Origin of the sequence: Haloferax litoreum (genome assembly GCF_009674605.1) — an archaeon.
Taxonomy (GTDB): Archaea; Halobacteriota; Halobacteria; order Halobacteriales; family Haloferacaceae; genus Haloferax; species Haloferax litoreum.
On the sequence record NZ_WKJO01000001.1, the window covers coordinates 1,841,449 to 1,893,441 of the forward strand.

Sequence of the window (51,993 nt, forward strand, 5' to 3'; positions counted from 1 at the left end):
ATTCTAACAGAATGATAACCGATGGAGATAGTTAAACTACTGAATAGGTCGATTCTCCAAGATTCTCCATCTACTAGTCTCGACTACCCTGCTCCCGAGGCATCTGAAATAACTGTGTCTGAACTCCACAGATGTGAACAGGAGGCCAGTTATCTTAGAACAGATCTCAGTTCAGGTGATGGACGCATGGCCAAAGAACGCGTCGAGCGGTTACGTGAACAACTTTCTCGAGTCGAATTACTGCTTGATAATATCGAAGACAAAATCGAATAATTGTGGTCTCAGAATCTCCTTTTGTTGGTCGGGAAGACGAACTTCGAAAAGCTTGTGAGTTAATCGATGGTGAGACGTCAGGTACATTCAACTTACTCTTTGGGCCCGGGGGGCACGGTAAAACTCGGTTCCTGAAAGAACTGAAAACAGAGTACCAGAACGACGAAGATGTCTTCGTTCTGGACTTCACGTTCCATGCTGGCTTAACGACAATCCAGAATTTTGCTTCCGAGTTCCAAAGCCAGTGGTCTGAGAAAGTCGACACGTCCAGAACTCAAAAAATTAAGAACAAAGCGTATTCAGTCTTGCAATCTCGTGGGTTTGAAATCGGAGTGAAACTCACCTCAAATGCTGGTGGGATGATTTTCCCCCCTGCAAGTCTACTCTCACTTGGTGCAGATGCACTTCCTGAGGCAGATACCAAAGAAAGTGCAGCACCAATCTATGCTGAGATTCTTCGCGAGTTCCTCAGACAATTCAACCAGTTCAACCCCGATGCTAAGCTAATCCTATTTTTTGATCAGTACGATGAAATCCCACTGGAACAAAAAGATACTTTCAATCGCTTTTTCAGAAGTATCGCGGAAACTGTTCCAGATAGTGTTAACTTCTTTATTGGAGCTCGGTCTCGAAAGCTTGCCACAGGGTACAATTCACCTATCGAGACTATCGAACTCAACTCATTGGGTAAAGCAGAAGTTGAAGAGTTCCTGAATAAACGTGGTCTCAATACATCTGAGTCGCAGATTGACCGGGTTATCGAACTGACCCAAGGGACACCATATTTGCTTGATCGTTTCTCTGACCTCGCAAATGAACGCGGGGTTCAACGAGCTATCGAAGCGGTTCCACAGACTGAAGTTCGAGAATATCTGGATACAGCTTTCCTGAATCGAATGCAGACGGAAGAAGAGGATTTCATCTATAGTATCTGTGCCTTGGCTGAGTTCAGAGAAGATATTGTGGCCGAATTAACCGAGTATCGGCTTTCGGAATCCCGCCGTATGCTCGAGTCACTGTATCAACAGGGTGCCCTCGAGAAGGTTGGGACGCACGAGGCCATGAACGTGTATCGTCCGCATTCTTTCCTTCACGAACAAGCACGTCGTCTAGTTAAAGATGAAGAACTGAACCAACAGCATCGCTACTGTGCGAAAATCTACCTAAACGAGCTAGATGCAGATCCTATTGATGCGAACATCGACGTACTCATCGAATTTATCATCGGAAATGAGGTCGAAAACGAAGCACCATTAAATTTGATTGCAGATGCTTTTGCTCAATCGATGGCCGCAGGCCAAATGTTTTCTCACCACCTGAACGAGATTTCATCAAAGAAGTCCAAAGAAGAAGAGATTGTTCGATTACTCAACGATCCTGCAATCGACGAGGATTCTGTACTACCACATCTTTCAAACCTCTTCGCTGGCGACGACGTAAACATCGCCAGAGTGAGAGCAAGTATTTTCGAATATGAAGAGCCAGAGGCTCTTGAATCGTTCCGAGCGCGGTCGGAATTACAACCAGAAGAACAACTCGTCGCAGATTACCTGAGAACGAAGCGGGTACAGTTCCGGTTCCATGAAAATTCATCCAACACACAGTTAGACACCCTTAAGGACATCTCTCAAAGAGTGAAAGCACTCACGAAGAACCCGGATGTCGACATCGTTGCGGGTGTTCTCTTCATATATGTGAGTATGTTTAGACAGACTGTCCTCAAACACCAAGGAAAAGAAGCCGAGGCTGAGCAGGTCGTCTCTGAAATTGACACGTTCTTTGCAGAGACCTACAGCTTAGACACGAGCGATGTCGAATACATCGTTGGGATCTTTAGAAATCTGGTTCAGGCTATCGAGCAAGATATCTCAGAAGAAGAGAGCAATGACTTGCTATTGGACCTTTCAGAAGGTTCTGTTGAGAAGGGAATTTATGGGGGGATTCAGCGAGGCTTTCGAGAGGGTTTCCTTCAATTGATGAGTGCACTCTCTGAAGCCAGAACTGATGGTGTTCTTTCGAGGAACCAGAGTCTGATAAAGAATGCAATCATTGAGCTGTCGATTTATTTCAATCAGAATGGGAACCACTCTTTAGCTGCTGCAGTTCGTGATATTGCTACGGTTGTCTCCCAGATAGTCGCACCGGCCGGTTCAGAGAACATTGAGCAGCATGAGTGGGCGTTTGTAGAATCACGAGCTTTCGAGCAGTTCAAACGTGTCGTGACGATTGTGAGATGAGTTCGTGACGTTTGAGTTAATTTGTTTGCAGAGAACAACTGCTCAGTAAACAGGATCGGAATAGATATCCGACTTCTTCAGTTCACAGTCCACACCGTATCGATCAAGGACCAATTCAACTTGATTATAGAACCAGTCTGGGGTAGTTGGGGCAAGATACAATTTATCAATGAGCATGTCCAAATCAACGTCTACATACGCCCCAGCACCGAGATCTTCATCATCCTGTTTTAGGAAAGACGCACGGAACTCCTTCTCATGTTCAAAACTCAAGCGCTTGTGATACAACGTCGGTAACGTTCCGTTCGGGATTTTGGCGTCCTCGTAGCTAATATATTCAATCTCACCAAAAGTCAATTCTCGCCCACAATCACTGAGGGATTGTTCTAAGCGGTCTACTGTTGTCTGGATAGCGACACCATCTGTAGAATCAATATACTGCTCCCACAGTGCCGCAGATTCGTATTCGCTAAGGTTCCAACAATTCACAAATCCACTTTGACCATGCCGGTTGCCAGACACATATGTCTCATGAAGGTTAGTTGCGGCATCTCTACTGATATCTGCTCGGCTGGAAATTTTGTCAATTTCCTCTTCTAAATTCTTTTTCGGAATTGTTCCCTCGTACGGGTCCTCAAAATTTGAGAAGTTACTAAACCACAAGCTTTGACGCTCAAGAATTGACATTATTTCTGTGAAGTTAACATAACGCCACACTTTTGAGTCAGATGAGGGGTGAGGCGGTTGCCAATTATCCTCGGAATCATCTCTGATTGACTTGACGATGTTGATAATCTTCTCAAATTCCTCATCACCCAAACCCGCTAAATCTTCATGGCCGTAATTTCTTATTATAACTTCATTGAATGCATCAGTGATGCTATTGTTGTGATTGTGAGATGAAGGGGCCATACTCTCGATTTCGTAACATCGTAATTAAAACATATCTCTTTGAAGATTTCTCATACGGCCACTTCGGACACCTCCCAATCACCCCTTTCTAATCCACCAACCACGCTTAGAATGCAGTGCTCACACCGACCGACACCAACCCACTATTCGCTCTCGTCGAGAGCCTCAACCTCGGAGACCTCAACCTCACCATTGAGGAAGGCCCGTCCGAAGTCTGTGAGTTCGTAGATTCCGTTGTCGTTGGTGAAGAAGCCGGCGTCCTCGAGCACGCGCATTCTCTTGTTCACGTACACATCGTTGTAGTCGATGTTGTAGGCGACGACCTTCGAGGTCGCCCCGATGTCACAGGCATCGAAGAAGAGAAGAATCTCGTAATCTGCCGGCGAAAACCACGAGATTCGCTCAACCATGTCGTGAATCAAGTCACTCACCGTAGTTCAAAAGTATCGACCCTTGTATCTAATCCTGTCTACCAAGGTTAGCTTAATAGACTAACTATAGTAGTCAAGATTTATATCTAATGCGTCTCATGGTCGATACAGACGACTCTCACCGGTGCTTACAGGTCTGGTGGAAACTCCAGACCCCTGCTAGGACAGGAGTCCGGTGAGGTCGTCGCTAGCCATGACGACCGAACTAACCCACTCGCGGGGGCGAGATAAACCCCGCGCCACGAGAGAGGCATCACCATCTAACTGCCCCGCTTGCACCACCCTCATCGAGGGCTTCACCACGAACGCACCCGGCCGTCACACCGTCGTCCCGTGCGGGTGCGAACTCGGATTCGTTCGCGCGAGTAACCTCACGGGAGGGAACCGATGATTCCCGAGGCCGTCCCGCCGCGCGGCAACTGCGGGCGCTTCGAGGCCGACGTCGACGAAGACACCGACGCTGACCTCCCGGACCACCTCGTTCCCGTCACCAACCCGAACCACACTGCCTACTGCAAAGTCTGCGGGTTCTGGATTACCGTCGGGCCGGACCGCACGGAGTACGGCCACGGGCGCGCGACCAACCGCGGGCCTGACCCGGACGGAAAACGCCGCGACTGTCCCCACCGCCCCAACCGGAGGGTCGACCCATGAGCCTCGACCAACGTCGCCATCCGAAGAGCGCGTTCGAGGTCATCGAGGAGAACCTCGACCTGTTCGAGCGTCTCGCCGACACGGACCTACCGGTCGCCGTCGACGCACAGGCCGCGCTCGACTACTACGAGACCCACCGCGAGGACGAGTGACCGATGGGCGTCTCAGTCGACGCCGAGGAAGACGCGCCGCAAGACCGGATTCGACTCCGCGAGGTCACGCAACTCGGCGACGTCTTCGAGGTCGAACTCCTCGGCCTCTGCCGCGGAGCGGAAGAGTCGCTCTTCCTGCTCTTTGACGCCTTCGAGCCCCTGCTGGGTGAGCGCCTGTCCGCACCAGACACAGAGGTCCTTTTCGCGCGGGGTCTCGCGAGTGCATCGCGGGCACTGCAGCGGGGCGATGGGGTCGGGTTTGTCCGGTTCCACGTCGATACCGTGGGCCGCCGCAATCTCGCGGTCGGTGGCGTCGCCGAAGACGGCGATGTACCGCCCGGCGATGCTCGACCCGCGCTTCCACCCGTGGTGCTGTTCGAGGTGCGCCTGCGAGACACCCTGACTGGCGAGGTACGACGCCGACGACTTCCTGAAGTTCGTGGGGGTAACTGGACGGGTGACGCCGGCGCGTCGTGCTGCGTCCTTCAGGATATCTCGCAGTCGGTTTGCGGTGATGTCGTCCGCGCTGGAGAGTTTCGACCAGAGGGGCGCGTTGCGGTCGTTCGCGCCCGGGTGGACGCTGAGCCACTGGCGGACGTGCGGGACGCTCGGGATGAGTGTCACCGTCCGGCGGCCGGTCTTCCCGTTGAACGTCGCCTGCAGGCCGTACTCGTGGTCGGTGATGTCGCCGACAGAGAGGTCTTGCAACTCACCACTGCGCGGGCCCGCGTCCCACGCGAGGGCGATGAGCGCTTTGTCCCGATAGTTGTGGCAGGCATCGAGCATCAACTGAACGTCTTTGTCCCAGCGAAGCATCTTCCCGGGCTCAGGTGCCGGGTCGTAGTTCTTCGGGTAGCCACCCGGAATCCACGAGATGCTGTCCGGTTTTCCCTCACCGTCGGTGGCCAACTCGCCGAACATCCGGAGGGCGACGCGGTAGTCCTTGTTCGTCTCTGCGGAGTTCGTCTGGTGGGTGTTTATCCACGCGACCAACTCCTCTGCTGTGCCGCGGTCGTCGAGGGCGTCGGCGAGCCCGCCGACTTCCTCGGCGAGTTTGACACAGCGCATGAGCAGGAACTCGTGGCGATGGTCACTGTACTCGGCCGGGCCGAGGATGCGGATGCGATTGCTCATCTTTCGGAGCACAGCAGCGTCGGCCTCACTGATGTCCTCACTCGTGTCGAGCCGTTCTCGAAGGCGCTCGATGGCGCGTGCGGGGTTCGCAGTCATCTATCAGGGGGGTTCATCAGTGGGCATGTAAAGGGCATGTTGAGAACCCACCCCGGGCACTCTTTGCTTCGACGATTACGCTCCCGAGAGACCGCCGTCTCTCTCCGTACTGTCTCTCGAAGTCGGAGCGACCGGTGGCCACCACCACGAACTGATATGTGATTTCTGATACAACACAGGTCAAATTTGCGTATCACCGCTAATCAGCCGTGTAATGGCTGGTTTCTACATATCTCCTGCCGATACATTTTACCCATGTGGAATCCAACTGGTATACGCTGTTGTCAGAGGGACCCTCCAGTTTGGTCGTCGAACACGATGGCTAACCTCCCCCCACCTCTCCACCAGAGCAGTTCACGAGTCTCTGTCAGCAGGTAGAGTCACGTTACACCGTGCACCGAGGCTAGTTCCACTCGTTGCACAATTCTCTATAGATTCACCGAGAGTTCTAAAGGACCCGAACACTGCGTCATCGAAATTGCAGGGCGATAGCTCCCTTCATCGACTTGAAGAGAGACCGGCCTGTGACCCCTTCAGAGGTCGAACTTCTCGGACGCTGTCACCATGTCTTTGTCGCCACGACCGGAGAGATTGACGAGAATCGTCTCGTGGTCGCCCTCTTCTGCTAACTGGATGGCGCGGGCCACGGCGTGACTGGATTCGAGTGCGGGGATGATGCCTTCAGTCTCGCTGAGTTCGCGGAACGCGGCGAGTGCTTCGTCGTCCGTCACACCAGTGTATTCCGCCCGACCGAGAGCGCGGAACATCGCGTGTTCCGGGCCGACACCGGGATAGTCGAGGCCGGCAGAGACGGAGTGGACTTCCACGTCGTCGTCGATGACGCGGGTTCGCATTCCGTGAATCACGTCGTCTTTCCCCTTCGCCAGCGGGGCGGCGTGCCGCTTCGACGACGACCCCTCGCCGCCGCCTTCGGCCCCGTAGAACGCCACGTCGTCGTCACGGAACGCGTGGAAGAGACCAATCGCGTTCGACCCACCGCCGACACAGGCGACAGCGGCGTCTGGAAGCCCGCCCGTCCGTTCGAGGAACTGCTCACGTGCTTCTTCGCCGATGACGCTCTGGAAGTCGCGCACCATCCGCGGGAAGGGGTCGGGGCCGACGACACTGCCGACGAGGTAGTGCGTGTCGTCGATGTTCTGTGCGAAGTCCTCCAACGCCGCATCGACTGCGTCGGCGAGGCCGGAATCCCCGCGAGTCACCTCGTTCACCTCCGCGCCCATGAGGCGCATCCGGAAGACGTTCATTCGCTGGCGCTCAGCGTCTTTTTTCCCCATGTAAATCTCCGTGTCGAGGCCGAAGAGTGCGCCGACCATCGCCGTCGCCGTGCCGTGCTGGCCGGCACCCGTCTCGGCGATGAGTCGGTCCTTCCCGGCTTTCGACGCGAGGAGTGCCTGTCCGAGCGCGTTGTTTATCTTGTGCGCTCCGCCGTGGAGGAGGTCCTCACGCTTCAGGTATATGTCGGCGCCGTACCGGTCGCTGAGGTTTCGCGCGTAGTACAACGGCGTGGACCGCCCTGCGAACTCCTCGAGGAGGTCACGGAATTCCGTCTGGAACTCTTCGGTGTTCGAAATCTCGTCGTAGGCCGTTGCGAGTTGTTGAAGCGAGTCGTCGAGCACGTCAGGGACGTACCGCCCGCCGTAGCCCTCGAAATCTCCGTCTGACATGTATTCCACTCAATCCGCCCACCCACAAAAAGCGTTCTTAGATGACCAATTTCGCACATCAGTGTCTTCGAGCGTCGTCCGGTCGGACAGTGGGGTGAAGGTTCAAACGGGAAGACGGGACCAGACCGACCGTAAAGACGGCCAGAACGACGGGCGAAGCAGGCCGAACGAGACGACCGAGTAGAACCGAGTGGTGTGAACTGAGGGGAGAAATGTAGGGTGAAAAGCCACGAAAGGTGAGAAACGAGGGGTGATTGGAAACGGCAGGGCGGACGGGTTCGCGGGAACGGACGGACGTGCTGGAGTAGGGGGCGGGCCAGACGGCGGGTTACGCCATCCGTTCGACCTGAACGAGTGCCACTGGGTCTTCCCATCCGTAGACCGCTGGGTCGAGGTCACCGTCGCCGACGATTCCACCGTGCGGAGTGATGACACCGTCTTCGGCGAGGTCGGGGTTGCTCATCCCAGTCCCTTCCGTGCCGGTGTCTTCGGAGTCGATGCCGTAGAGGGCCTGCGCAGGGGGAACCATGTCAGCGTACTCTTCGGTGTTCATCTCCGTGCCGGCGTCGAAACTCGATGCGAAGTACGACCGCGACTCGTTGACGCGTTCAGGGAGTGGAACAGTGTCGAGGCCAGTGAACCCGTCGTTGGTGCCGATGAGCATGCTGACGAACGAGAGGTAGGCACCACTCGCGTCGGTCTCCAGTTCGAGAGTGGTCGCGTAGGGGAACATCTCACTCGCCGGGAGTTCGGCCGGAACGAGTGGTGTCTCTCCGATAGCAGCACCGCGAACCTCGTTGAGACTCTCCGCGAGTTCGCCGAGTGGCGTGAGGTTCCCGTTTTCGGCGACTTCTTTGATGGCGTCGCTCGCGGGGTCACCGACCGAGAACAACTCTACACTGGCTTGGTGGGCGACCACGACAGGTGGCGTGAACGGTTGGCCAGTGGTGAGGTTCGCTACCGTGATGCGGTAAGTGCGGGCAGCGTTGCCGCCGTCACCGTTGCCAGTCGCCTGTGCGGGAATCGTCACACCGCCGAGGCACCCGGCGAGTGCAGTCAGTGCACCAGAGCCGGTTAGTCCAAGGACGGTTCGTCGTGTGGTCGAGAATTGTTTGTCGGTCATCGTCTCTCACGTGTGGTCGAAGCCACGGGAAGAGAGACGTCAGCGGGCCTAAAGGCAATTTTTCGAGATTCGGACCGAGTTCGGGTCAAATCAGTACCAAATTCAGTAGCACACCCGACGGTGTGCACGCGTCCACGCCGTGAGTCAGCGCATCGTGACGTACGTCAAGAACGCGAGTGCAACGAGTTGGAGGCCACGAAGCACGAGGACTGCCTGTTGGACGTGCGGGTCACCCGAGTAGAGACTCTGCATGGTGACGAAGAAGTACAGTGCGAACGCGTTCTCGACGAGCATCACGATTGCAAACGCTAGCAGGCCGAGGACGAGCGACGTCCGGAACGTCCGATAGTTGCGTACCCACACGGCGGCCAACGCCGCGAGGAAGACGATGTTCACGCCCGAGAGGACGCTCGCGGCCATAATTTGTGTGCCCATTGCCATGGTTCAATCGAGGTGTTTCGCTATCTCTTCGAACGTGTCGCGCGAATGTTCGAACTGGTCGGTCAAAAAGTACAGTTGTCCGTACTTTTCACCGCCGGATTCGACGACGCCGTGCGATTCGAGTACGTCGAGGTGGTGTCTGATGGTCTTGTAACCGACGTCGAGTTCGTCGGCGAGGCGATTTGCGTTCAACGGTTGGTCAGAGAGGGTTCGGATGATACGGACGCGGTTCTCTCCGCCCCGTGTCGCCGTGAGTAGATACCAAAGCGCCTTCTCCATCGACTGCTCTTCGTACAGTTTCGTCAGGGGTCGTAATATTCACACTGGTTTGATACGACACGTCGACAGTGATTCTCGGTTACCACAGTACATGAGGGTTGTTCCACTTCAGTACCAAATTCGGGGTGAGTTCGCGGCGCGACGCACGCAAGGATGTGCTTAATCCCCGCGCGTGCGTACGTGTGTCATGGACGAACTGAACGAACGGCGCCACTCGCTCGTCGTGAGGGAGACGATGTGAGATGGCACGTCTCGCGGCCGACCGGTCGAAGGAGGGTGCTGTCCCGTGGCAGAACCGGACTGTACAGGTCGTCCTCGCAAGTACGCTCCTCGCACCGCTCGGTGTCCCACTCGTCGCACCGGCCCTTCCGGTCGTCCGCGACGTATTCGCCCTCTCTGACGCCGAGGCGAGTCTGCTCGTCAGCGCGTACTTCCTCGTCGGCATCGTCGTCTCGCCGTTCGTCGGCGTCCTCGCCGATAGCGTCGGGCGGAAACGCGTCCTCGTTCCGGCCCTGCTCGTCTTTAGCATCACCGGACTAGCCTGTTTCTTCGCGCCGAATTACACCGTGTTGCTCGTGCTACGGGCCATTCAAGGCACTGCCGCCGCCGCGTTGTTCGTCACGACGGTCACGGTCATCGGCGACGTGTTCGAGGGAGTCCAGCGGAACGCCGTTCTCGGAGCGAATATCGCGGTGCTCTCACTCGGCGCGGCGGTCTTTCCTGTCCTCGGAGGGGCACTGGCTACCGTCGCGTGGAACACCCCGTTTCTCGCGTACGTCTTCGGGTTCCCGGTGGCACTCTTCGCGTACGTTGCGCTCGACGAGACGGTGAAGTACCCGCCAGAAGAAGAACACGCGCCTGGAGAGGTGGACGATACCGCAGTGACGACCGAACAGACTGGTGAGTACATCCGGGGTGTGCTATCGGCACTGACGCTCGGGATGGGTGCGCTACTCGTCACTGCGTTCCTCACGGAGTTCTTCCTCTTCGGTGCCCTCGTGACGGCGTTGCCGTTCTTGCTGACGGCGCTCTACGACGTCGGACCCCTCTACATCGGCATCGTATTGATGGTTGCGGAGGCGGGAGCAATCGTCGCTGCGAGTGCGAACGGCCGATTGGCGCGTCTGCTCTCGAACGGACGGATAATCACGCTCGGATTCGTCTGCTACGCCGTCGCCCTCGCTGGTGTGTTTCTCGCGCCGTCTGCACCGTTCGTCATCGCTGCAGTCCTCGTGTTCGGAGCCGGACTCGGACTGAGTATGCCAGCGGTCGATGCGGCGGTGAGCGAGAGGGTTACACAGGAGTTCCGTGCCGGTCTCCTCGGGTTGCGCAATAGTACGACGTTCCTCGGGCGGGCGACTGGACCCGTGGTGTTCGCTGCCGCGGCGACGACAGTTGGATACCGCCCGCTGATGGTCGTCGCCGCAATCACGTTGGGTGCCGCCGCGATGGTCGCCGCCGTGTCGACGCGAGGGAGTGTACCGGGTATCGAGGTCGAACCAGACATCTGATTCTGGGCCGACCCAGAGCGGTGTCCGAGTGAGTACGCCCGTGCCCCGACCGAGAACCGGCAGGGGGTGCCGCCATCGGCAGTAAGCAATATGTCAGTAGAGACCTTGCAAAACTCGTATGGACGCTCCTGAGGGAGACGCGTGTCGTATCGAGGCCCCGAAGGGCCGCCCGTGTCCCTTCTGTGGAGCGTCGATGAACCACCGCCATTGCAAGTACATCTGCCCCGAACACGGCGTCGTCTACGACTGTAGCGACACGTTTTGGTAGTGAGGACTGACACATCCGTGTCAGTGAAACGCCACTGCCGAGTCAGCGGATTTCTGGGTTGATTCCACACCGGCGGCAAGTGTTATGTCGACAGAGGCCCATTGACTGTGTGAGACCACGTGCGGCCTCCCGGCCTCTTCTCGCACTCGAGACACAAGACGGTCACGCGAACACGAAACGATGGTAAACGAATCACAGGTCGAAGCCGGAAAAGAGATACAACAGCGAACGGGCAAGACGTTCTACTTCGCCACGCGACTCCTCCCGGAGCGAGTCAGACACGCGACGTACGTCCTCTACGCGTTCTTCCGCGTCGCCGACGAGGTTGTGGACGCCGAAGAGACGGCCCCGCCAGAGCAACAGCGACAGCGTCTCGAACGGCTTCGTGCCGAAGCACTCGGTGACGTCGAGACGGACGACCCCGTGTTGTCGGCGTTCGCAGAACTCCGCGAACGGTACGGAATCGACCCCGACGACGTGAACGTCTTCATCGACGCGATGGAGTCTGACATCGACACCGACCACTACGCCACCTACGAGCAGTTGGAAGACTACATGGACGGGTCGGCGTCGGCAGTCGGACGGATGATGACTGCCGTGATGCGGCCCGACGACCCGGACGCGGCACTCCCGCACGCGACGGCGCTCGGGCAGGCGTTCCAGATGTCGAACTTCCTCCGTGACGTCGGGGAAGACGTCGTCGAGCGTGACCGCGTCTACCTCCCACAGACCTCGTTAGAGCGCCACGGCGTCGACGTCGAGCAGATTCTCGCCCTCGAATTCGACGAGTGCGTCGCTGCCGTGATGCAGGACGAACTCCGGCGAACGGAGTCTCTCTACCGAGACGGCGTCGCTGGCATCGAACACCTCCCGGCGGATTGCCAGTTCCCGGTGTTGCTCTCGGCGGTCCTCTACGCCGACCACCACCGGTCGATTCGAAACCTCGGCTACGACACGCTCTCGACCACCCCCGAGTTAGGCTTCTCGCGGAAAGTCGCCCTCCTCGTCAAGACGGCGGCGTACTGGGCGGTCTGGCGCGACCCGGTAGCGGTGTTCAAGGCTGTGAGCGTCGTCCCCTACCCCGACGACGACGAGTTCGACGCCGACTTTGGCCCCGGGTCGACGCGGGTCGCCACGTCGCGAAATCAGGGCCGTCTCACCGGGTGGATTCGGTCGCTGAACCGCTGGGGGTCGGAGTAGCGACTTCTTTTCAGTAGCGACTTCTCTTCTCGTCTACGTCCGGCGCCCCACTCACGCCGCCTCGTCTGTCGGTTCTCCAGAGAGTGTGCATTATCTCCGGTCGTGACGTATCTGCCACATGGCAACCGTCCGGACGAACGACATCGACACGTACTACGAACAGCGTGGTACCGGACCGCCCCTCGTCTTCGTACACGCTGCCGTCCTCGACCACTCGCAGTGGGAACCACAGATAGCCGCACTCAGTGACGAGTACACGACGTACGCCTACGACGTTCGAGGGCACGGGCGAACCGGCGGGTCGCCACGACGAGCCTACACGATAGACCTGTTCGCAGACGACTTAGACGCCTTCATCACCGAACTCGATATCGACCGACCAGTTCTCTGTGGCCTCTCGACTGGTGGGTGCATCGCGCAGGTGTACGCGGCACGCCACGACGAACGGTTGCGTGGCCTCGTTCTCGCCGATACCTTCACGCCGGACCTGCTGAGTTTCCGTGAACGCCTCCAGCGGTCGCTCTTGTTGCGAGCGACGATTCCACCAGTCCGTCTCGTCGGATACGAGCGTGTCGAACGCGTCCTGAACTGGGTACAGGAACGACTCGGTGGGACCGACGCGACAGGCGACTACGAGAATATCGAGCAACTCAGAGCGGACGCACCGAAGATGGCGACAGACGAGTTCGCCAAGGTAATCCGTGCAGTCGCGACGTTCCACGAGACGGACGTCGACCTCTCGGCGATTCGCGTCCCCACACTGGTCTTGTACGGCGAAGACGAACTTCCGTTCGTCCGTCGACACGCTCGGATATTGGCGCAGTTGCCGAACTGCACAGTTCGTGAAGTTCCCGACGCGGGTCATGCGTCTAACCTCGACAACTCCGACTACTTCACGCAGGCGACACGAGAGTTCCTCACTGGCCTCGTAACGAAGAACGCCCTCGGGAGCAAGCAGGACTCGGAGTGAACGTCTCTTAAGCCCCGTGTCGAGCGTGCTGTGGCCCCGGAAATAGAGATTTTCGGAGCGTCAGGATTGCCACGGGAACCGTCGCGGAATCCGGAGCAAGTCCGAGTCGAAGCGGTCGGTTCGAAGCAGACCCACGCCGAAGAGACCGGCGACGACGACGGGGACCCAGTTTCCGAACCACGCGTTGATGCCGCCCCAGAGGATGACGAAACTCACCAGGTCGTCGAGCATGAACTCGGTTCCGGCGAGTCTCTCGAGGAGCGCGTCGCTGTCGAACCCCCAGTCGAGGAGGATGACGGCGATGGTCGCGCTGATGACCCACCCGGCGTAGTTCGACAGCGGGACACCGTAGAAGAGGAGCGCGTCCGCGTCGAGTCGGTAGTACTCCCAGAAGCCGAGTGCGACTGCGCCGGGGTCGAGGACCACGTCCATGGCGAGGACCGTGGCGATGACGGCGACGAGGCGGACGACGTGGTTCCGCGCGCGGTCACCGAGTAGCAAGAGACACAGCAGGTAGGCGTTCATCACGAGCGGGATGAAGAACACCGGAAGTCCGATTGGGACGCCGGCGACGGTGGGTCCGAGGTCGACGCCGTAGTAGAACCACCCGTAGGGCCACCCCGTCGTGATGCCGGTGTACTCGATGGCGTAGGCGTATCCAGTGAGTGCAGCGACGGCGATAGCCGCACGCCGAGTCACGAGTGGCAAGAGTCCCACGATGAGCGGTGAGCGCATCACAATCGTCCCGAGGAGGATGAGAAACGCGTTGAATGCGAGCGGTGCTGGAAGCCACGTCATCGCACTGGCGACGAGGAGGACAGCACCGTTCAGGGGGAAGAACACCGAGATAGTAAATCGGTTGTCACGCACGAGCTCGTCGAGCGCGAGTTCCGCCTCGCGGCGGGTCCGAGGAAGTCGCGCTCGTAGGTCAGCCATTCACGATACTCCAGAGTGCTCCGAAGGTGATGAGCATGCCGACGACCGTATTTAACAGCGGATACCACCAGTAGGCTTCGTCCACGTCGACGCCGGAGAACGCGATGCCAAGGACGACGAGTGGGTAGGCCGCCAACAACGCACCGAGACGTACGTCGACGAGAACGAAGGCGGCAGCAGCGAGGCCCCACGTCACGGCGCAGTAGGCGTAGGTCCAGCGCTCACCGAGGACTGTCGCAGTCGTCCGAATGCCGGCCTCACGGTCGGGGTCGATATCTGGAATCGCGGAGAAGGTGTGCATCCCCATCGTCCAGAACCACGCCCCGGCGATAGCGAGGACGGGTGGGTTCGCACCCGCGATTGTCGCGTACGCGGCCACGCCGGGGAGGATGTACAGACCGTTCGAGACGGAGTCGAGAAACGGCGTCGTCTTGAATCGGAACGGCGGCGCACTGTACTCGACTGCGAGGAAGAAGTGGGCGACTAGCCACGGCCACGCAACCTGTGGAGTGAGTGCGAACAGACCGACGCCGACGACGCCGCTCCCGACGACGATAGCGAGGTTCACCGGGTCACCGCGCCAGCGTGCCTCTCGGTCGTCTTTCTTCGGGTTGGCTTCGTCTACGTCCACGTCGAACACGTCGTTGACGCCGTAGAGGAACACGTTCGCCGGGACGAGGAAGTACGCGAACAAGACGAGTGCCTCGGGTGCGAACAGGTCCGCAGGGGTCGTCGCGGCCGCCGCGACGCCGACGACGACTGGCCCGGCGAGGTAGAGCCAGAATCGCGGCCGTGAGAGGACGAGCAGGTAACTCAGTCGGTCTCTGAGACTGCCGTGTGTCGTCGAACTCGTCGCCATGTCGGTGTTCATCGCGCGTCTTCGGCCATCTCCTCGGCGGTGAGTTGCCCGCTGATGAGGCACATCGGGACGCCGATGCCCGGCGTGGTGAACGACCCCGTGAAGTAGAGGCCGTCCACCTTCTTCGAGGCGTGCGGCGGGCGGAGGAGCGCCGTCTGTGTCAGTGTGTGGGCGAGGCCGAGTGCGGTGCCTTTCGTGCTGTTGTAACGTTCGGTGAAGTCCTTCACGCAGAACGACTCTTCGACGACGATTCGGTCCCGAAGGTCCACGCCGGTGTTCTCGGCGATGTCGTCGAGGACGAGGTCACGGTACGACTCGCGAATCTCCGGCGTGTCTTCGAGGCCGGCGGCGATGGGAACGAGTGCGAAGAGGTTGCTGTGTCCTTCGGGTGCGACGGTGTCGTCCGTCTTCGAGGGGACACAGAGGTAGTACGCCGGGTCCTCGGGCCACGCCGGTCTGTCGAAGATGTGTTCGAAGTGGTCGTCCCACTCGGTCGGTAAGACGAGGGTGTGGTGGGAGAGTGCGTCCACGTCACCTTCGACGCCGAGGTAGAGGAGGAACGCCGAGGGTGCGTACGTCCGCGACTCCCAGTAGTCTTCGTCGTACTGGCGCTTCTCCGGCGGGAGGAGTTCCTGTTCGGTGTGGGCGTAGTCGGCGTCGCTGACGACGAGGTCACAGGGGAACTCCCGGCCGTCTTCGGTTCGGACGGCGAACCCGCCGCGCCGGCCGGCGATTTCGGCGACGGGTGAGTCCGTGTGAAAGTCGACGCCGAGTTCTTCGCCGAGAGAGACCATCGCGTCGACGACACCGGCGAGGCCACCGTCTGGGTAGTACACGCCCATGTTGAAGTCGACGTGGCTCATCAGGTTGTAGAGCGCCGGCGTGTTGTTCGGTGCGCCGCCGAGGAACACCAGCGTGTACTGCATTATCTGCTGGAGTTTGGGGTGGTCGAAGTACCGCTCGACGTGGTCCTGCATCGACCCGATGAGCGACAGTCCCCACGCGTTTTTCAGCACGTCGAGGTCGACGTAGTCACGCAGGTTCGGCCGGTCGGTGTAGACGAAGTGTTCCATCCCGATGCGGTAGTTTCGCTCGGACTTCCGGAGGTAGTCGTCGAACTTCTCACCGGCACCGGGTTCGTACGACTCGAACACCGCTCTGTTTTCTTCGAGGTCCGGGACCATGTCCACCCGGTCGCCGTCTTTGAAGAAGATACGGTAGTGAGGGTCGAGACGGGTGAGACCGTAGTAGTCCTCGGGTCGCTTTCCAAAGTACGCGAAGAACTGCTCGAACACGTCGGGCATCAGGTACCACGACGGACCCATGTCGAACCGGAACCCGTCGCGTTCGAGCGTGCTGGCCCGCCCACCGAGTTGCTCGTTTTTCTCCAGCAGCGTCACGTCGGCGCCTGCGTCTGCGAGATAGCACGCTGTCGAGAGGCCGCCGAACCCGCCGCCGATGACGACGACGGACTCACCGGCGAGTCCGTCGAGGTCCGAGACAGAATTCATGCAATCTTGTAAGAACGTCAAGGACATAAATCGACTGACCAAATCGACACCCGGTGCAGGTATCTTTAGGGCCAATCCGCCCTAACGAGGCGCATGAACGACACGACTGTCGTGGTCACTGGCGCGAGTTCTGGAATCGGTGCGGCCGTCGCGCGAGCGTTCGGTCGGACGGGGGCGACAGTCGTCGCCTGCGCCCGCGACCACGACGCTCTTCAAGCCGTCCTCGACGACGTGGAAGACGCCGGCGGAACTGCGACGGGTCTCCGCGCCGACGTGCGCGACGAATTCGACATGGAGCGACTCATGGAGAGTGCCGCCCGGGCCGGTGGGCCAATCGACATCTTGGTCGCTAACGCCGGCATCAATCACGGCACACCGGGTCAGATGCCGATGGCAGACGAATCGTACGCCGCCTTCGACGACACGTTCAGAACGAACGTTCGCGGCGTCTTCGCGGCGGTCAAAGAAGCGCTCCCGCACATGGCCGACGACGCCCGTATCCTCGTGCCGTCTGGGTCAATCGCCCGCGACGCGAAACCCGGAATGGGTGCGTACGCCGTCTCGAAGGCCGCCGCGGAGGCACTCGTCCGGCAGTTCGCCGCCGACTGTGACCAGACCGTCGGCGTCGTCGACCCCGGACTCGTCGCAACCGACCTCACCGGTGGACAGGGACGTGACCCAGCGTCGGTCGGTGACCTGTTCGTCTGGGCGGCGACCGAGGCAGACCCCACCGACCTCGATGGAGTCGTCCTCGACCTGAAGGTGTGGAAGCAAGCGACCCGGTGAGTCGGGAGACTGGCGAAAGCAGTGTGGTGAACCGAATCTGACCGCAGAACCGGGCGCCTTATTAAGACGAGTCGTTTGGTTCATAACATGAACCGCTCGACGGCCATCGGCGTCGGCAGCGTCGTCGTCTTCGTCGCACTCTCAGCCTACGCCGTCACGGTGCAAGCGTGGAAGTTGCTCGTCGTCTCGTGGGCCGCCTTCGCTGCGATGGCGTTGGCCGCGCCGTTCGGGGCGCGGGCACGCACCGAACACGCCGAGGGCCTCGTCTGGGGCTACGGCCTCGCCAGTGGCGCGATGGTGACGAGCGCCGCTGTCTTCCTCGTCCCACAGGCCCTCGGCCACCACCCGCAGTTCGGCGGGTTCGGCATCGCCTTCGGCATCCTCGCCGGGTTCGGAGCACACACCGTCGGCCACCGATTCGCGCACATGGACTTCCCGATGGACCGAACCGTGACGGAACTCTCCGCGCACGCCATCTCGGCGGGTGCAATCATCGGTATCGTCTACGGAAACATCGACGTCGGCGTGGGCCTCGGCCTCGCAATCGTCTCGCACAAAGGTCCCGCAGGGTACGCTGCCGCGCGTCGTCTCGCGGGGAAGGACAAGTCCGTCTTCCCACTCCTCCTTCCAGCGGCGGGACTCGGTATCGCCGCTATCATCTCGAGCGCCGTGTCCCTCCCGGCGACAGACGCCTTCCGTGGGATCGTCTTCGGGTTCGCCTCGGGAGTCTTCCTCCACGTCGCCATGGACTTCCTCCCGCGGTGTGAAATCGGCAGCGAGATTCACGACCTGCTGTCGGTCGAAGACGAACACGCACACGCCGTCCTCGACAGACTGCGTCTCCACGCCGCGTTCAGCACCGTCGTCGGTGGTCTCGCCGTCTTCGGCGCGTGGGTCGTCCTCGGCTAATCGAGCGAAAAAGAGCGGCCTCGTTTCACCGACGCCGACGAATCGATTACCCAGTCAGTCGGCGAATCTGCACCGAGATACCGAGCGCCGCCGCCAGAAGCAACACGAGGTTGAACGCGGCTTGGAACGGCGCGCGGAACTCGGGTGTCACCCACGTCGAGATGGTCTGCGAGGCGTTGAGGTAGAACTGGAGTGCCGCGATGAGTGCGAGCAGCAACAGTCCGATGAGGACGGCGTAGTCGAGGTACCGGCGCAGGCGCTCTGCGAACTCACGGTTCTCCCGGTCGGTCGGGTCTTCGTCCGGGTCGGGGACGGTCTGCGTCCGCTGTTTCTTCGTCGAACTCGATTTGGTCGGCGTCTCGTCGCTCATCGTCTCCACCTCCGGGTGACGAACGCGGTGGCGAGGAGTGCCACGAGTGCGACGACGACGCCGAACCCGGGCGCTGCGGACTCGGTTCGGGTCGCTTCGTAGTCGGTCTCTTCGGGTGTCGATGCTCCGCCGCCTTCGAAGTCGTCGACGCGCAGTTCGACGTCTTCTGTGGTTTCGTTCACGCTAATCGTCCTCGTTGGGTCCAGGTTCGCCGCGCCGCGGGCGGAGTCGATGACGACACCATCCCGAAGCAGCACGACGTCGATGTAGTAGTTGTAGTCGTTCGGTACGGTCGCAGTCGCGTCCACCGACTCGGTCCGGCCGGCGCGGATGGTCCCCGCGTCGACTGTCGTCCGCGACGCGACGATGTTCGACTCGGCCTGCCGGAGGACGAACGTGACCGAGAGGTCTTCGGCCGGGTCGTCACCGGAGTTGGTGAGCGTCGCCGTCAGGTCGAGTGTAGTCCGGTCCTCGCCAGCCTCTGCGATGGAAAAGGAGACGGGCGGGAGTGCCTCGGACTTGGTGAACGAGGTGGTCGAGCGGAGGTACGGCGGTTTGATGGCCGAGACGCCACGGATGCTCTTTTCGGTCTGGTCGACCCGTTCGGCCTCGCGGAACAGGAGCACCTCGATGTCGTAGCCACCTTCCCGCGGGACCGTCAGGTTGGCCGTCGCAGTCGCTTCACCGTCACGAGTGAGGGTGCCGACGTCCACTCGTTCTGTCGTCGTCAAGAGTCCCGACTCGGCGTCGATGGCGCGAACGAGGACGCTCACGTTGTGAGTCGGGTTTCGTCGATGGTCGATTCGGGTCTCGATGCCGAGCGTCACTGTCTCTCCCGTCGCGGGGCCGGCCGATATGGACACGTCCGCAACGTCTACCGGACCGGGCCTGACCGGACCCTCGTCTGTCGGGTCCGCGAGGACACCGGGGACGAGGACAGCGGTGACTGCCGCGACGAGAAGGACGCCGACGGCCCCGCCAGCGAGGAGGGCGTTTCTATCCATGGTCGATTGACATCTAGCGGTCGGTAAATGTTTTGTCCCTGATTAATCGTCAGTCGAGAGAGTCTGTGAAAACGTAAACACGGTTTTTGACACTGTATAGCGTACATAGTGTGGCATGTCGAAGACGATGATGCAGCAGGCAACGTGTGCGTGTGGGTTCAGTGTAACTTCGGAAAACGAAGACGAACTCGTGAAAATCATCCAGGACCACGCACACAGCAAACACGACAAAGAGATGACCGTCGCAGACGTAAAGGCGATGGCGAAGCAGGTCTGACCGAACTGCGAGAGGCGTGGATTTTTATAGGACGGCGTAGGGATATGTGGCATGGCAACGTACGTTATGGGCACGAACTCGGTACACACCAGTGCCGAACTCTGTGACTACCTCTCGCGACGTATCGAGACGGGCGACGTGGTTCACGTCGTCAACTCCCACAAAGGCGGCGACAGTACAGACAGTGACGACGTTCGTGACGGCGACGACGCACTGAACGTCGTCTCCTCTCGACTCGGTGACTTCGTCACCGTCGAAACACACCAGTACATCCGAGGTAACGAGGCGGCCGAAGACATCCTCGAATGTGCCGACGAACAGGGTGCCGACGAAATCGTCATCGGCGTCAGAAAACGGAACCCGACCTCGAAAATCGTCTTCGGGAGTACCGCACAGGACGTGCTCTTGTCGTCGAACGTCCCGATGGCGGTCGTTCCGCTCGAAAAAGTCTACTGAGACCGCCTCAGTTTCCGGGCCGGTACTCGACGAGTGTCATCTCGAAGACCGGTTCGTCGTCACCTTCCTCCTCGTAGAACGCCATGTAGCCCGGGAGTGGACTCTCTGGGGAGACACAACTCTCCCAGAACACGCTGCCGTTCGTGCGTACCACGAAGTTCGCACAGTCGAGGCCCGCGTACGACGAGGTACGCTCGACTGTGAAACTCACGTCCCCGTTCGTGCCCGAGGCTTCCCAGCTATCACCGACTTCGAGCGTCTCGCCCTCGACACCGCTGTAGTACGGCGAGTTGAATCCGACAGTCGCAATCGACCCGGACGGACTTCCGGAGAGTTCGCTGTAGAGTTCGTCTCGCGCCGCGGTCACGGTCTGTTCACTGGTGGAGTCTTCGGTGACGACTTTCGTCCGGATGGTCACTTCGTCTTCCGTCGCGTCGAGGACTTCCCATTCGTACGTCGCCGTGCCGTCGATATTTGGTGAGGTTATCTCGTATCGGTAGTACTGTCCTTCGCGGAACTGTTGGTCCCACGATTGATTGAAGTCGAACATCATCGAGTTCGAGTCGCCGTTGTTCGCCCCACCACTGCCATCGTCGCCACCCGTCGGCGTCGTCGTGACGGTTGCGGTGAGGTTTCCGGTCTCTGTCGCCGTCGTGGTCGCGTCTTCACCACCAGTCCCACCCGAACATCCGGCCACGAGGACCAGAGATGCAACGAGGAGGGCTTTCCACATCGAGTGCATACCCCTACTGAAGACAGTCGGGGTTATAATATCGGCGTGTACCTGACTATCTCGGGTTCGAGACGGTAGAGAAACGAGACGCGATTACTCGGCCGATTCGTCGAGGACTTTCTCGGCGAGCGTCGGGACGAACGTCCCGATGTCGGTCACCATCCCGATTGCCTGCGACGACCCCCTGTCGAGGAGTTGCGTGACGGTGGCGGGGTTGATGTCCACGCAGACGGTCTTCGCCGTCGACGGCAGACAGTTTCCGACGGCGACGGAGTGCAGGAGCGTCGAAAGCATGAGCACCATGTCGGCTTGGTGGGCCTGCTCACGGATGGCGTTCTGTGCTTCGATGGTGTCGGTGATGGTGTCCGGAAGTGGGCCGTCGTCGCGGATGGACCCTGCGAGGACGTACGGCACGTCGTTCTTCACGCACTCGTACATCACACCCTCTTTGATGAGTCCCTCCTCGACGGCGGACTCGATGCCGCCCGCACGGATGACCTCGCTGATGGTGTAGATGTGGTGTTTGTGGCCCTTCCGGGGGTGTTCCATCGTCTCCATGTCCATGCCGAGAGACGTGCCGTAGAGGCCGCGTTCGATGTCGTGGGTGGCGAAGCCGTTCCCAGCGGAAATCATGTCGATGTACCCCTCTCGGATGAGACGGGCGAGTGCGTCGCCGCCGCCGGAGTGAATGAGTGCCGGACCGGCGACGACGAGGACGTTGCCGCCCTCCTCTTTGGTCTCTCGAAGTGCGTCGGCAACTTCGCCGATGAGCGACTCGGACGGTCGTTCCGAGGAGACGCCGCCTTGCATGAATCCGAACGGACCGGAGGCGTCACGGGGGCGTTCCGGCGGTTTGACGCGGATACCCGCCTCGTCGGTGACGACGAGGTCACCCTCCTCGACGCTGTTGAGGACTTTCGTGTAGGCGCGTGGACCGTCGGGTGCGTCGGGGTCGACGACTATCGCGCAGTCCATCTCGATATCTTCGACCGGGAGCCATCGTCCGTCGTAGCGGACTTCGGTCGGGTGGTTGGTCGTCGAGTAGAACCCGACCGGGACGACCTGGTCTGCGGGCGAGGGTTCGACGTGTGCGTCCACGGGGTCGGTGAGGTTCGCCCCGATTTGGTGGAGTTCGTGGAGAATCTCCTGAAGGTCCGACTCGTCGTCCGCCGAGACCGACATCCGGCAGTACGACGTCTTATCTTTCTGTCGTCCGACGTCGAACTCCTCGATGTCGAAGTTCCCCCCGAGGTCCATCACGATACCCATGGCCTGTTGCATCATCCCGGAGTCGATGATGTGGCCTTCGAGTTCGACCGTGCGCGTGTTCGTCATCGACGGAGAATCGGCCGTGGGGGCAAAGTGGGTTACGACCGCGACAGTTCACCGACGACGACGCATTCGCTCACGGCGAAGCGAGAGAACAAAACGATGGACTGGCAGACCGGCAGGCCTCAGAGGAGGAAGCCTTTGAAGACGTTGGCGACGGTCCAGACGGCTTGGTCGACGAGGTGGCCCTTCTCACCCGAGACTCGGATACGGTCGTCGCGGACCGCCTGTTCGACTTCTCCCAGTGGGTCAGACGACGCGGCTATCGCTTCGAGCGTCTGGCGGTCGGTGCTGATGCGCGTCGAGGCGTCGGCATTCGGTCCGGTCGCAACGTTCGAGATGGTCATGTCGTCTTCGACGCTGGCCGAGAACACGTGGGTCTCGCCCCCGTCATCGATGTAGACGTTCACCGTCTTTCCGGCGATGAGGCTCCTAGCGAACGAGACGTCCAACTGGTCGACGTTGTCGTTGTAGAGGGCGACACCCTCGTCGAGGAGTGCCTTCATCTCTTCGTCGCTGGGTGTCTCTGACTCCTGTGCGAGGACGGGACCCGACGCAGAGACGAGTGCGAGGACGAGGAACAACGAGACGAGCGTACGGACAGAATTCATAATCGAGTGACGTACGTCGCCGGGGGACATAACCGTTCCCGCGAGAGTTAAACAGACGAACAGGTTCGGTTACGCGACTGCCTGTAAGAACGACAGAAGGTGGCCGAACGTCTGCTCGAAGGTTCGGTCGTAGTGGTCGAAGTGACCTGCCGGCAGTTCGACGAGCGTCGCGTTTGTGAGTTCGTCGGCGAGGGAGGCGACGTCGTCTGTAGGAGCGAGTTCGTCGCGCGTTCCGGCGACGAGGAGCACCGGGCAGGTGATGGCATCCGGGTCCGAGAGCGCGCGGTAGCGGAACATCGAGAGGAACACCCGTGCAGGAGTCTCGTCACGCCACGTGCTCCCCGGTGGGACGAGTTCACGGTACTCGCCACGAACCACCGTGTCTTCGAAGACGGACATTGACGTGCCATCGCCGAGGACTGGGACGCGATACGGGCCGAGGAGTCGAGACTGGAGTTTGTCGCGGACGCCAGCGCCGAGTGCAGCGAGTGTGCCGCGGACACCCCGGCCACCCATCACACCAGACCCGTCGAGCATCGGGTTCTGTGCGACGACGGCAGCGACACGAGTGTCTTCGGCGGCGACGCGGAGCGCGTAGCCACCGGATAGGCCAGCACCCCAGAGGACGATACGGTTTCCGTCGATTTCGGAGCGTTCGCGGAGTCCTTCGAGTGCCGCGTGCCAGTCGTCGACTTGTTCGTCGGGCGCGACGAGGTTCCGCGGTTCGCCATCCGAGTCGCCGACGTTTCGATAGTCGAAGAGGAACGCGGCGTACCCTGCTTCTGCTAACCGTTCTGCGTAGGGTCGAAGGCCGAAGCGTCGTTCTGCGGCGAGTTCACCTGCCATGACGACGACGGGAGGAGTTTCAACGCCATCCGGGCGGTAGAGCCATCCTGCACACGCTATGCCGTCGCTCTCGAAGGTGAGTGAGACACGTGAGTAGTCGAAGTGCGACGGCCGTCGCGGGCCACGTGCCGCGGGTGGTTCGCCGCGGTGACGCCACGTGCTCACGCGTCGCCCTCCTCGTAGAGACTGTCGAGGACGCGTTTAGAGAGGTCCTCGTCGTCGAGTTCGTAGCGGTTGTACGCTCGAATCCAGTCTTCGTCGAGTCGCCACGTCGCCTGCACGTCGCCCTCGCTACGGAGAATCGTGGCGTCGACTGTCGTCGGTTCCCAGTCGTCGACCTGCGAGAGTTCGAGGAACGCAGTGACGGCACGCCCGACTTCACCGTGGTCGGGTTCGACGTCCGGGAACGCCGTGAGATAGGTCACCGAAATCGAATCGTCGATGGAGAGTGACTCGACACTGATACCGTTTCCACGGAGTGCCTCCTCGACGGCGACAGTCGGTTCGAGGTCGTTCATGGAGCGTGATACGGTACCCGTCGGCTAAACGTTTGCCGCGCGACACGACACTGCGAGAGTTAGACCCGGGCGTCGTGTCGGCGGAGGGCGTCGTGGAGTGAAAAGAGCGGTTCGATGTCGCCGGCGGCGTAGTCGACGAGCAAGCGAGTGAGTTCGGCGTGCGTGTGCGTGTGGTCGATGCCAGCGACGACGCCTTCGACGTATCGCTCCCCGAGGGCCTCACCGACGTGCGCACCTTTGACGTGTGAGTCGTCGATTCCGAGGCTGTCGAGATAGTCAGCCGAGAGGTCGTAGTCGTCGTACCACACGGTGGGTTGGTCGACGCCGGCCTCCTCGCAGGCTTTCCAGAGTGCGGGGATGTCCCTGTTCGACCGGACGGCGTGCGGAAACGCTGTCGCCGCGAGCGTTCCGAGGTCGACGTGGTCCGAAAAGAGTGCGTCAACGTGAGACGGTGCGTCGGGCCAGATGCCTTCGTCTGCGACCTGTCGCGCCCACGCTCGAAGGTGATGTTCGTCGAAGTACTCGCCGTTGTAGGTGACGACTGGACCACCGCGTTTCTCACACCACTCGACGACTGCCCGAAGGAGTTCGGCGGTGTGTTCGACTGCCCAGTCGCCATCGCGGAGGAGGACTTCGACTTCGGTACCGCCGTCGGTTCGGTAGCCGAGTCCGACGGCGACAAGTTCGAAGTCGGCCGTGTTCCGGAAGTCACTCGGCGGTCCGTGCGGGCTCGCCGTCTCGATGTCGAGTGCGAGTCGCCCTTCGTTCATACACTGCCTGTCTCGAATGGGATACAAAAATCGGCAGGGTCGACTGTTCGTCTGTGACTGACCGGAACTCCCGAGTAGGGAGTGACGGCCGTCGTCACTTCTCTCCGTTTCTCGTCGTGTTCTCCGATGGGACCCTCGAAGATGGGTTCGTTTGTGTTCTGAATACGGCGTGCATAACGAGTGTGCACGACGAGAGTAAAACGCACCTGACACGTTCTGTCTCACAGCTACCGAACTGCGAGGCTGCCGGAGGCCGTCTTCGTCCTGCATTTTTCTGAGCGGTGTCCGAGGTTTCGTCGTGCCACCTCGTCTCTCGACGAGTTCCTGATTCGTCGCTCTCTGTGAAATTCTTGGCTCGGTGATGGTTCGTCTGGCGTCTTGATTAACACGCGACTATCCGGTGTTCGCGAGACACAATCACTGTCGGGTCCCGCCGCAATTGGACTCCAGTGTGTTGGAAATGAATGTCCCTCGGAGTGATAGCTAATTAATAACAAATTGTCAACATGTACGATTGCTCGGTGGTGCTTCGACCACCATGGCAGCACGAACAACACTACAAAGCGCACTCGTCGTTCTCGTCGCGGTGACGGTCATGTTCAGCATGGGCGCCGCCGCAGCAGGACACGGCGGTACTGGACCGGCGTGTACAGCAGAAGACGGTGCACAATACCAAGACCAATCGTTCGATCGTGACCAAGACCAATCGCAAGCGGGCTCGGACAACACACAAAGCCAGAGCCAGATAGCGTCGATGGTCGTCGGTCAAGACCAGTGCAGTGACGAAAGTGACCAGTCTCAGTCCCAAGACCTTGGCCAGAACCAAGAACAGGACCAAGACGCGACGGACAGTGACCAGGCCCAGAGCCAGTCGTCCGGTCAGACTGAGGCGCAGAGTCAGTACGGCGAGGACAACGACCAAGAGCAGCGTCAGAGCCTCGACCAAGACCAAGAACAAGACCAGAACGGCGACGAACTCGCCCAAGAGCAGTCGCAGGAGGCAGGTCAGGCGCAGATGGAGAACCAGCGCGGTGAAGGCAACCAGCAATCGCAGACTGAGCGCCTGACGCAGATGCAGATGCAGTCGCAGGGGAACCACCCCATCGTGGGCAGCACACAGTACGGAGACCAGGTCTCCGAACAAATCGGTCAGGTGAACCAGCGCGGTGAGAACAGCGTCCAGGACATCATGGCCGTCATCGACCAACTGCAAGAGCAGTACCAACTCGCTGATTACAGCGACCAAGGCCAAGACCAGTTCGCTCGCCAGCACGCGAACGCTCGCCAGCACGCTGACGACAGCGAACAGACTCTGTCGCAACTTATCGGGCAGTACCACGCCCAGATGCAGTACGGTCAGTACAACGAACAGTACCAAGACCAGTCCGCTCGCCAACACGCGAACGAGCGGCAGTGGGCCGACGACAGTGACCAGTCGCTCAACCAGTACATCGAGCAACTTCGCGACCAGATTCAGGACGCAGAATACAGCTCGCAAGAACACACTCAGGACGCTCGCCAGCACGCGAACCAGCGTCAGTGGGGCGAAGACAACGACCAGGACCTGAGCCAACTCATCTCGCAGGACGCTTCGCAGACCCAGATAGGTGAGTACAACGACCAGTTCGGTGAACAGACCGCCACCCAGCGTGCGAACCAGCGCCAGTGGGGCGAAGACAACGACCAGGACTTCGACCAGGACGCCGTCCAGACGCAAGACCAGTCGCAGGCTGGTGAAGACAACTCCCAGGAACAGACCCAGGAGAACGAACAGCGCGGTCAGCAGCGTCAGTGGGGCGAAGACAACGACCAGAGCCGGACCCAGTCGTCGGCTCAGACGAGCTCCCAGACGCAGACCGGCGAAGACAACGACCAGCAGGCCGACCAGTCGTCGAGCCAGCGTGAACGTCAGCACCAGTCCGGTGAGGACAACACGCAGACGCAAGACCAGACCTCCGACCAGACCGAGAGTCAGAACCAGCAGGGTGAAGACAACAGTCAGGAGCAGTCGCAGACTGACGACCAGCACCAACACGCGACGCAGCAGGACGGCGAAAACAACGACCAGTCGCAAGACCAGACGTCCGTCCAGGGTCAGAGTCAGGACCAGGCTGGCGAAGAAAACGACCAGACGCAGACGCAGGACGCAGACAAGACGCAAGAACAGGAACAGCAGAGCGACGACAGCTCGCAGGACCAGAGCCAGACCTCTGGCCAAGAACAGGTCCAGAACCAGGACGCTGAAGACAGCTCCCAGGACCAGAGCCAGACCGTCGACCAAGACGAAGAACAGACCCAAGAGACCGATGGCAGCAGTCAGTCGCAGGACCAGACTGCGACCCAGACTGAGAGCCAAGAACAGACCGGCGAAGACAACGACCAAGCACAGTCGCAAGACGCTGACCAAGACCAGACCCAAGAGCAGACTGGCGACGACAGCAGTCAGACCCAGAGTCAGACCTCGGGTCAGGGTCAGTCACAGACGCAGTCTGGCGAGGACAACGTCCAGGAGCAGACCCAGGACGCTGACCAAGACCAGACCCAAGAGCAGTCTGCTGACGACAGCAGTCAGACCCAGAGTCAGACGGTGACGCAAACGCAGACGCAGAGCCAGTAAGCGACCACTCTCCTCGAGTTCTCCGCCGGATGCCCGGCGGGACTCTCATTATCTAGAGGTATTCATGAAATCGACAACGAAATCGAGTTCACTGTTGGTGGTTGCTGTCGCGCTTCTCGTCGTCATCGGAACGACTGGGCTCGTCGCACCGATACAGGTCGGATCGAACCAACTGGACGGTGCAGCAGCAGCCTTGGACAGTGGCGCGCAACAACCGAGTATCGCTAACGAACAATCGCAGTACAGTGCAGGGCCCGGTACACCGACCGGAGACGTCTCTGTGTCGAACCCGTCCGACTCAGATTCGGACGACGATGACGCAGGTGACGCCAGTTCGAACCAGGCAGATTCGTCCGCCGACGGTGACGACAACGAGCAATCGCAACACAGCGAAGGACCCGGTTCGCCGACCGGAGACGACTCCGACTCGAACGCGGACGACTCCGATTCAGAGAACTCCGACTCGAATTCGGGTAACTCTGGGTCGAATTCGGACGACTCCGACTCCAATTCAGACGACTCTGATTCGAACTCGGACAGTTCCGAGTCGTCTGACCACCACGACGACAACCCCGACCGCGCCGACGGCGCGGACGGGAGCGTGAACCCCTCCGAGAACACCGGTCCGAGTGAGGACAGCGACCAATCGAGCGACCAAACGGTCGACCAATCGCAGGACCAATCGCAGTCCGGCGAGGACAACGACCAGTCGCAGGGTCAGGCCTTCGCGCGCGGACAAGACCAGTCGCAGTCCGGCGAAGACAACGACCAAGACCAGTCCCAAGACGGGAACCAGCGGCAGACGCAGGCCCAGTCTGGCGAAGACAGTAGCCAGACGCAGGGGCAGGCCACTGGACAGACGCAGACCCAGACCCAAGACGGGACGGCCAACCAGCAGAACGAAGAACAGGACGCCGCACAGCGTCAGAGTCAGACCCAGAGCGGCGACGACAGCGAGCAGTGCCAGACCGAAGATACGACGCAAGAACAGGAGCAAGCACAAGACAGTGAGGACAGCGAACAGTCGCAAGGTCAACTCGCCGATCAAGACCAGAGTCAAGCACAGTCCGGCGACGACAGCACGCAGTGCCAGAGTCAGACGGACACGCAGTCGCAGGACCAAGAACAGACTGGCGAGAGCAACGACCAGTCGCAACGCCAGTCGGACGACCAGGCTCAACAGCAGAGTCAGTCCGGCGACGACAGTGACCAGGCGCAAGGCCAAGAGAGCGAGCAGACGCAAGACCAGGCCCAGTCCGGCGAAGACAACGACCAGCAACAGCGTCAGTCCGACGACCAGACACAACAGCAGACGCAGTCCGCTGACGACAGCGACCAAACACAGGACCAGACGTCCGACCAGGGTCAAAGTCAGCGTCAGACCGGCGACGGTGCCGAGCAAGACCAGTCGCAGGACACAGACCAGACGCAAGACCAGACCCAGTCCGGCGAAGACAGTTCGCAGGACCAGTCGCAAGATGCCGACCAGTCGCAAGACCAAACTCAGTCCGACGACGATTCGTCGCAGAACCAGCGACAGACGTCTGACCAGAATCAGGCCCAGAGTCAGAGCGGTGACGGCAACACCCAGACACAGGGCCAGACGTCCGACCAGGACCAGGCGCAAGGTCAGTCCGGCGGCGACCAGGACCAGACGCAGTCGGTAGCCCAGTCGCAGTCGCAGGAACAAGACACCGGGTCGCAGGCAGGTCAGGGCCAAGGTCAAGCCCAGGGGACCACCTCGTCGAACGACGACCAGGTGTCGTCGAACATCGACGTTCAGGTTCAGGTCACCGTCGACGGCCAGACCTATCAGGGCCAGACGCAAGTCTCCAGTCAGACCCAACAACAGTCTGGCACTGTGATGACCGACGGCGGCCAGACGCAGGGTCAGACCATCATCCAGACGCAGGTCCAGATTCAAATCGGCGATAACAACCAGCAGTCGCAGAGCCAGAGCGCCGACCAGGACCAAGAACAGTCTGCGAGTGACGCGTCGAGCGACTCAGACGACTCGACGAGTGGAACCCAAAGCGAGAGTCAGTCGACTACCCAGTCGCAAGGTCAGGTGCAAGTCGGCGACGGCAACTCCCAGAGTCAGAGTCAGAGCGCTGAAGAAGAGCAGAGACAGGGTGACGGGTCGAGTTCCGACGACGGCGAGAGCCACTCCGAGGAAACCGACTCTAACAGTACCGACAACGCTTCGGACTCGACTGAAGACGCTGGAAGTGAGTCGAACGACTCCACCGACTCGAATGACGGCGGCGAGCAGACTGACAACTCGTCGTCTGACGGCGGCGAGCAAACCGACAGTTCGTCATCCGACGACTCGAACAACGAACAGAACCAGACCGACGACATCGACACGAGTTCCGACTCGGACGACGGTTCGTCGGAGAACTAACCGAATCGACACCGACATCGGTCTCCCGGCCGATGTCGTGCGCTTTGGTCCAACTCTTTATCGACAGTGCCTCGCGAGACACCCGTGGTTCACCTGTGGACGAACGTCAGTCGGGGTAGACATAACAGTCACTCGCCCAACATTTACATCGTGCCTCCGCCCGTTCTATCGCGTATGGCTCGAAGACCAAGGGCGGAAGCGCGGCGAGCGAGACGAGAAGACCGCGGTATCGGACGCCGTGGCGGGAGACGAGAGTGGGAGCGCTACAAGATGACGCAGAAGCTCATCTCTATCGGGGACGACTTCTACGTCGAGAATCAGGCCGGGATGCGTGTGTTCAAAATCGACGGGAAGGCCCTCCGCGTCCGGGACACCCTCGTGATGGAGGACCTCCAGAGCGGGGACACCTACAGAATTCAAGAGAAAATCGTCCGCATCAAGGACACCATGACGGTACAGAAGGACGGTCGCCCCGAAGCGACTATCAAGAAAGCACTCATCACGCCCCTCCGAGACCGGTTTACCATCTCCATCGGTGGTGGCCGTGACCTCACGGTGAAAGGGAACATCCTCGACCACGAGTACAGGCTGATGCGCAACGGTGAACGCGTCGCAGAAGTCTCGAAGAAGTGGTTCCGTATCCGCGACTCCTACGGTATCGAAGTCTCCCCGGAGATGGACACTGGTCTCGTGGTCGCCTGTACAGTCGCCCTCGACATGATGGTTCACCCAACGCGGTGACAGACGACAAATTCGCGCGATGACAGACGACGAGAGAACGTCACGGGTACGACAGACCCTCGTCGACTCTCTCCGCGAACGCGGTCACATCTACACGACGAGAGTCGCGAACGCGGTCGTGACGACGGAGGACGGCCGAATCGAACGGACGAACTACGGTGGGGTTCGGTTCGTGCCGCTGGTGGGTTCGCACGGGTTTGCTGAAGAAGAGTGAGTGTCGCCACTCACGTCGCGAGTAAAATGAAAAGTGGACAGGTGTTCCTTACTCGCTGCCGAACATCTGGCGCATCATCGGGTGCATCTCCATGAGCTGCTCCTCGGCAATCTCCTCGTACAGTTTGTACGTGATGGAGACCGTAAGCAGCAGCCCCGTCCCGGAGACGGCACCGATGGTACCCAGCATGTTCGCCATGACGGCGAGCAGGCCGACGAGCGCGCCACCGATGACGGTCACTTGCGGGATGTACCGCTCCATGACCTTCTCGATGACCTGCGGGTTACGTCGGAAACCGGGAATCTGCATCCCGGAGTTCTGAATCTGTCGTGCAGTCGATTCGGGCCCCATGCCCGTCGTCTCGACCCAGAAGACAGCGAACACCGCGCCACCGACAATCATGAACGCGAGGTCGATGAGGACGCGGATGGCGATGTCGAGCGGGTCGGCCGACGTGAGACCCAGGAACCACATCCAATCGGAGCGCGACTGGATGGGCGCGAGGTAGTAGAACAGGCCACCGGTGACCTGTCCACTCGCGTACTCGCCCAGCCACGCAGGCATTCCTGCCCACTGGCTGTCGAGGATTCGCCCGAGGAACTGGATGTTCGCCTGCAGGGCACGGACGAGAATCATCGGCAGGACACTCGCGTAGATGAGTTTGACCGGGAAGCGACCGCGGGCACCCTTCACACGAGCGTGCGAGAGAGGAATCTCCACGCGGACACTCTCGGCGTACACGACGATGCCGAAGATGAGCACCGTCGTGATGAGCGCGAGCAGTTGGCCCTGACCGAGGAAGATGGTCGACAGCAGGTCAGTCGGCGAGGACGGTAGTTCGACGGAACCGGAGATGATTCCGAACCACGTCGGGAAGAAGCCCGACGCGCCACCGAGACCCTGCCAACTGAACAGCCCACCGACGAGCTGCTGGCTGACACCGGCGATGATGAACAGCCCAACACCGGAGCCGACGCCCCACTTGCTGACGATCTCGTCCATGAACAGGATGAGGACACCACCGACGGCAATCTGCGCGAAGATGAGACTCTTCACGCCGAAAGAACCGATGCCGAGCGAGGCCGCGACGGCCGGGTCGGCCGGCAGGAAGTTGCCGGCGAACACCATCGGCAGGCCCGTCAGGACGATCATGACCCCGACGAGCAACTTCTGGAGGCCCTGATAGAGGACCTGGTCGCGCGGGTTGTTGTCGGTGTCGAGCCCGAGCAGGTCAGCACCGCCAAGCAGTTGTAAGACGATGCTTGCCGTGACGATTGGACCGATGCCCAGTTGGAGCACCGACCCTTGCTGGCCGGCCAAGATGGACCGGAACTGACCGAAGAGGTCGTTCGCGGCCGCAGCGTCGACGCCGAACAGCGTCACGTTCGTCAGGAAGAAGTACAGGACGAGGATGCCACCCGTCCACCCGAGTTTCCGGCGGAACGGTACGTGTCCCTCCGGTCGGGCGACTGCGGGCATCCGCGCCAGCACTGGTTCGGCGGCGTCCTTCCATCCCATGATTTATTCCTCGTCGTCCTGGTCGGCGTCGGCTTCAGCTTCCGCTTCCGCTTCGGCCGCTTCTTCTGCGCGTTCGGAGAGTTCTGCGCTGCCGCCAGCCTCTTCGATGAGTTCGACGGCACCGGCGGTGAACGCGTCGGCGACGACGTTCAGTTCGTTGCGAACTTGCCCGCCACCGAGCACCTTGACGACGTCCGCTTCCCAGCCGTCCTCGGCCACGTCGCGAGCGTCGATGGTGTAGGCGTCACCGTCTTTCTCGGCGAGTCCGTCGGCGGCGAGGAGGGCAGCGTCCTCGTCAAGCTTCTGGACCTTGACTTCGGCGACGGTGTCCTGCAGGACGTCCGGTCGCTTGAAGCCGTGCTTGCCGAGCGGTTCGTAGTTGTGGAATTCGTGCTTGTCGCGCCCGGCACGGCCGCGGCCACCACGGTGTCCGGCACCACGCCGGTTCTTGTGGGTACCGCCGCTGTGGGTCCGGGAGCCACGCTGGCGTCGTTTCTTAGACGTCATCGCATTGCCTCCAGGAGTTCGTCGATTTGGTCGGTCTCGTGCTTACCGAGTTGACCGCCTTCCTTCGTGACGTGCTTCTGGCCGCGGTGGCCACCACGTGCCGGGTGGAGACGGAGGACCGGGGAGATGCCCTGTTCGCGCAGGGTCGTCTCTTCGTCGTAGACGGCCTGTGCGAGCGAGGTCACGTCCTCGAAGTCCGTGTTCTCGGAGACCCATTCGTCCGTGATGTCGCCGGAGCCCTTCTCGGGTTCGGCGCGGGTGCGGACGAGCGTCTCGACGACGTCGACACTCGGCGTGCCGTGTGCGACGTAGTCGTTGACCTTCGTGATCATTCCACGGTAGGTGTCGGTCTCGGGGACGAACGTCGCGTGGTTGACACGGTGGATGTTGAGCATCGACAGCGTGTCACGGACGTCCTGTGCCATGTCGACTTCACCGCGAAGTTGGACGATAGCCTGCATCAGTCGCGCACCTCCTGACGAATCTCACGAGCGCGTTGCGGAGTACGGGACTGCGACGCGTTCTTGAGTGCGTTGTACGTTGCCTTGGCGAGGTTGACGGTCGTTCGCGTATTCCCGTCACTCTTGGTCCAGGCGTCCTGGACGCCGGCGAGTTCGAGGATGTTGCGGACCGTCTCTGCGGCCGCGAGGCCGAGACCCTGCGGTGCCGGGATGATTCGGACCGTCACGGAGCCTGCTTTCCCTTCTGCCTTGCGCGAGAGGGAGTTGAGGCCACCTGCACGGTCTTCCCAGGAACCGGAGCCGCGGTCAACCTTGATAATGTTCAGTTTCGCCACCTCGATAGCTTTCTGAATCGCCCCGCCGACCTGGTCGTCGCGGGCTTCAGCATAGCCGAGGTAGCCGTCACGGTTACCGACAGCAACGACACACCGGAACTTCACCCGGCGGCCGGAGTCGGTCATGCGCTGAACCATGTTGATGTCGAGAACTTCGTCTTCCAGTCCGGGGAGGAGCTGGTCGACGATCTGGGGCTCCTTGAGCGGAAGCCCGGTCTCGAGCGCGTGGTCCATCGACGTGACGTCGCCGTTCTGCACCATGCGGCCGAGCCGCGTTCGCGGCTCCCAGCCGTTGTTATTTCTGCTCATTCGTCCTCCTGAAGGTTCCCGAGCACTTCGTCGAAGTGGTCGGGGAGGTTCGTGGCGTCGAAGTCTCCACTGTAGAGCGGCTCGTCGAGCTGCTCTGCGTACTCTGCGATGTGGACACCGCGGTTGCGGTCCCAGTCAGCGAGCACTGCGTCGTTGTGGGGGATTTCGAGGCCAGCGTCGATAGCACCCTCCTGCACTGCGAAGACCTTGTTTCCGGGCGTGGCCGTGTTGAGGCCGATGTCGAGGACCGCTTCCTCGACGCCGGCGGCCAGCGCCCGCTTGCCTGCCAGGTACCCCGTGAGGTACGCGCTCGGGAGGTTGCCCGTGGGGGCTTCCCAGCCGTACTCGGCGAGGTCGGCAGAGGTCGCTGCAGCGTGGGTCTCGTCGCCCTGCGGGCCCGGCGTGACCAGCTGCGCCCTGACGTGCTTGTTGCTCACGCGAGCAACGAGGCGGGGTTTACCCGATTTCAGCAGGCGCAACCTTTGATGGTAGTCCGTCCGGACTTCGCGGCGGCGACGCATCGGAACCTTGTATCGTGGTCCTGTCGCCATTATTGAATCTCCACCTGGTAGTTGTTCTGGATGTATGCTTCGAGCCGGTCCACGCTGTCGAATTCGCCACCGGACGCCTTGTTGTAGAGCGAGCGGTACTGGGTACGGTCGAGCGTACCGTCGTCACGCAGCTCTTTCAGGCGACGGCGCTGGGCGCGGATTCGGCTGACCCATGCGTCTTTCTTGTTCTTCCGAGCGCCGGAACGGCCCTTGCGGGAGCCGGCACCCTTACGGTGACCGTAGGAACGCTTGGCGGCGCGCTCGCGTGCGCGTCCTTTCGAGTTGCCCTTGGCGTCCTTCGCACGAATCGTGCCCTCGTCGACGAGTTCACGAATGTCTTCGCGCGTGATGGCCTCCGCGATGTCGGACTGTGCGTCGGGGTCGAACCACACACGGCCCTTACCGACGTCGAGGACGTCAGCGGCCATGCGCTTCTGTGCTTTCAGGTCCGTCATCAGTTGTCCACCTCGACTTCGACGTAGGTGGGGTTGAGGACGCGAATCTCGCGGTCCTCACACTCTTCCTCGATGCGCTCGCGCTTGCGCGCGCCGACCGAGGACGCGATACGAACGGCCTGCGTGTCGCCGTCGACGCCTTCGAGGTCGTCCGTGTTGAACACGCGGACTTCCTCGAAGCCGGACGGGTGCAGACCACGGGCGGCCTTCGGCGTGCGGTAACCCGCTTCGACCTTGGGGCCTTTGCCCTTGATGCCACGGCGCTGCTTGGAGAGACCACCACGGGGGCGACGCCACGACGTGGGCGTGCGCTTCTTCTTGTGGTAGTCTTGCCGGTTGAACTGCGGCTTGCCTTCGCGGCGCTTCTGTGCGAGGGCCGCGGCCTTCTCGGCGTCGAGTTCGGGCTTCTTGTCCGCGTGGCCGCGGGGGCGAAGTTCGGTCTCGACGTCTTCGGCTGGCTCTTCTTCGGCTTCTTCGGACTCGTCTTCGACCTCAGCCTCCGCCTCTTCGGAGACTTCGAGGCCACCGACGTCGGCCTTGATACGCGCAGCGAGCGCGTTACCAATGCCGTCGACCTCGGCCAGTTCGGACTGGCTCGCGGCCTGCACGTCGTCGACAGTCTCGAAACCTGCGTCGCGGAGTGCGTCAGCCTTCGACGGGCCGACACCGCTGATGTCTTCGAGTTCGGTGATTTCTTCCGACATTAGGCACCACCGGTCTTGGGTTTCTGGGTGATGTACACGCCGTCGGTGAACACGCGAGTGTCCTTGTCCGTGACGCGAGTGAGTTGTTCGATGTCGGCGGCAGTCTGCCCGACGTCCTCCTTGCTGGGGCCGCTCAGGGTGACTTCTTCGCCGTCGACCTGTACCTCTGTGTCACCGCGAATCTCTGCTCGTCGCGGGGACTTCTCGCCGAGGAAGTTCTTGATGACGACTTCGTCACCTTCGACGCTCACTTGCATCGGGAAGTGAGCGTAGTGGACTTCCATCTGGTACTCCCATCCCTCGGTGACGCCGTGAAGCATGTTGTTCACGTGGCTCTCGAAGGTGCCGATCGTCGCGTTCGTCTTCGCGTTCTCGACGTCGGTCTCGATGGCCACGGAACCGTCTTCGACGGTGACCGAGATATTCGGGTACCACAGGCGCTTGGTGACGCTGCCGTTGGAACCCTCGACGGTGAGTTCGAGGTTGTCGACCTCGGCGGTTACCTCGTCCGGGATTTCGATTTCTATTCGGCTCATTGTTCTAGTAGACGTAGGCGATAATCTGGCCACCGATGCCCTGTTCGCGGGCCTCGTAGTGGCTCATGACGCCGTGGCTCGTCGTGACGATGAGCGCACCGTAATCACGGGCAGGGAGGAACTGCTTCTCCCATCGCTCGAAGTCGTCAGCACCCGCGGAGTACCGCGGTTTGACGGCGCCACACTTGTTGATTGCGCCTTTCAGTTCGACCTCGAACTTACCGGCCTTGCCGTCGTCGACGAATTCGAAGCCGTCGACGTACCCGCGGTCGTAGAAGACCTCGAGGACGGAGCCGATGATGTTCGAGGCGGGCTGGATCTCGTGGGACAGGTGTCCGACGCTCTCGGCGTTGTTCACACCGGAAAGCGCGCTACTGAGTGGGTCGTTGTCAGCCATGACTTATCGGTACTTCTTGAATCCCATATCGCGGGCAATCTCTCGGAAGCACTGTCGGCACAGGTTGATGTCGTACTTGCCGACAAGTCCCTGTTTTCGACCGCAACGCCGGCACTCGTTCTCCTGGCCGGTGCGGCGGGATGCGTGCTCGCCCGTCTGTTCTGTTTCGCTATCGCTCATTCTTCAACCTCCACGTCGAACGTGGATTCGATGAACGCGACGGCGTCCTCGACGGTCATCCGGTGGGAAGACGGAATCTGGCGAGAGCGCTTGTCGCGCTTCTTCACACGGTATCCGGGGCGGACGAGGTTGACCGTCACGTCCAGGCCGTAGATACCGATCTGCGGGTCGTACTCCTGACTCGGGAATTCGGTGTGTTCTTCGACACCGAAGCCGAAGTTCCCCGTCTCGTCGAACGACGAGTACGAGAGGTCTGCGATGGGGAGTGCGGTCTCGAGGAACTCGACGGCGGTGTCACCACGGAGGGTGACCTTCGCACCGACGGGTTCGCCTCGGCGGACACCGAAGTCCTGCGAGGCACGGCCGGAGACCGTTCGAACGCTCTCTTGGCCCGTGATCTCTTCGAGGATGTCCTCGGCTTTCGCGAGTTCGCGACCACCTTCGCCGACGCCCATGTGGACGACGACCTTCTCGATACGCGGGTCGCGCATCGCGTGGAATTCAGCCTCGCTCATTCGTCATCACCCGTGAAGTTCTCGTCGATGACGACGACGTACTGTTCGATGGTCTCGAACTCGCCGTCTTCGGTCTCGACGACAACGGAGTTGTTTCCGCTGCCCTTGGTCGTGATGATCTCGGTGACTTCACCGATTTCGCCGGCGTGGGTGCCAGCGACGGCGGTCACGAGTGCACCTTCCTCGTAGGGGAAGTGGACGACGACCTCTTTCGTCTCGTTGTCAACGACGATGGAGTCCTTGTTGTCGTACTCCGAGGCGTCGTCGACGACGAGGTTCGAGCCGTCGTGAAGGGTCAGCTGGAACTTGCCACCGCTGACCTGCGTCTTGCGGACGATCTTACCGAGTCGGCTGGATGCCGAGTCGGCGTCGACTGGCGTGAGTGCGAGACGGCCTCCCTCGTCGGGGAAGACACGGTAGTATTCGTCACGCTCGGTGAACGCCAGGATGTCGAACATCCCGATGGGACGGCGAACGTCGGAAGCCGGGTCGCCGTTGACCAGAACACTCTGGTTGTTGAGGGCGTACTTGGCCTCCTTCTTCGAGTCCACGTAGCCGAGCACGTCGCGCAGGACGATGAGCAGGGGAACCCCTGCTTCGCCGTGCGGGCCGGCACCGGCTTTGACCGTGAACGTGCCTGTCTTGCGCTCGACCGGCCAGGACTTCGGTACGGACAGTCGCTTCTGGTGTCGAGTCATTCGTTATCCTCCTTGAGTCGGGCCTCGCGCACGTCGTCTTCGAGGTCCAGTTCCGTCACGCGGACGTTACTGGCCTGAAGGGGTCGTGGGACCTCCTCACCGTCGGCTTTGGCCACAGTGACGCCTTCGACGTAGATGACGGCGTCCTTGAGGTCGACCTCGGTGACTTCGCCATCTTCGCCGGCGAAGTCGCCACGGAGTACCTCCACGGTGTCGCCCACGTTGACGCGGACGTTCCGGGTGTCGTACTCCTCGCGGAGGTCGGCCGACAGCGGTGCGCGGACCTGCTTTTGCCGCTCGTGGAGCGGCGCATTGCGAACTTCGTTTCGCTGTTTGCGCGGTTGTCGGGTCATACTATACAATCATCGTAGCCGTCGATGCGATACTCCCGAAGCGCTCGGCCACTTCACGCGCAACAGGACCTTTGATCTCGGTCCCGCGAGGCTCTTCCATCTCGTCGATGATGACGGCGGCGTTGTCCTCGAACTTCACGCGCGTCCCGTCCGGCCGGCGGATGGATTTCCGCTGTCGGACGATGACGGCTTCGAGCACCTGGCGGCGCATCTCGGGAGTCCCTTTGGTGACCGAGACGGTCACCTTGTCCCCGATGCCTGCCTTGGGGTGGCGGTTCTTCGTGCCGGAGTAACCCGCGACGCTGATAATCTTCAGTTCACGAGCACCGGTGTTGTCGGCGCACGTGACCAGCGAGCCACGAGCAACGCCTTTGGTGATGTCTGCTTTGAGCGCTTCCATCACTCGTCACCCCCGATGATCTCAACCACAACGTGTGATTTGGTCTTCGAGAGCGGGCGTGTCTCCGCAATTGTTACTTCGTCACCGACAGCGACGTGGTCGAGCACGCCCGGCACGTGTGCCGGAATGCGCGAACGTCGCTTCATGTAGCGGTCGTACTTCGGAACGAATACGTCGTACTCCCGCTCGACGATGACGGTCTTTGCCATGTCCGTCGAGACGACTTTGCCCTCCAGGGTCTGACCCCGGACGGAGAGCGAGCCGTAGAACGGACATTTATCGTAGTCGTAAGCCTCCGAGTCGTCGGGTTCCGGAGGCATTGGAACGTCAAGTCCTATCGCCATTTCGAGTCACCTGTAGTTTCGGTGCGTAGGGCGGGTCGTGAGAGCAGTTGTGAGCCATCCACCGTAACGTAGGCCACGCCCTCGCAATTCCCGGTGTGGGAAGCGGCCGATGATGAGTCGGCGCGCCGACCAGACTGACTGGCATCTAATCCGCCAGTAGTATCCGATCGAAGTTTGGACGTGGTCCCCGACGCCTTCGCAGCGCCGGCGGCTTCATCTGTGCTCGGAATTGCAAATTCGAAGGTCGCCCCTCGTTTCGGCACCTGCCGCACCCGAGTCCCGTCGTCGACCATCAAAGTGCGCATCGTCTCGACGACGATACGCCCGGCTATCCCGACCAAGTCGGGGTTCGCCGCCTCGACGACCTCTACAGAGAGGCCGTTGAGTTCGTGTCGCGTGAGGGTCTCGGGTGTCAGTGGCATTTATTCTTCGTCGAGGTCGCCTTCTTCGCCCTGAATCGTCTTGATTCGGGCGATGGTCTTCTTCAGTTCAGAGACGCGCCCCGGGTTGTCCGGTGCGCCACCCGCGGCCTGAACGGCCTTGGCGTTGAGCAGTTCGGTCTCGAGCTCTTCGAGCTCGGCGACGCGCTCTGCGGGCGTCATGTCGCGAATCTCTTCGGTGTAGAGGATCGCCATTTATTCTTCCTCCGTCTCGTCTTCGTCTTCCATCTCGGCGACGAGGTCGGCCGCCTCTTCGGCGACGTCTTCGTCGAGTTCTTCCTCGACGGCTTCCTCGTCGTCGTCGTCGGCCGCTTCGTCCTCGACGACTTCTTCGTCGTCGATGACTTCTTCGACGGCTTCCTCGACGACTTCCTCGTCGACGGCTTCCGTCTCGGGCTCTGCTTCGACGTCCTCGGCGACGTCCGGAATCTCTTCCGGTTCCTCTTCGAGGAGGTCTTCGACGCTCTCGGTCTCTTCGATCTGTTCGACCGCTTCGGGCTGGGCGTCTTCCTCGACTTCGAAGTCGTCGGGGAGGCGCGCACCCGGCGGGATGATCTTGACCGTGACGCCGATGGTACCGAGCTTCATGACTGCGACGCCCTGACCCTCGTCGACGATTTCCTGTGCGGGTTCACCGTTGTGCTTGATGTAGCCACGGTTGAACTTCTCCACGCGCGAGCGAGCGCCCGTGACCTTCCCGGAGAGGACGATTTCGGCACCGAGGGCGCCGGCGTCCATGATACGGTCGATGGTCGTGTGGCCCGCTTTACGGAAGTACCAACCACGTTCGAGTGCGTTGGCGAGGCGGTCGGCGACGATCCGGGCGTTGAGGTCCGGTTCGTCGACTTCCTGCACGTCGATCTGGGGGTCGTCGAGGTTGAATCGCTCTTCGAGTTCGCGAGTCACCTTACGGATGTTCTTGCCACCCTTCCCGATGACCATCCCGGGCTTCTCGGCCTTGAGCACGATCTGCGTACCCATGGGCGTCTTCGCGACGTCCATGCCGCCGTAGCCGGCGCGGCCGAGTTCTTCGGCGAAGAACTCGTCGATCTGGGACCGCTGCAGTCCGTTCTCGATGAATTGGTGTTCGTCAGCCATTATTCCTCGACCTCTTCGATGATGAGTTCGACGTCACAGATTGGGGTGTTCCACGGGTCTGCCCGGCCGAAGGCGCGGGGCTTGCGACCCTGACGTTCGCCGACCTTGTGGGCGGCGAGGTGTTTAATCTCCATGGCTGGTCCGTCGAATCCCTGTTCGGTCGCGTTGTTGCGGACGTTCTCGAGGAGTTCGAGGAACGCCTTGGACGCTTTCTCAGGGTATCGTCCTGCGTCCCAGCCCTCGATGTCGCTTCGGTGACCGACACCAGAGTTGTGCTGCTTGAACGGGACCGAGCGCTCGCCGTCGATGACGGCTTCGAGGTACTCCTCGGCGTCGGCGACGGTCATCCCCTTGATGGCGCGGGAGATGGCCTTACTGTGCTTGAGGCTGATGGGCCGGTCCCGGAGCATACCTTTGGCCGTGGAGTCCGGGTCGGCCTCGACGCTGTAATTGATTCCCATGGTTTTACTTGAGCGGCACGAACTTCGAGGACCGGGTCGCGCCGATACCGGCCTGACCGTGGGTCACTGACGAACGGGTCAGCTGGAACTCGCCAAGGTAGTGTCCGATCATCTCGGGCTGAACCTTGACGCGCTCGAATTCCTGACCGTTGTACACAGCGAAGGTGAGACCGACGAATTCGGGGAGAATCGGCATGTCACGCAGGTGCGTTCGCACTGGTGCGTTCGCCGTCTCCTCTTCCGTCTTGTCTTCGACCTTCGCGAGCAGTTTCTCGTGCTCGGTCGACAGGCCACGGGTGATGGTTCGCCGCTGACGAGCGGGGAGCAGTTCCGCGACTTCGTCGAGCTCCATATCCTGCAGCTCTTCGAGCGTGTAGCCACGGTAGGTGAACTCACCTTCGCGGCCGGTACGGTATTGCGTGCTCATGATTACTTACCTCCCTTGCCACCGCGACCGGTGCGCTTGGAGGCGATGTCACCGACCTTCCGTCCCGGCGGGGCGTTCCGCGAGACGGACTTCGGCTGACCGGGGTGCTGACGGCCACCGCCACCGAACGGGTGGTCGACGGCGTTCATTGCAACACCACGAACGCGCGGCCACTTGATACCGCGCGCTTTCATCTTGTGGTACTTCTTCCCTGCCTTGACGAACGGCTTCTCCGTGCGGCCGCCACCGGCGACGACGCCGATGGTGGCACGGCACTCGGGGTTGAGGCGCTTGACCTCACCCGATGGCAGCTTCACGACGGCGACCTTACGGTCGTGCGAGAGGAGCTGCGCGCTGACACCGGAGGCGCGGGCGAACTTCCCGCCGTCGCCGGGCTGACGCTCGACGTTACAGACGGGGACACCTTCGGGAATCTCGGCGAGCGGCAGCGTGTTGCCGGGCTTGATTTCGGCGGAGACGCCGATCTGAAGCTCTTCGCCGACGGTGACTCCCTCGGGCGCGAGAATCATGCGCTGTTCGTCCTCGAACTCGACGAGGGCGATGGGCGCACTGCGGGCGGGGTCGTGCTCGATGCCGACGACCGTACCCGAGATAGTGTCTTTCTTCTCGGACTTCTTGTGCGACAGTTCGGCCTTGTAGCGGTGCGACGGTGCCCGGAAGGTGGACGAACCGCGACCACGACGCTGGCCCTGAATTCGGCGTCCCATGGTTAGAACACCCCAATTCGCGACGCGATTTCCTGCGCGTCGTCGTCCTCAGAGAGACGAACAGTTGCTTTCTTCTTACCTTTCATCGTGACCTGTGTGTTGATCTTCTCGACGGTCACGTCGTACCGCGACTCGACTTCGTCCGAAATCTCGGACTTGGTCGCGTCGACGTGGACGATGAACTGGAGCTTGTTCTGGAAGTCCATCTGGTTCATCGCTTTCTCGGTGACCAGCGGGTGCTCGATGATGCTCATCGTTCTGCGACCTCCTCGAGAGCGCTTTCGGTGAAGAGCGTGAGGCGACCGGCGTGCGTACCGGGCGCGAGGTCCTCGGCGGAGACGTTCGCCGCGGTGGCGACGTCGACACCGGCGAGGTTACGAGCAGCCTTCGAGGGCTCCTCAGCCGTCACGAAGAGGATGGACTTCGGACGGGTGTACTTGCGGCCACGGAGCTTCCCTTGGCCGGCCTTCACCTTCTTGTTGTCCTCAGAGCGCTCGATGTCGGCGTAGACGCCGAGGGACTGCAGGAGGTCGACGACCTCCTTCGTCTTGACGAGGTCCTCGAAGTCGTCGGAAACGACGAGCGGGAGTTCGAGGTCGTCGTCGAACTGGTGACCGCGCTCGCGGACGATTTCGGGGTTCGCCGTGGCGGCGAGTGCCGAGCGGACGGCGAGTTTGCGCTCTTTGGTGTTGATCTCCTTCCCCTGGTCCTTCTCGGCCTTCGGCGGGTGTGCGCGACGACCGGAGACGGCGTGCGGGACACGTCGGGCCACACCGTTCTGGCGTGGGTCGTGCGACATGCCGCGACCGCTTCCCATGGACTCTGCCGGCGTTCGCATGCCAGCGTAGGGGTCGGAACCGTACGGCTGTTTTCGGTTTGCCTGAGCAGCGATGACAGCGCGCTTGATGAGGTCCGGACGGTAAGCCGTCTCGAAGACCTCGGGCAGGTCGATGCTGCCTGCGTCGTCACCGTTCAGGTCTCGGATAGTTGCCTGCATGGTTTAACCCTGGTTCGATGCGGTAGAGACGAAGCGCACCTCGGGGTCGAGGCGCGGCTGGTCGTTCGGCCGGACGGCCGGGCGGAACCGCAGAAGACGCTTGTTGGGGCCCGGGAGCGAGCCCTTGACGAGCGCGTAGTTGCCGTCGACCTCACCGTAGTTGACGAAGCCACCGTCGACGGAGGCGTCGTCACCCTCACCGAGGTCGATGAGGCGCTTGTTGAGCTCGGTGCGCTGGTGGTAACCAGTCTGACCGAGCTGCGGAACCGTCGAGCGAACGCGGGACGGGTTCCACGGGCCGAGGTTGCCAATACGGCGTCTCCAGCCCTGACGGGCGTGCTTGCCCTTCCGCTTCTGGACGCCCCATCGCTTGACGGGACCCTGCGTACCCTTACCCTTCGTGACACCGGCGACGTCGAGGTACTCGCCAGCGCGGAACACGTCGGACATGTCGTGTTCGCCACCCTCGGCAATCAGGTCGAGGGCGAAGTCGGCACGCTCCACGAGGGAGCCACCGCCGACGCGAGTCTCCATCACGTCGGGCTTCTTCTTCGGGACGTTCTTGAGTTCAGACGGGACCGTGTGCGTGATGACACGAAGGTCGTCGACTTCGCCGGCCTCGACGGCCTCGCGAAGCGCTTCGGCGTCTTCTTCGAACGTATCTTCTGCCGGGAGGTTGAGGACGCGGTCGAGTTCGTCGTGGAACTCGTTCGTCCAGACCTCGGTCTTCGGCTTCATACCGTACGACGTCTGCTCGTAGGCGCGAAGAGCGACAGCACGCATCGGTGGCGTCTCGACGACGGTCACCGGCACTGCTTCCTCCATACCCTCTCGGGGGGAGTCCGCTTCGTCGTTGACCATCATGACGTGGGTCATGCCGGCTTTGTAGCCAGCGAATCCCTGCAGTGCAGGGGAGCCATCGTCACTTGGCCACGACTTGATGCGCGGGACCTCTTTGGTCACACGCTTGCGTGGGCTGAAGCCCATCGAGCCTTTTCGTGGTCTGCTTGGTTGTGGCATGTATTCACTCCGTGAGTGTCAGGGAGGCGAGTGACGCGAACATCGCTTCTTCAGTTCGCACCACGTCGCTGCCCTGTCGCGGAATCGTATTGAGCCAGAGGTCGAACCCCGGACCACCGGAAGGTTCGACGTCTGCAACATCCTCGGGAGACATCCCGAGCATGTCCGGAAGCCCACGGCCCGGTGAACCGAAGACGACGGTCGTACCGTCGGCGTCGGCGATGCGGGCAGTCAGTTCTCCCAGACGGGGGACTGACAGCGGCTCGCCATAGCGAGACGTGGCGATTCGCACGCCCGCATCTGGCCTGCCGAGTGCTTCCGTGAGGTCCATGCGGGATACGTCGAAGCCCGGAAGGGGCTCGTCGACGATCCTCGCACGGACCGGTTCTCGCGAAGAGATCCTGACAGCGACGCGCTCTCCCTCTGTGAGGTTCATCCCCGGAGGGACGAACAGGGAGATCGGGTGTTGCATTCCGCAATTGACCCGAACGCGGTCGTCAGGTCCGACCTCGGTCACGATTCCTTCTCGCAACGCAGGCAACTCGTCGGAGTCGCCCGCGGTCGTAGACGAGACGAGAACGGGAGGCAGAATCCCAGCGTACCGGAGTTCGTCACGCTTGCCCCACACTTCCTTCCGGAGGTATGGGGGTGTCGCAGCGTACCGAAGTACGGTTTCGACGAACTCGCCGCCCCACCTGGTTTCGCCATCTTCGTCGGAGAAGATGACGAGTTCGTTCGCCCGGAAGACCGCCGCCGCGCGGGCGACGTAGCCGAGTTTGCGAGTTGCCTCGCGTTGGTCTTCGGCTTCCCGGACGAGTGAGGTCGGCACGAGTACGCTGAGTTTCATGCCGGATTCATCCTCGTATCGTCTAGACTGTGGCGTTTCTACCGGGGGCCTACCTAAAAGAGTAGCGAATCCAATCTGGGGTGATAGAGGCTCCCACGCACCAGTTTGTGGAGGATTGACGAACGACGTGTGTGAGTGAATTACACGGTTTTCGACAGGTCCCGAGAACCGAATCTCACGTGGTAGCAGGTGCCGCGCTGTCACCCGATTTCTCCCCCGTTTCGCAAGTCTTATTTATCAACCCGGCATTATCCTGAAACGCAGCAAGCGCCACGATACACGCGGAATGCGCTGGTAGTGTAGTGGTATCACGTGACCTTGCCATGGTCACAACCTGGGTTCAAATCCCAGCCAGCGCACTTCCACCTCATGCGTCGGTAGTGTAGTGGTATCACGTGACCTTGCCATGGTCACAACCTGGGTTCAAATCCCAGCCGACGCACTTCTCCACCGAACCTACCTTCCGAGCGACCGCTGTGCGTGTCGCTCGGACTGTGAGTTGTGAATGCGACACTCTGGGATTTGAACTAGCGAGCGAACGAAGTGAGCGAGTGAAGTTCACAATCCCAGCCGACGCACTTTCTGAACGGAACCAAACGAGGAGTCGATAGACTCCGAGTTTCTGTGGAGTGAGGAAACCGCCTCGACTCGGTTCAATCCCGTCACACCGGTCACTCACTTCGTTCGTTCCCGGGAGTTCCTGAGTCCCCCTCACTCGGTTCGCGGGACTCCCAGCCGACGCACTTCGGACGAACCTCCCGTCTGAACGAACTTCGTGAGCGAGAGACACCGCCGGTCCAGTGACTGTCTTTCCGAAAAATGGTTCCACGAGTAAATTTAAGTCAACATTTTTACATGTGTCCGACGTGCGTCTCGGTATGGCAACAACCGAAGCGGTCGAGATAACGGATTGGAACTTCGAACGAGGGACCGACGGAAACGTGGTCGCCGTCGTGCAACTGCGGAATACCGGTGACGGCGACGAAAAACGGACCGTCAAGGCTGTCGCGAAGTCGGGAGACAAACGACAAGAGAAGACCGAACAGGCCGTCGTCTCGCCGGGCCTCCCGAAGACCGTCAAGATACCGTTCGAGATTACTCACGAACAGTTCCGGAAGAGTGGTGACCTCACCGTCGACCTCGAGTAAGCGCCCTTCCCACGACTCGAATTTTCACACGAGAGTGTCGACGAAGACGTAGTTGAATGACTCCCGCGCGTCGCACACGTGCGAGAGAAGAAATTAATACCCGAGCGTATCGACCGTCTCGATTCGTTCGATACCGTCGAGTTCACAGAGTGCTGCTACGTCGGGTTCGGCGAGGACGACCACGACGCCGCCGAACTGGAGTTCCTTCTCTATCGACCCGCCGAGGGACGCGACGTGGTCGTCGAGGACGACTCTGGCGTCGTCGTCCACGGGTTCGACCCGGAGTTCCGCCGTCTCGTCGTCGAATGGGTCGTCACGCATCCGTCGGACGGGGTGAGAGAGGTACATACTCGCTGGTCGATTGCGAGCGGGAAAACCGTCGCGGTCGGAGCCGAAGATGGGCACTCGCGGCGTCGGGGGTCAGTCCTCGGTGTAGTAGAACAGCGCTTCGCGTGCCGCCCCACAGTCCGGGCAGGACGTCGGGAAGGCGGTCAGTGTGCCGACCTCGCCGCAGTCGTCGCACTGCCAGACGAGGTGTGCTTCGCCGAAGTGGTGGTGACCCATGGTTCGGTTTTCCACGACGACGGGTGGCAAGACGGCCCGAGACGCGGTGGTCGAACTCGTCTCGACAGTCTCCCACGTCGTGTGGTCGCCTTCGAGCGGTCGTGTCGGGTGTGCGGGTGTCTTGATGGCCATACAGGACGTACGGTCGCAGAACACATAATCCACGTAGTCAGTCATCTTGACTGTCTGGCCACGACGACCATCTGAACTCTAACCGAACCGGTCCCTCCGGGAGGAATCGACTGACGTCGCTATCGACGACGACCTTCTCGGGACCCGGAATCCGTATCGTCTCGTCCCCGACGCTGATGCTGATGTCTTCGTCCGGGTTTGCCGCGACGAGAGCATCTACTTGGTCGATAGCCCGTACCACCTCTCGTCTGGTCGTCCGGGCGGCCTGTGAGTCGAGTGGGATACCACCGAGGAGTGGGCGGACGTTCACGTCGCGAGAACGATTCGAGAGCACGGCGTTCACCGTCGCGCCGAAGAGGATGACGAGACCACTGAAGTACAACCACGTCAGGAGGACGAGGATACCGGCGACGACACTCGACTCGGGTGACCGACTGCTGAAGTGGATGTAGAGTCGGAAGAGCGACCCGAAGGCGGTCAACCCGACGGCGGCGACGAGTGTTCCGGGGACGACTTCGAGGTACGACACGTCCACGTCGGGGAAGATGTAGTACATCGGGTAGAACGTCGCGAAGAGGAGCAAGACGAGCACACCTCGGTAGACGACCCATCCGACGCTTCCGACGAGGTGCGGGAGCGACGATTCGAGGATACCGCCGGCGACGAGGGCGAGCGAAACGGTGACGAGGACGATGATGCCATCTCTGAGTTGGTCGGCGAACGTGTTGGCCGCCTCCGACTCGTAGATGTCCGAGAAGGCAGTGTCGAGGCCGCGGAAGATGCGAAGCGTCCCCCACAGGAGGACGAGGACACCGACGAGTGAGAGACTCGTGAGGCGACTCGTCGCCTCCAGTTCGGCGATGATGATGTCACCCGCACCCGGCGTCAGGGCGGTTTGGATGAGGACGATGACACTCTGTCGGAGGTCGGCACTCCCGATAATCGATATCGCGGCGAGCACGAGGAGAAACAGTGGGAGAAGCGAGACGAACGCCCCGTAAGCGATGCTTCCCGCCATGAAGGTGAGTCGCTCGGCGCGCGCTTCGTGGAAGATTGCCCGCGTGAGAGTGAGCGCACGCGAGACCCGTGGATTCATGGAATCCGATACGTCGTCGGGAGAGAAAAAGGCCGACTTGAAAATCGACTGCCCGGGACTACCGCTTCGAGGTGAAGAGTCCGACTGCGATACCGAAGACGGCACCCGTCGCCGTCCACTCTGTCGAGTACCCGACGGCCCCACCAATCGCCGACCCGAGGACGACTCCGATGAGAATCGTCGCCACGAAGACGAGTACCAGTCGAGTTAGTCCACTGCGAGACATACAGGAATCTATGACTGTCAGGCAGAAAGCCTCGTCGGTTCGAAAACTGACGTGTTAGCCGCTCAACACCTTGTTTTACTGTCTTGCACTGCGGAGTCTACAGTATGACAGTCATCGCGATGTTGAGTGTCGCACCGGTCGTCGAAGGGAGCATGTCCAGCGAAGTCGCCAAGGCGGTCGCCGCCCTCGACGACTTCGACGTGTCGTACGAGACCAACCCGATGGGGACGGTCATCGAAGCGGACGACATCGACGAACTCCTCGCCGCGGTTGGTGCGGCGCACAAAGCGGTCGACGGCGACCGAGTGAGCACGTTCCTGAAGGTCGACGACAAACGGACCAGCGACCAGCGTGCTGCGGACAAAGTTTCGGCGGTCGAAAAACACCTCGGACGCCCCGCCAAGCGCGACGCCGAGTGAGTCGCGTCCGACTCTCGTCCTGCTTGCTCGCCCACTCGTCTCACCCACTTCGAGACACGTCCACGCACGTCGGAGAGCGTCCGACTGACAAACCCTTTAGCCGAAGGCGCGTAATCGCCGCGCATGGAAAGCATCAATCGAATGGCCATCGAACTGGTGGACGAAGCGCTCGACTTCGCCGACGAACTCGGCATCGAGGGCTACGAACTCGACTCCGGTGCGACGGTCATCGACTTCGGCGTCGACGCCGACGGCGGTGTCGAAGCGGGGATGCTCCTCGCCGAAATTCAGACCGCCGGCCTCGCGACGGTCCAGACACGGATGGGTGACGTGGCGGGCACGCCGCGCCCCGTGGTCGAACTGTCGACGGACCGTCCCGCACTCGCCCTGCTCTGTTCGCAGAAGGCAGGGTGGGAACTCGTCTTCGACGACTACGACGGACTCGGGTCCGGGCCCGCGCGCGCCCTCGTCGGCGAAGAAGAGGAGTTCCACCACCTCGGGTACTACGACGAGTTCGACCTGACGGCCCTCACCGTCGAGAGCATCGACCTCCCGACCGACGAGGTTGCAGAGCACGTCGCCGACATGTGTGGTGTCGAACCCAGCGCCGTCTTCCTGCCGACGTACGCCACTGGGTCACTCGCGGGGAGCGTCACGGGTGCGGCCCGTGCGGCCGAACTCGCCGTGTTCAACCTGTTCGAAGCGGGCTACGAACCGGCCAGTATCGTCTCGGCCACCGGGTCGGCACCACTCGCCCCGGTCAGTTACGACGAGAGCGTCGCCATGAGTCGAACGAACGACGCCGTCGCCTACGGCGGGAGGGTCCACCTCACCGTCGCCGAGGACTTCGACGACTTCGACCAGGCTATCTCGACTGCCGGCGACGAGTACGGCGTCCCGTTCGAAGACGTGTTCGACGACGCCGAGTGGGACTTCGACGAGGTCGACCCCGGCGTGTTCGGCCCCGCACAGGCCACTATCGACGTTATCGACGGCCCCACCTACACGCTCGGTGAGACAGACGAAGAGGTCCTCGCCGAGTCGTTCGGACTGTGAGGCGAAAGCCGGTCCCACCCGCACCGGACAAACTGGACCGCCTCTGGGAGGCACACCGCGCCGTTCCGTTGATTCCGGGGTCCGAGGACGACTGCTGTGGCCGCCTCGCGACGCGGTTAGACGTGACGCCGGACGAAGGCCGCGATTGGCTGGTGTTCTGTCAGTCGCTCGGACTCGCCCGCGAGACGAGTCGCGGGTTCGAGCGCATCCGCGACGAGCAGACGGTCGACGACCTCGGAGAGGCGTTCGTCGCCCACGTCTTCGGTGCTGAAGAGGTTCTCGACGCCCTCGACGAGGACCCACAGTCGGTCGCCGCCGTCTTCGACGCGTTCGAACCGACGGTCCCGAACTGGGAACGGCACCGCGACCCGAACGGGTGGGAGACACGCTGGCGTGGCCGTGTGTCTGACTTGCTGGACTGGGCGGTGCTGTTCGGACTCGCGGGGCGAAAAGAAGGCGGATACGTCGCTGTCGAAGGCTAAGCGGGCTTACTCGACGCTCGTCACGGTCCCGACGCCTTTCGACCGTCCCTCGCGGAAGACGAACCGCTGTCCTTCTTCGACGAAGTACGGCCGGAACTTGAACTCGACGCGGGTCTTCCCTGTGTCTCCGGGGAGGAGTTGCCCACCCTCGGGGTGGAAGATAGCCGCCTCGGAGACGGTTTCGAGGTGGACGACCGGTTCGTAGCCCTCGCGGATACGCGTCGGGTGGTTGAGGACCATCACCTCCGCTTCGAACTCACGGACAGCGGTCGGTTCGGCGTCAGCCGGGAGCAACACCATCCCGCGTTCGACTGCCGACTCACGGACGCCTTTGAGGGCGATGCCGACGATGCGCCCGGCGTTCGCTCTGTCGACACGGTGGTAGTGCATCTCAATGGAGCGGACTTCGACCGCTCGGAACGACCCGTCTGCCATCGGGCCCAAGAGGAGAGAGTCGCCCGCTTCGACTGCACCGGAGTTGACGGTTCCGGAGGCGACTGCGCCGACACCGGTGACCGAGTACGTCCGGTCGATGTACATCTTGAAGTCGCCCTCTGCGGCGCTTCGCTTCGGGAGCGACTCGAACATGTGGTCGAGTTCCTCGATACCCGCCATCTCGACGGCGCTCGTCAGGACGATTGGGACGACGGATTCGCTAATCTCGTCGACAGCGGCCTCGACGCCGTGGCGTTCGACGCTGAGCGGGGTTCGGCCGACGTTACGGAGTAGTCGCTCGACATCGCGTTCGACGTCGTCGAGTCGTTCTTCGGAGACGGCGTCCGCCTTCGTGATGGCGACTATCGTCGGCAGTTCCATGGCGAGGAGGATACCGAGGTGTTCTCGGGTCGTCCGCGTCGGCCCGTCGTCGGCGGCGACGACGAGGAGACCGTAATCGAGTCGCTGCCCGACGAGGCCGCGAATCGTCGTCCGAAGCCACGGTTCGTGGCCGACGGTATCGACGAACGAGACCAGTCGGTCGGCCTCCTGAACGATGTGCGCCCGATCGGACTTACGGTGCGGATTTCGCATGTGGACCGGGCCGTCGTCGGCGAACCCGTAGACTGCGTACGAGAGGTCGGCAGAGAGGCCGCGTTCGACTTCGTGCGGTTGCACGTCGAGGAACGACCGCGTCCCGCCGTTTCCGTCGTCCGCTTGGCCGGTCACGAGCGACCCCACGAGCGTGGACTTTCCGTGGTCGACGTGGCCGGCGGTACCGACGACGATGTGGTCGTCGTCCACGTCGAGCATCGCCCCCTCGCGGATGGTCGCGACGCCGACGAGACCACGTTCGGCGCTCTCGCCGACGCCCCACGTCTCGACGTCTTCGATGTG

67 protein-coding genes and 2 tRNA genes (1 of these 69 only partly in view) are annotated in these 51,993 nt (G+C 61.1%); 21 read left to right on the top strand and 48 right to left on the bottom strand.

What is annotated here, in order from left to right; all coding sequences use genetic code 11:
- Positions 1-275 precede the first annotated feature (275 nt).
- The gene (locus tag GJR96_RS09395; RefSeq protein ID WP_154326204.1) at positions 276-2,510 is read left to right on the top strand and encodes an AAA family ATPase; all 2,235 of its coding nucleotides are present in this window, start codon (positions 276-278) and stop codon (positions 2,508-2,510) included.
- A 42-nt stretch (positions 2,511-2,552) separates the two neighbouring features.
- Here GJR96_RS09395 and GJR96_RS09400 read toward each other — a convergent pair whose 3' ends face one another.
- Both GJR96_RS09400 and GJR96_RS09405 read right to left on the bottom strand, forming a co-directional pair.
- Positions 2,553-3,422 carry a hypothetical protein gene (locus GJR96_RS09400; RefSeq protein WP_151162702.1) on the bottom strand — a complete coding sequence of 290 codons (870 nt, stop codon included), beginning with the start codon at positions 3,420-3,422 and terminating at the stop codon, positions 2,553-2,555.
- Between the two features lie 143 nt (positions 3,423-3,565).
- Positions 3,566-3,832, bottom strand: a complete 267-nt coding sequence (locus tag GJR96_RS09405) for a MarR family transcriptional regulator (RefSeq protein ID WP_151162703.1) — start codon at positions 3,830-3,832, stop codon at positions 3,566-3,568.
- Between the two features lie 408 nt (positions 3,833-4,240).
- Here GJR96_RS09405 and GJR96_RS09410 point away from each other — a divergent pair, with 408 nt between their 5' ends.
- On the top strand, positions 4,241-4,507 hold the full coding sequence (locus GJR96_RS09410; protein WP_151162705.1) for a hypothetical protein: 267 nt from the start codon (positions 4,241-4,243) through the stop codon (positions 4,505-4,507).
- Positions 4,504-4,659 (top strand): hypothetical protein, encoded by a 156-nt coding sequence (locus GJR96_RS09415; protein ID WP_154326205.1) that lies wholly within the window; start codon positions 4,504-4,506, stop codon positions 4,657-4,659. The genes GJR96_RS09410 and GJR96_RS09415 overlap by 4 nt, the downstream gene beginning before the upstream one ends.
- Positions 4,660-4,671: 12 nt before the next feature.
- Here GJR96_RS09415 and GJR96_RS09420 read toward each other — a convergent pair whose 3' ends face one another.
- The 5 genes from GJR96_RS09420 to GJR96_RS09440 all read right to left on the bottom strand — a co-directional run bounded on the left by GJR96_RS09420 (position 4,672) and on the right by GJR96_RS09440 (position 9,417).
- Positions 4,672-5,889, bottom strand: a complete 1,218-nt coding sequence (locus GJR96_RS09420; RefSeq protein WP_151162706.1) for a tyrosine-type recombinase/integrase — start codon at positions 5,887-5,889, stop codon at positions 4,672-4,674.
- A 533-nt stretch (positions 5,890-6,422) separates the two neighbouring features.
- Complete coding sequence (gene trpB / locus GJR96_RS09425) at positions 6,423-7,574, bottom strand: tryptophan synthase subunit beta (protein WP_151162707.1); 1,152 nt, start codon at positions 7,572-7,574, stop codon at positions 6,423-6,425.
- 328 nt (positions 7,575-7,902) lie between these two features.
- Positions 7,903-8,697, bottom strand: a complete 795-nt coding sequence (locus GJR96_RS09430; RefSeq protein ID WP_151162708.1) for a spondin domain-containing protein — start codon at positions 8,695-8,697, stop codon at positions 7,903-7,905.
- 144 nt (positions 8,698-8,841) lie between these two features.
- Complete coding sequence (locus GJR96_RS09435; RefSeq protein WP_191965835.1) at positions 8,842-9,132, bottom strand: hypothetical protein; 291 nt, start codon at positions 9,130-9,132, stop codon at positions 8,842-8,844.
- Positions 9,133-9,141: 9 nt separating this feature from the next.
- The gene (locus GJR96_RS09440; protein ID WP_058571887.1) at positions 9,142-9,417 is read right to left on the bottom strand and encodes an ArsR/SmtB family transcription factor; all 276 of its coding nucleotides are present in this window, start codon (positions 9,415-9,417) and stop codon (positions 9,142-9,144) included.
- 242 nt (positions 9,418-9,659) lie between these two features.
- Between GJR96_RS09440 and GJR96_RS09445 the strand changes: the two genes are divergently transcribed.
- The 4 genes from GJR96_RS09445 (at position 9,660) to GJR96_RS09455 (ending at position 13,366) form a co-directional block, all read left to right on the top strand.
- Positions 9,660-10,928, top strand: a complete 1,269-nt coding sequence (locus GJR96_RS09445) for an MFS transporter (RefSeq protein ID WP_151162710.1) — start codon at positions 9,660-9,662, stop codon at positions 10,926-10,928.
- A 118-nt stretch (positions 10,929-11,046) separates the two neighbouring features.
- Positions 11,047-11,196 (top strand): HVO_2523 family zinc finger protein, encoded by a 150-nt coding sequence (locus tag GJR96_RS18100; RefSeq protein WP_191965836.1) that lies wholly within the window; start codon positions 11,047-11,049, stop codon positions 11,194-11,196.
- A gap of 180 nt (positions 11,197-11,376) precedes the next feature.
- A complete protein-coding gene (locus tag GJR96_RS09450) occupies positions 11,377-12,396 on the top strand; it encodes a phytoene/squalene synthase family protein (RefSeq protein ID WP_151162711.1) in 1,020 nt (339 codons plus the stop codon).
- Between the two features lie 118 nt (positions 12,397-12,514).
- Complete coding sequence (locus tag GJR96_RS09455; protein ID WP_151162712.1) at positions 12,515-13,366, top strand: alpha/beta fold hydrolase; 852 nt, start codon at positions 12,515-12,517, stop codon at positions 13,364-13,366.
- Between the two features lie 60 nt (positions 13,367-13,426).
- Here GJR96_RS09455 and cruF read toward each other — a convergent pair whose 3' ends face one another.
- From cruF to GJR96_RS09470, 3 genes are read right to left on the bottom strand one after another with little or no spacing between them, the layout of a single operon-like run.
- Positions 13,427-14,302 (bottom strand): bisanhydrobacterioruberin hydratase, encoded by an 876-nt coding sequence (gene cruF / locus GJR96_RS09460; protein ID WP_151162713.1) that lies wholly within the window; start codon positions 14,300-14,302, stop codon positions 13,427-13,429.
- Positions 14,295-15,173 carry a prenyltransferase gene (locus tag GJR96_RS09465; protein ID WP_151162714.1) on the bottom strand — a complete coding sequence of 293 codons (879 nt, stop codon included), beginning with the start codon at positions 15,171-15,173 and terminating at the stop codon, positions 14,295-14,297. Before GJR96_RS09465 ends, cruF begins: the two co-directional genes overlap by 8 nt.
- Positions 15,170-16,699: a phytoene desaturase family protein gene (locus tag GJR96_RS09470; RefSeq protein WP_323849393.1), complete on the bottom strand. Its 1,530-nt coding sequence runs from the start codon at positions 16,697-16,699 to the stop codon at positions 15,170-15,172. Before GJR96_RS09470 ends, GJR96_RS09465 begins: the two co-directional genes overlap by 4 nt.
- A 66-nt stretch (positions 16,700-16,765) precedes the next feature.
- Here GJR96_RS09470 and GJR96_RS09475 point away from each other — a divergent pair, with 66 nt between their 5' ends.
- The gene (locus GJR96_RS09475) at positions 16,766-17,458 is read left to right on the top strand and encodes an SDR family NAD(P)-dependent oxidoreductase (RefSeq protein WP_151162716.1); all 693 of its coding nucleotides are present in this window, start codon (positions 16,766-16,768) and stop codon (positions 17,456-17,458) included.
- Between the two features lie 87 nt (positions 17,459-17,545).
- A complete protein-coding gene (locus tag GJR96_RS09480) occupies positions 17,546-18,367 on the top strand; it encodes a ZIP family metal transporter (RefSeq protein ID WP_151162717.1) in 822 nt (273 codons plus the stop codon).
- Positions 18,368-18,413: 46 nt separating this feature from the next.
- On the opposite strand, the gene GJR96_RS09485 is transcribed toward GJR96_RS09480, so the two are convergent.
- On the bottom strand, positions 18,414-18,737 hold the full coding sequence (locus tag GJR96_RS09485) for a hypothetical protein (RefSeq protein WP_151162718.1): 324 nt from the start codon (positions 18,735-18,737) through the stop codon (positions 18,414-18,416).
- Complete coding sequence (locus GJR96_RS09490; RefSeq protein ID WP_151162719.1) at positions 18,734-19,741, bottom strand: DUF7490 domain-containing protein; 1,008 nt, start codon at positions 19,739-19,741, stop codon at positions 18,734-18,736. Before GJR96_RS09490 ends, GJR96_RS09485 begins: the two co-directional genes overlap by 4 nt.
- A gap of 115 nt (positions 19,742-19,856) precedes the next feature.
- On the opposite strand from GJR96_RS09490, the gene GJR96_RS09495 reads away from it, so the two are divergent.
- Positions 19,857-20,018 (top strand): DUF1059 domain-containing protein, encoded by a 162-nt coding sequence (locus GJR96_RS09495; RefSeq protein WP_151162720.1) that lies wholly within the window; start codon positions 19,857-19,859, stop codon positions 20,016-20,018.
- A gap of 51 nt (positions 20,019-20,069) precedes the next feature.
- On the top strand, positions 20,070-20,474 hold the full coding sequence (locus GJR96_RS09500; RefSeq protein ID WP_151162721.1) for a universal stress protein: 405 nt from the start codon (positions 20,070-20,072) through the stop codon (positions 20,472-20,474).
- Between the two features lie 7 nt (positions 20,475-20,481).
- Here GJR96_RS09500 and GJR96_RS09505 read toward each other — a convergent pair whose 3' ends face one another.
- From GJR96_RS09505 to GJR96_RS09530, 6 genes are all read right to left on the bottom strand, one after another.
- On the bottom strand, positions 20,482-21,216 hold the full coding sequence (locus GJR96_RS09505) for a hypothetical protein (RefSeq protein WP_151162722.1): 735 nt from the start codon (positions 21,214-21,216) through the stop codon (positions 20,482-20,484).
- An 84-nt stretch (positions 21,217-21,300) separates the two neighbouring features.
- Complete coding sequence (locus GJR96_RS09510) at positions 21,301-22,542, bottom strand: ornithine cyclodeaminase (RefSeq protein ID WP_151162723.1); 1,242 nt, start codon at positions 22,540-22,542, stop codon at positions 21,301-21,303.
- A gap of 119 nt (positions 22,543-22,661) precedes the next feature.
- On the bottom strand, positions 22,662-23,147 hold the full coding sequence (locus GJR96_RS09515) for a hypothetical protein (RefSeq protein WP_151162724.1): 486 nt from the start codon (positions 23,145-23,147) through the stop codon (positions 22,662-22,664).
- Positions 23,148-23,216: 69 nt separating this feature from the next.
- Positions 23,217-24,158 carry an alpha/beta hydrolase gene (locus tag GJR96_RS09520; RefSeq protein WP_151162725.1) on the bottom strand — a complete coding sequence of 314 codons (942 nt, stop codon included), beginning with the start codon at positions 24,156-24,158 and terminating at the stop codon, positions 23,217-23,219.
- Positions 24,155-24,511, bottom strand: coding sequence for a hypothetical protein (locus GJR96_RS09525; protein WP_151162726.1), 357 nt, complete (start codon positions 24,509-24,511; stop codon positions 24,155-24,157). The genes GJR96_RS09520 and GJR96_RS09525 overlap by 4 nt, the downstream gene beginning before the upstream one ends.
- Positions 24,512-24,570: 59 nt before the next feature.
- Complete coding sequence (locus GJR96_RS09530; protein WP_151162727.1) at positions 24,571-25,281, bottom strand: hypothetical protein; 711 nt, start codon at positions 25,279-25,281, stop codon at positions 24,571-24,573.
- A gap of 538 nt (positions 25,282-25,819) precedes the next feature.
- Here GJR96_RS09530 and GJR96_RS09535 point away from each other — a divergent pair.
- From GJR96_RS09535 to GJR96_RS18105, 4 genes are all read left to right on the top strand, one after another.
- Complete coding sequence (locus tag GJR96_RS09535) at positions 25,820-27,898, top strand: hypothetical protein (protein ID WP_154326206.1); 2,079 nt, start codon at positions 25,820-25,822, stop codon at positions 27,896-27,898.
- Positions 27,899-27,962: 64 nt separating this feature from the next.
- Positions 27,963-30,302, top strand: a complete 2,340-nt coding sequence (locus GJR96_RS09540; protein WP_151162728.1) for a hypothetical protein — start codon at positions 27,963-27,965, stop codon at positions 30,300-30,302.
- A 174-nt stretch (positions 30,303-30,476) separates the two neighbouring features.
- On the top strand, positions 30,477-31,043 hold the full coding sequence (locus GJR96_RS09545; RefSeq protein ID WP_225317731.1) for an LURP-one-related/scramblase family protein: 567 nt from the start codon (positions 30,477-30,479) through the stop codon (positions 31,041-31,043).
- A gap of 19 nt (positions 31,044-31,062) precedes the next feature.
- Positions 31,063-31,257: a hypothetical protein gene (locus GJR96_RS18105; protein WP_191965837.1), complete on the top strand. Its 195-nt coding sequence runs from the start codon at positions 31,063-31,065 to the stop codon at positions 31,255-31,257.
- 48 nt (positions 31,258-31,305) lie between these two features.
- On the opposite strand, the gene secY is transcribed toward GJR96_RS18105, so the two are convergent.
- From secY to GJR96_RS09675, 25 genes are read right to left on the bottom strand one after another with little or no spacing between them, the layout of a single operon-like run.
- Complete coding sequence (gene secY / locus GJR96_RS09555; protein ID WP_151162729.1) at positions 31,306-32,775, bottom strand: preprotein translocase subunit SecY; 1,470 nt, start codon at positions 32,773-32,775, stop codon at positions 31,306-31,308.
- A 3-nt stretch (positions 32,776-32,778) separates the two neighbouring features.
- Positions 32,779-33,282 carry an uL15m family ribosomal protein gene (locus GJR96_RS09560; RefSeq protein WP_151162730.1) on the bottom strand — a complete coding sequence of 168 codons (504 nt, stop codon included), beginning with the start codon at positions 33,280-33,282 and terminating at the stop codon, positions 32,779-32,781.
- Positions 33,279-33,743 (bottom strand): 50S ribosomal protein L30, encoded by a 465-nt coding sequence (locus tag GJR96_RS09565; protein ID WP_151162731.1) that lies wholly within the window; start codon positions 33,741-33,743, stop codon positions 33,279-33,281. The genes GJR96_RS09560 and GJR96_RS09565 overlap by 4 nt, the downstream gene beginning before the upstream one ends.
- Complete coding sequence (locus tag GJR96_RS09570; protein WP_058571909.1) at positions 33,743-34,387, bottom strand: 30S ribosomal protein S5; 645 nt, start codon at positions 34,385-34,387, stop codon at positions 33,743-33,745. The genes GJR96_RS09565 and GJR96_RS09570 overlap by 1 nt, the downstream gene beginning before the upstream one ends.
- Entirely contained in the window at positions 34,384-34,938 is a 555-nt protein-coding gene (locus GJR96_RS09575; RefSeq protein WP_058571910.1) for a 50S ribosomal protein L18, read from the bottom strand. Before GJR96_RS09575 ends, GJR96_RS09570 begins: the two co-directional genes overlap by 4 nt.
- Entirely contained in the window at positions 34,938-35,393 is a 456-nt protein-coding gene (locus GJR96_RS09580) for a 50S ribosomal protein L19e (protein WP_151162732.1), read from the bottom strand. The genes GJR96_RS09575 and GJR96_RS09580 overlap by 1 nt, the downstream gene beginning before the upstream one ends.
- The gene (locus GJR96_RS09585; RefSeq protein WP_151162733.1) at positions 35,393-36,097 is read right to left on the bottom strand and encodes a 50S ribosomal protein L32e; all 705 of its coding nucleotides are present in this window, start codon (positions 36,095-36,097) and stop codon (positions 35,393-35,395) included. Before GJR96_RS09585 ends, GJR96_RS09580 begins: the two co-directional genes overlap by 1 nt.
- Positions 36,097-36,633 (bottom strand): 50S ribosomal protein L6, encoded by a 537-nt coding sequence (locus tag GJR96_RS09590; protein ID WP_151162734.1) that lies wholly within the window; start codon positions 36,631-36,633, stop codon positions 36,097-36,099. Before GJR96_RS09590 ends, GJR96_RS09585 begins: the two co-directional genes overlap by 1 nt.
- Before the next feature lie 4 nt (positions 36,634-36,637).
- A complete protein-coding gene (locus GJR96_RS09595) occupies positions 36,638-37,030 on the bottom strand; it encodes a 30S ribosomal protein S8 (protein ID WP_058571914.1) in 393 nt (130 codons plus the stop codon).
- A 3-nt stretch (positions 37,031-37,033) separates the two neighbouring features.
- Positions 37,034-37,210 (bottom strand): 30S ribosomal protein S14, encoded by a 177-nt coding sequence (locus GJR96_RS09600; protein WP_058571915.1) that lies wholly within the window; start codon positions 37,208-37,210, stop codon positions 37,034-37,036.
- On the bottom strand, positions 37,207-37,725 hold the full coding sequence (locus GJR96_RS09605; protein WP_058571916.1) for a 50S ribosomal protein L5: 519 nt from the start codon (positions 37,723-37,725) through the stop codon (positions 37,207-37,209). Before GJR96_RS09605 ends, GJR96_RS09600 begins: the two co-directional genes overlap by 4 nt.
- Positions 37,722-38,423 carry a 30S ribosomal protein S4e gene (locus GJR96_RS09610; protein ID WP_151162735.1) on the bottom strand — a complete coding sequence of 234 codons (702 nt, stop codon included), beginning with the start codon at positions 38,421-38,423 and terminating at the stop codon, positions 37,722-37,724. The genes GJR96_RS09605 and GJR96_RS09610 overlap by 4 nt, the downstream gene beginning before the upstream one ends.
- Positions 38,420-38,776, bottom strand: a complete 357-nt coding sequence (gene rplX / locus GJR96_RS09615; protein WP_058571918.1) for a 50S ribosomal protein L24 — start codon at positions 38,774-38,776, stop codon at positions 38,420-38,422. Before rplX ends, GJR96_RS09610 begins: the two co-directional genes overlap by 4 nt.
- A 1-nt stretch (position 38,777) precedes the next feature.
- Entirely contained in the window at positions 38,778-39,176 is a 399-nt protein-coding gene (locus GJR96_RS09620; RefSeq protein WP_004042597.1) for a 50S ribosomal protein L14, read from the bottom strand.
- Complete coding sequence (locus GJR96_RS09625; protein ID WP_151162736.1) at positions 39,176-39,520, bottom strand: 30S ribosomal protein S17; 345 nt, start codon at positions 39,518-39,520, stop codon at positions 39,176-39,178. The genes GJR96_RS09620 and GJR96_RS09625 overlap by 1 nt, the downstream gene beginning before the upstream one ends.
- Positions 39,511-39,942, bottom strand: coding sequence for a ribonuclease P protein component 1 (locus tag GJR96_RS09630; RefSeq protein ID WP_058571920.1), 432 nt, complete (start codon positions 39,940-39,942; stop codon positions 39,511-39,513). Before GJR96_RS09630 ends, GJR96_RS09625 begins: the two co-directional genes overlap by 10 nt.
- Positions 39,943-40,155: a 50S ribosomal protein L29 gene (gene rpmC, locus GJR96_RS09635; protein WP_058571921.1), complete on the bottom strand. Its 213-nt coding sequence runs from the start codon at positions 40,153-40,155 to the stop codon at positions 39,943-39,945.
- A complete protein-coding gene (locus GJR96_RS09640; protein WP_151162737.1) occupies positions 40,156-41,058 on the bottom strand; it encodes a 30S ribosomal protein S3 in 903 nt (300 codons plus the stop codon). It abuts the gene before it with no gap.
- Positions 41,058-41,519, bottom strand: coding sequence for a 50S ribosomal protein L22 (locus GJR96_RS09645; protein WP_151162738.1), 462 nt, complete (start codon positions 41,517-41,519; stop codon positions 41,058-41,060). Before GJR96_RS09645 ends, GJR96_RS09640 begins: the two co-directional genes overlap by 1 nt.
- A 4-nt stretch (positions 41,520-41,523) precedes the next feature.
- A complete protein-coding gene (locus GJR96_RS09650) occupies positions 41,524-41,946 on the bottom strand; it encodes a 30S ribosomal protein S19 (RefSeq protein WP_058571928.1) in 423 nt (140 codons plus the stop codon).
- A gap of 2 nt (positions 41,947-41,948) precedes the next feature.
- A complete protein-coding gene (locus tag GJR96_RS09655; protein WP_151162739.1) occupies positions 41,949-42,674 on the bottom strand; it encodes a 50S ribosomal protein L2 in 726 nt (241 codons plus the stop codon).
- A 2-nt stretch (positions 42,675-42,676) separates the two neighbouring features.
- On the bottom strand, positions 42,677-42,928 hold the full coding sequence (locus GJR96_RS09660; RefSeq protein WP_058571930.1) for a 50S ribosomal protein L23: 252 nt from the start codon (positions 42,926-42,928) through the stop codon (positions 42,677-42,679).
- On the bottom strand, positions 42,925-43,671 hold the full coding sequence (gene rpl4p / locus GJR96_RS09665; RefSeq protein WP_151162740.1) for a 50S ribosomal protein L4: 747 nt from the start codon (positions 43,669-43,671) through the stop codon (positions 42,925-42,927). The genes GJR96_RS09660 and rpl4p overlap by 4 nt, the downstream gene beginning before the upstream one ends.
- Positions 43,672-43,674: 3 nt before the next feature.
- On the bottom strand, positions 43,675-44,691 hold the full coding sequence (locus GJR96_RS09670) for a 50S ribosomal protein L3 (protein ID WP_151162741.1): 1,017 nt from the start codon (positions 44,689-44,691) through the stop codon (positions 43,675-43,677).
- 4 nt (positions 44,692-44,695) lie between these two features.
- The gene (locus tag GJR96_RS09675; RefSeq protein ID WP_151162742.1) at positions 44,696-45,538 is read right to left on the bottom strand and encodes a putative RNA uridine N3 methyltransferase; all 843 of its coding nucleotides are present in this window, start codon (positions 45,536-45,538) and stop codon (positions 44,696-44,698) included.
- Positions 45,539-45,826: 288 nt separating this feature from the next.
- Here GJR96_RS09675 and GJR96_RS09680 point away from each other — a divergent pair.
- From GJR96_RS09680 to GJR96_RS09690, 3 genes are all read left to right on the top strand, one after another.
- Positions 45,827-45,897, top strand: a tRNA-Gly gene (locus tag GJR96_RS09680).
- A gap of 12 nt (positions 45,898-45,909) precedes the next feature.
- Positions 45,910-45,980, top strand: a tRNA-Gly gene (locus GJR96_RS09685).
- Between the two features lie 436 nt (positions 45,981-46,416).
- The gene (locus GJR96_RS09690; RefSeq protein WP_151162743.1) at positions 46,417-46,686 is read left to right on the top strand and encodes a hypothetical protein; all 270 of its coding nucleotides are present in this window, start codon (positions 46,417-46,419) and stop codon (positions 46,684-46,686) included.
- Between the two features lie 93 nt (positions 46,687-46,779).
- Here the strand turns inward: GJR96_RS09690 and GJR96_RS09695 are convergent, their stop codons facing one another.
- From GJR96_RS09695 to GJR96_RS18110, 4 genes are all read right to left on the bottom strand, one after another.
- Positions 46,780-47,034 (bottom strand): hypothetical protein, encoded by a 255-nt coding sequence (locus GJR96_RS09695; protein ID WP_151162744.1) that lies wholly within the window; start codon positions 47,032-47,034, stop codon positions 46,780-46,782.
- 72 nt (positions 47,035-47,106) lie between these two features.
- Positions 47,107-47,382 carry a DUF7130 family rubredoxin-like protein gene (locus tag GJR96_RS09700; protein WP_151162745.1) on the bottom strand — a complete coding sequence of 92 codons (276 nt, stop codon included), beginning with the start codon at positions 47,380-47,382 and terminating at the stop codon, positions 47,107-47,109.
- Positions 47,383-47,419: 37 nt separating this feature from the next.
- Positions 47,420-48,478, bottom strand: coding sequence for a YihY/virulence factor BrkB family protein (locus GJR96_RS09705; RefSeq protein ID WP_151162746.1), 1,059 nt, complete (start codon positions 48,476-48,478; stop codon positions 47,420-47,422).
- A gap of 58 nt (positions 48,479-48,536) precedes the next feature.
- Positions 48,537-48,704 carry a hypothetical protein gene (locus GJR96_RS18110; RefSeq protein WP_191965838.1) on the bottom strand — a complete coding sequence of 56 codons (168 nt, stop codon included), beginning with the start codon at positions 48,702-48,704 and terminating at the stop codon, positions 48,537-48,539.
- Positions 48,705-48,808: 104 nt separating this feature from the next.
- Here GJR96_RS18110 and GJR96_RS09710 point away from each other — a divergent pair, with 104 nt between their 5' ends.
- The 3 genes from GJR96_RS09710 to GJR96_RS09720 all read left to right on the top strand — a co-directional run bounded on the left by GJR96_RS09710 (position 48,809) and on the right by GJR96_RS09720 (position 50,661).
- Positions 48,809-49,123, top strand: coding sequence for an MTH1187 family thiamine-binding protein (locus tag GJR96_RS09710; protein WP_151162747.1), 315 nt, complete (start codon positions 48,809-48,811; stop codon positions 49,121-49,123).
- Positions 49,124-49,246: 123 nt separating this feature from the next.
- Positions 49,247-50,179, top strand: a complete 933-nt coding sequence (mch, locus tag GJR96_RS09715; RefSeq protein ID WP_151162748.1) for a methenyltetrahydromethanopterin cyclohydrolase — start codon at positions 49,247-49,249, stop codon at positions 50,177-50,179.
- Positions 50,176-50,661: a hypothetical protein gene (locus GJR96_RS09720; RefSeq protein WP_151162749.1), complete on the top strand. Its 486-nt coding sequence runs from the start codon at positions 50,176-50,178 to the stop codon at positions 50,659-50,661. The genes mch and GJR96_RS09720 overlap by 4 nt, the downstream gene beginning before the upstream one ends.
- 6 nt (positions 50,662-50,667) lie before the next feature.
- Here GJR96_RS09720 and GJR96_RS09725 read toward each other — a convergent pair whose 3' ends face one another.
- On the bottom strand, positions 50,668-51,993 hold the 3' portion of the coding sequence (locus tag GJR96_RS09725; RefSeq protein ID WP_151162750.1) for a GTPBP1 family GTP-binding protein. It continues 279 nt past the right edge of the window; 1,326 of the gene's 1,605 nt are visible here — the last part of the coding sequence; its start codon lies off the right edge, out of view; the stop codon is at positions 50,668-50,670.

What these genes read in the sequence shown, in the direction of transcription:
- GJR96_RS09400 (WP_151162702.1), bottom strand. Translation starts at nt 3,422, where the DNA reads ATGGCCCCTTCATCTCACAATCACAACAATAGCATCACTGATGCATTC.
- rplX (WP_058571918.1), bottom strand. Translation starts at nt 38,776, where the DNA reads ATGACCCGACAACCGCGCAAACAGCGAAACGAAGTTCGCAATGCGCCG.
- GJR96_RS09605 (WP_058571916.1), bottom strand. Translation starts at nt 37,725, where the DNA reads ATGAGCGAGGCTGAATTCCACGCGATGCGCGACCCGCGTATCGAGAAG.
- GJR96_RS09565 (WP_151162731.1), bottom strand. Translation starts at nt 33,743, where the DNA reads ATGCAGGCTATCGTCCAACTTCGCGGTGAAGTCGACATGGCACAGGAC.
- GJR96_RS09445 (WP_151162710.1), top strand. Translation starts at nt 9,660, where the DNA reads ATGGCACGTCTCGCGGCCGACCGGTCGAAGGAGGGTGCTGTCCCGTGG.
- GJR96_RS09700 (WP_151162745.1), bottom strand. Translation starts at nt 47,382, where the DNA reads ATGGCCATCAAGACACCCGCACACCCGACACGACCGCTCGAAGGCGAC.
- GJR96_RS09620 (WP_004042597.1), bottom strand. Translation starts at nt 39,176, where the DNA reads ATGGAAGCGCTCAAAGCAGACATCACCAAAGGCGTTGCTCGTGGCTCG.
- GJR96_RS18110 (WP_191965838.1), bottom strand. Translation starts at nt 48,704, where the DNA reads ATGTCTCGCAGTGGACTAACTCGACTGGTACTCGTCTTCGTGGCGACG.
- GJR96_RS09525 (WP_151162726.1), bottom strand. Translation starts at nt 24,511, where the DNA reads ATGAACGACCTCGAACCGACTGTCGCCGTCGAGGAGGCACTCCGTGGA.
- GJR96_RS09640 (WP_151162737.1), bottom strand. Translation starts at nt 41,058, where the DNA reads ATGGCTGACGAACACCAATTCATCGAGAACGGACTGCAGCGGTCCCAG.
- GJR96_RS18100 (WP_191965836.1), top strand. Translation starts at nt 11,047, where the DNA reads ATGGACGCTCCTGAGGGAGACGCGTGTCGTATCGAGGCCCCGAAGGGC.
- GJR96_RS09515 (WP_151162724.1), bottom strand. Translation starts at nt 23,147, where the DNA reads ATGAATTCTGTCCGTACGCTCGTCTCGTTGTTCCTCGTCCTCGCACTC.
- GJR96_RS09410 (WP_151162705.1), top strand. Translation starts at nt 4,241, where the DNA reads ATGATTCCCGAGGCCGTCCCGCCGCGCGGCAACTGCGGGCGCTTCGAG.
- GJR96_RS09480 (WP_151162717.1), top strand. Translation starts at nt 17,546, where the DNA reads ATGAACCGCTCGACGGCCATCGGCGTCGGCAGCGTCGTCGTCTTCGTC.
- GJR96_RS09670 (WP_151162741.1), bottom strand. Translation starts at nt 44,691, where the DNA reads ATGCCACAACCAAGCAGACCACGAAAAGGCTCGATGGGCTTCAGCCCA.
- GJR96_RS09465 (WP_151162714.1), bottom strand. Translation starts at nt 15,173, where the DNA reads ATGAACACCGACATGGCGACGAGTTCGACGACACACGGCAGTCTCAGA.
- rpl4p (WP_151162740.1), bottom strand. Translation starts at nt 43,671, where the DNA reads ATGCAGGCAACTATCCGAGACCTGAACGGTGACGACGCAGGCAGCATC.
- trpB (WP_151162707.1), bottom strand. Translation starts at nt 7,574, where the DNA reads ATGTCAGACGGAGATTTCGAGGGCTACGGCGGGCGGTACGTCCCTGAC.
- GJR96_RS09505 (WP_151162722.1), bottom strand. Translation starts at nt 21,216, where the DNA reads ATGCACTCGATGTGGAAAGCCCTCCTCGTTGCATCTCTGGTCCTCGTG.
- GJR96_RS09705 (WP_151162746.1), bottom strand. Translation starts at nt 48,478, where the DNA reads ATGAATCCACGGGTCTCGCGTGCGCTCACTCTCACGCGGGCAATCTTC.
- GJR96_RS09450 (WP_151162711.1), top strand. Translation starts at nt 11,377, where the DNA reads ATGGTAAACGAATCACAGGTCGAAGCCGGAAAAGAGATACAACAGCGA.
- GJR96_RS09595 (WP_058571914.1), bottom strand. Translation starts at nt 37,030, where the DNA reads ATGGCTGACAACGACCCACTCAGTAGCGCGCTTTCCGGTGTGAACAAC.
- GJR96_RS09590 (WP_151162734.1), bottom strand. Translation starts at nt 36,633, where the DNA reads ATGAGCCGAATAGAAATCGAAATCCCGGACGAGGTAACCGCCGAGGTC.
- GJR96_RS09645 (WP_151162738.1), bottom strand. Translation starts at nt 41,519, where the DNA reads ATGGGAATCAATTACAGCGTCGAGGCCGACCCGGACTCCACGGCCAAA.
- GJR96_RS09710 (WP_151162747.1), top strand. Translation starts at nt 48,809, where the DNA reads ATGACAGTCATCGCGATGTTGAGTGTCGCACCGGTCGTCGAAGGGAGC.
- rpmC (WP_058571921.1), bottom strand. Translation starts at nt 40,155, where the DNA reads ATGGCGATCCTCTACACCGAAGAGATTCGCGACATGACGCCCGCAGAG.
- GJR96_RS09575 (WP_058571910.1), bottom strand. Translation starts at nt 34,938, where the DNA reads ATGGCGACAGGACCACGATACAAGGTTCCGATGCGTCGCCGCCGCGAA.
- cruF (WP_151162713.1), bottom strand. Translation starts at nt 14,302, where the DNA reads ATGGCTGACCTACGAGCGCGACTTCCTCGGACCCGCCGCGAGGCGGAA.
- GJR96_RS09535 (WP_154326206.1), top strand. Translation starts at nt 25,820, where the DNA reads ATGGCAGCACGAACAACACTACAAAGCGCACTCGTCGTTCTCGTCGCG.
- GJR96_RS09485 (WP_151162718.1), bottom strand. Translation starts at nt 18,737, where the DNA reads ATGAGCGACGAGACGCCGACCAAATCGAGTTCGACGAAGAAACAGCGG.
- mch (WP_151162748.1), top strand. Translation starts at nt 49,247, where the DNA reads ATGGAAAGCATCAATCGAATGGCCATCGAACTGGTGGACGAAGCGCTC.
- GJR96_RS09455 (WP_151162712.1), top strand. Translation starts at nt 12,515, where the DNA reads ATGGCAACCGTCCGGACGAACGACATCGACACGTACTACGAACAGCGT.
- GJR96_RS09430 (WP_151162708.1), bottom strand. Translation starts at nt 8,697, where the DNA reads ATGACCGACAAACAATTCTCGACCACACGACGAACCGTCCTTGGACTA.
- GJR96_RS09545 (WP_225317731.1), top strand. Translation starts at nt 30,477, where the DNA reads ATGGCTCGAAGACCAAGGGCGGAAGCGCGGCGAGCGAGACGAGAAGAC.
- GJR96_RS09405 (WP_151162703.1), bottom strand. Translation starts at nt 3,832, where the DNA reads ATGGTTGAGCGAATCTCGTGGTTTTCGCCGGCAGATTACGAGATTCTT.
- GJR96_RS09695 (WP_151162744.1), bottom strand. Translation starts at nt 47,034, where the DNA reads ATGTACCTCTCTCACCCCGTCCGACGGATGCGTGACGACCCATTCGAC.
- GJR96_RS09435 (WP_191965835.1), bottom strand. Translation starts at nt 9,132, where the DNA reads ATGGGCACACAAATTATGGCCGCGAGCGTCCTCTCGGGCGTGAACATC.
- GJR96_RS09630 (WP_058571920.1), bottom strand. Translation starts at nt 39,942, where the DNA reads ATGCCACTGACACCCGAGACCCTCACGCGACACGAACTCAACGGCCTC.
- GJR96_RS09510 (WP_151162723.1), bottom strand. Translation starts at nt 22,542, where the DNA reads ATGACGAACACGCGCACGGTCGAACTCGAAGGCCACATCATCGACTCC.
- GJR96_RS09570 (WP_058571909.1), bottom strand. Translation starts at nt 34,387, where the DNA reads ATGAGCAGAAATAACAACGGCTGGGAGCCGCGAACGCGGCTCGGCCGC.
- GJR96_RS09650 (WP_058571928.1), bottom strand. Translation starts at nt 41,946, where the DNA reads ATGAGCACGCAATACCGTACCGGCCGCGAAGGTGAGTTCACCTACCGT.
- GJR96_RS09690 (WP_151162743.1), top strand. Translation starts at nt 46,417, where the DNA reads ATGGCAACAACCGAAGCGGTCGAGATAACGGATTGGAACTTCGAACGA.
- GJR96_RS09530 (WP_151162727.1), bottom strand. Translation starts at nt 25,281, where the DNA reads ATGAACGAAGGGCGACTCGCACTCGACATCGAGACGGCGAGCCCGCAC.
- GJR96_RS09660 (WP_058571930.1), bottom strand. Translation starts at nt 42,928, where the DNA reads ATGAGCATCATCGAGCACCCGCTGGTCACCGAGAAAGCGATGAACCAG.
- GJR96_RS09500 (WP_151162721.1), top strand. Translation starts at nt 20,070, where the DNA reads ATGGCAACGTACGTTATGGGCACGAACTCGGTACACACCAGTGCCGAA.
- GJR96_RS09495 (WP_151162720.1), top strand. Translation starts at nt 19,857, where the DNA reads ATGTCGAAGACGATGATGCAGCAGGCAACGTGTGCGTGTGGGTTCAGT.
- GJR96_RS09415 (WP_154326205.1), top strand. Translation starts at nt 4,504, where the DNA reads ATGAGCCTCGACCAACGTCGCCATCCGAAGAGCGCGTTCGAGGTCATC.
- GJR96_RS09440 (WP_058571887.1), bottom strand. Translation starts at nt 9,417, where the DNA reads ATGGAGAAGGCGCTTTGGTATCTACTCACGGCGACACGGGGCGGAGAG.
- GJR96_RS09600 (WP_058571915.1), bottom strand. Translation starts at nt 37,210, where the DNA reads ATGAGCGATAGCGAAACAGAACAGACGGGCGAGCACGCATCCCGCCGC.
- secY (WP_151162729.1), bottom strand. Translation starts at nt 32,775, where the DNA reads ATGGGATGGAAGGACGCCGCCGAACCAGTGCTGGCGCGGATGCCCGCA.
- GJR96_RS09625 (WP_151162736.1), bottom strand. Translation starts at nt 39,520, where the DNA reads ATGGCGATAGGACTTGACGTTCCAATGCCTCCGGAACCCGACGACTCG.
- GJR96_RS18105 (WP_191965837.1), top strand. Translation starts at nt 31,063, where the DNA reads ATGACAGACGACGAGAGAACGTCACGGGTACGACAGACCCTCGTCGAC.
- GJR96_RS09470 (WP_323849393.1), bottom strand. Translation starts at nt 16,699, where the DNA reads ATGTCCTTGACGTTCTTACAAGATTGCATGAATTCTGTCTCGGACCTC.
- GJR96_RS09675 (WP_151162742.1), bottom strand. Translation starts at nt 45,538, where the DNA reads ATGAAACTCAGCGTACTCGTGCCGACCTCACTCGTCCGGGAAGCCGAA.
- GJR96_RS09560 (WP_151162730.1), bottom strand. Translation starts at nt 33,282, where the DNA reads ATGACGTCTAAGAAACGACGCCAGCGTGGCTCCCGGACCCACAGCGGC.
- GJR96_RS09540 (WP_151162728.1), top strand. Translation starts at nt 27,963, where the DNA reads ATGAAATCGACAACGAAATCGAGTTCACTGTTGGTGGTTGCTGTCGCG.
- GJR96_RS09655 (WP_151162739.1), bottom strand. Translation starts at nt 42,674, where the DNA reads ATGGGACGCCGAATTCAGGGCCAGCGTCGTGGTCGCGGTTCGTCCACC.
- GJR96_RS09475 (WP_151162716.1), top strand. Translation starts at nt 16,766, where the DNA reads ATGAACGACACGACTGTCGTGGTCACTGGCGCGAGTTCTGGAATCGGT.
- GJR96_RS09420 (WP_151162706.1), bottom strand. Translation starts at nt 5,889, where the DNA reads ATGACTGCGAACCCCGCACGCGCCATCGAGCGCCTTCGAGAACGGCTC.
- GJR96_RS09610 (WP_151162735.1), bottom strand. Translation starts at nt 38,423, where the DNA reads ATGACTCGACACCAGAAGCGACTGTCCGTACCGAAGTCCTGGCCGGTC.
- GJR96_RS09490 (WP_151162719.1), bottom strand. Translation starts at nt 19,741, where the DNA reads ATGGATAGAAACGCCCTCCTCGCTGGCGGGGCCGTCGGCGTCCTTCTC.
- GJR96_RS09580 (WP_151162732.1), bottom strand. Translation starts at nt 35,393, where the DNA reads ATGACGGACCTGAAAGCACAGAAGCGCATGGCCGCTGACGTCCTCGAC.
- GJR96_RS09585 (WP_151162733.1), bottom strand. Translation starts at nt 36,097, where the DNA reads ATGTCGGAAGAAATCACCGAACTCGAAGACATCAGCGGTGTCGGCCCG.